The following is a 47,462-nucleotide window of genomic DNA, read 5'->3' on the forward strand; positions in this document are numbered from 1 at the left end:
CGCTCTCTTCTCATAAAAAGACCACCTACTTTCTTAATTTTAACAATACTTCTCTTTAAAGAAGTTGTCCAATTAAGTGTAGACGGTCCAGTGTAAACAAGGGCAGCTATAGTGACAAAACTGAAGAGAAGTGTAAACAAGGGCAACTATATTCACACAATTCAAGAGTTATATAACATTTTATATATATAGATTAAAATAAATATTTAGCTTGATAGTGAAATTAAAAATGTAAAAAGTAAATATTTTTAATGAATTTCTTTGGAAAATGTATTGCACGGAATAATCTTATCCTTTATACTAATTTTAGTAAGCGTTTACATAAAAGGGGATCAAACTTTCTGGGGGAAATTTTGATTAATAAATTCGGTTAACAGAGTATTCTAAAGGGGGATACTCTGTTTTTTTGGCGTTTTGCGTAATATACGTTATAATATGTGAGACATTTCGAAAGGATGGCCAAAAAATAATGAAACAGTTAATGCTCAAAAGAGGTAAAGAAGATAAATATTTAAGAGGTTTCCCTCTTGTTGAAAAAGATGATGTATTTGATATGCCAAGTACAGATGAAGGTGAATTAGTAGCGCTTGTAGATTCTGGTAAAAGATTTATTGCTACAGCTTATTATGGTGAACAAAATAAAGGTATCGGTTGGGTATTATCTTTAGATTCAACTGAAAAGATAGATCATAACTTTTTTGTAAATCTATTTAAGACGGCTAAAAGTGAAAGAGAATATTATGATCATGTTGATGGTATAAATGCATATAGAATATTCAATGCTGAAGGTGATGGTATCGGTGGATTGACAATTGATTATTACGACGGACATTTACTGATTCAATGGTACTCTGTAGGTATTTATCGTTTGAAAGATAGATTGTTACCTGCTATTAAAGAAGTATTTGAATATAAATCTATTTTTGAAAAAAGAAGATTTAAAGGAATGGAAACTGCATCTGATTTTGTTGACGGAACAGCACCTGGTTTCCCATACGTAGTGGAAGAAAATCATTTATATTATAATATCGATTTAGACGATGGACCGATGACAGGTATTTTCCTAGATCAAAAAGATGTACGAAAAAAATTAAGAGATCATTATAGCGAAGATAAAGATGTGCTGAATTTGTTTAGTTATACTGGTGCTTTTTCTGTTGCAGCAAGTGAGAATGCTAATTCCACGACTAGTGTAGATTTAGCAAACAGAGCAAGACCACTTACTGAAGCTAATTTTGGATTAAATGCAATTGATTTAAATAATAATCATATATTCACCATGGATGTATTCGATTATTTCAAATACGCTCTTCGTCACGGTTTGAGTTATGATGTAGTTGTTATTGATCCTCCAAGTTTTGCTCGTCATAAGAAAAAAACATTTAGCGTTCAGAAAAATTACCCAGAATTAATTGAAGGGTCTTTAGAACTACTAAATGAACAAGGTACTTTAGTATTAAGTACAAATTCAAGTGCTTTTCCTCAAAAAGCGTTTAAGAAGATGATTAACCAAACATTGGATGCGCTAGATGTAGATTATACAATTTCAGATGTAATGGGCTTACCTAAAGACTTTAAGAGCCATCCACATTACAAACCGAGCAAGTATTTAAAAGTAGTCTTTGTCCAAATAAATGGTTAAAATTTCCTAAAACGGGTATAAGTTAATATTCTAGTATTGAATACTAACGAAACTGTGAGGAGATTGAACATAATGGGTATTTTTAATAAAATTAGTACAAAAGCAGGAAATAAAGCATTAGGCATAGAAGAAATTAAAAAACGTTCTGAGTTACCAGTAACACAAGATGAATTATTAGAGCGTAGAAAAAGAGCTAAAGAATTAGTTTATAAAAAATCATTAATGTCATCTGCAGCGAATGTAGTTCCTATCCCAGGATTAGGTGTGGGTATGGATATTAAACTTATGGGTGATATTATTGAAGATATCAATAAAATTTATGGACTAAGTCATAAACAAGTGAACAAAATGCAAGATGATTTAAAACAAAAAGTGCTTACATCAGCTGCCATGAAAGGTAGTCAATTCATAGGACAAAAAGTTACTAATGCTATGGTGAAAGTATTCTTTAAATCAGTAGTTAAACGTGAAGCAGCTAAACAATCAAGATGGATACCACTTGTAGGTCAAGCTGTTGCTGGTTCAATTAGTTATTATTTAATGAAAAAAATGGGTGACGATCACATTAAGAAATGTGAAACAGTTATTCAAGAATTTATAGGTGAATAGTGTTATAAAAAGAGGATGGGACAATTAATTTGTCCCATCCTCTTATTGTATATTGTTGATTTTGAGGGTGTCTTAGATTAACTTTTGACTTAATCTACAACTTGGCCAAACTCTTCGATTAACTTCTGACTTAATCTACAACTTGGCTGAACTCTTCGATTAACTTCTAACTTAATCTACAACTTAGCCAAACTCTTAGATTAACTACTGACTTAATCTATAACTTAGCTGAACTCTTCGATTAACTTCCGACTTAATCTACAACTTGGCCAATCTCTTCGATTAACTACCGACTTAATCTACAACTTAGCTGAACTCTTCGATTAACTTCTAACTTAATCTACAACTTAGCTGAACTCTTCGATTAACTACCGACTTAATCTACAACTTGGCTGAAATCTTCGATTAACTTCTGACTTAATCTACAACTTGGCTGAACTCTTCGATTAACTTCTAACTTAATCTACAACTTAGCCAAACTCTTAGATTAACTCCTAACTTAATCTACAACTTAGCCAAACTCTTAGTTTAACTTCTGACTTAATCTACAACTTGGTCGAACTCTTCGCTTAATTGTCTAATTTATCTACGACTCATCTCATTTTTTTAATAAACTTATTTATGTTTCAGCATTTCATCATTATATAGGCGGTGTTTGATTGGATTGATTATGCACTTATATCAATCTTTTTTAAATAAAATAATTTTTCTCGGGAGTAGGATGACGAAATCTATTTTTATAAAATTAGAACTTTGTACTACTCCTATTATTTTTAAATTTGCATTTTAAATGAAAACGCTTTATAATGAATTTGTAAACATAAGTTTTAAAAATAAACATTTGTTTGTGAGGTGAGTTACTTGAATGAAAATGAAAAGTTAATACTTAATTTAATTAAAGAGAACCCTTTTATTTCACAACAAGAATTATCAGATAAAGTTGGTTTATCAAGACCAGCTGTTGCAAATATAATATCAGGATTAGTAAAGAAAGAATATGTGCAAGGAAAAGCTTATGTATTAAATGAACAAAATCCTATTGTTTGTATAGGTGGTGCGAACATTGATAGGAAGTTTCATGTTACAGACAAATTAGTACAAGGTACTTCGAATCCTGTTACATCTGAATCATCTATTGGTGGAGTTGCAAGAAATGTTGCAGAAAACTTAGGACGTATAGGTGAAGATGTTCTTCTATTAACAACTTCAGGAAATGATGCAGAGTGGCAACATATTGCTGATTTATCGTCACCATTTATGAATGTAGATTATGTTGAGAAAATTTCTAGTGAAGCTACAGGTAGTTATACAGCATTGTTAGATCAAGATGGAAATATGACGATGGGGCTCGCGGATATGTCAGTATATGACAAAATTACGCCAGAGTTTATGATTAAAAATACTTATTTATTAAATAAGTCGAAATGTATCATTGCTGACTTAAACTGTCCTAAAGAAACACTTGAGTTCTTATGCTCATATGCGGAGAAAAAACAAATTAAACTTGTTCTGATCGCTGTCTCAGGACCAAAAATGAATAGACTTCCAAACAATTTACATGCAGTAGATTGGTTGATTTTAAATAAAGATGAGGTTGAATCATATGTTGGTAAAGAAGCACATTCAGAATTAGAATTACAAAGTTATATGAGTGAGATTAAGTCATTAGGTGTTAGCAATTTAATTGTTACATCTGGTAAAGAAAAGATATTTTATGTAGGTGCAGAGGGACAACATGAGTTTCAGGTTAACGCAGTAGACCGTGTTGTAGATGTAACAGGAGCTGGAGATGCTTTTACATCAGCATTAATTTACGGATGGCTGAAATCATATGATATAGAACAAATTTTTAATTTAGCTAGAGCAAATGCTTCAAAGACTATTAAAACATCTTATACAGTTAGACAAGATTTAGATAGAAAACAACTAATAAAAGACATGGAGGAAATAAAATGAAAAACTATATTCAATTTTCAAAAGAGGTAGAAAAAGCTAAACAGGAAGATAAAGCAATCGTTGCATTAGAATCTACAATTATTTCACACGGTATGCCATACCCACAAAACGTAGAAATGGCTAAAAAAGTGGAGCAAATTGTAAGAGACAATGGTGGAGTTCCAGCAACTATAGCAATTATTAATGGAGAAATAAAAATCGGTTTAAATGACGAAGAACTAGAATTATTAGCAAGTGCAGAAGATGTTGCCAAAGTTTCAAGAAGAGACATTGCAGAAATATTAGCTACAAAAAAAATCGGTGCAACTACTGTAGCATCAACTATGATTTGTGCTCAATTAGCTGATATTAAATTCTTCGTAACAGGTGGAATCGGTGGTGTTCATAAAGGCGCAGAACATACAATGGATATCTCAGCTGATTTAGATGAACTTTCAAAAACTAAAGTAGCAGTAATTTGTGCTGGCGCAAAATCAATCCTTGATTTAGACAAAACTTTAGAATATTTAGAAACTAAAGGTGTACCAGTGGTTGGCTATCAAACAGATGAACTTCCTGCATTCTTTACAAGAGAAAGTGGTTTGAAATTAAATACGAGAATCGATGATGTAAAAACAATTGCACAATTAGCAGAAGTACAATGGGATTTAGGATTAGATTCAGGTATCGTAATTGCGAACCCAGTTCCTGAAGAAGATCAATTAGACTCAAGTTTTATTAACGGAATTATAGATAAAGCAGTTGCAAAAGCTGAAAAAGAAGGCGTTCATGGTAAAGATTCAACACCATTCCTATTAGGTGAAATTGTTAAACAATCTGATGGAAAATCATTAGAAACAAATATTAAACTTGTTGAACATAATGCCAAAATTGGAACACAAATAGCAGTTGAATATTCGAACCTATCAAAATAAAGGAGAATTGAATCAAATAACTGCATAGTTATGTAATTTGATTGAATTGTAAGTGTTTTTTTGATATTCTTTAATCGTATAGATAAAATTTGATTTTATACAAATTAAATATAGGAATTAGAAGGAGACAATAATATGGAACAAAATTCTTACGTAATAATTGACGAAACGGGTATTCATGCAAGACCAGCAACTATGTTAGTACAAACTGCATCTAAATTTGATTCAGATGTACAATTAGAATATAACGCTAAAAAAGTAAACTTAAAATCTATTATGGGTGTAATGAGCCTAGGTGTTGGTAAAGATGCTGAAATCACTATCTACGCTGAGGGTAGTGACGAGAAAGAAGCAATCGAAGCAATTACTGAAGTATTATCAAAAGAAGGATTAACTAAATAATGTCTGAAATTTTAAAAGGGATAGCTGCATCTGATGGTGTGGCTATTAGTAAAGCATATTTATTAGTTGAACCTGACTTATCATTTTCTAGCGAAAATATCAGCGATGTAGATGGCGAAGTTGAAAAGTTCAAAGCAGCTGTTAACCAATCTAAAGTTGAATTAACTCAGATTCGAAATAATGCTGAGAAACAACTTGGAGCTGATAAAGCTGCGATTTTTGATGCACATTTATTAGTGTTAGAAGATCCAGAATTACTCAATCCAATTGAAGAAAATATTCGCAATAATAAAGTTAATGCGCCAACAGCATTAGAAGAAGTATCTTCAAATTTCATTACGATTTTTGAAAATATGGATAATGAATACATGAAAGAACGTGCGGCAGATATCCGTGACGTTTCGAAACGTATTTTGGCTCATATATTGGGAGTAGAGTTGCCAAATCCTAGTATGATTAATGAAAGCGTTATTATTGTTGGTGAAGATTTAACACCATCTGATACAGCACAACTTAACAAAGAATTTGTTAAAGGTTTTGCTACAAACATCGGTGGAAGAACTTCACACTCAGCAATAATGAGTCGTTCATTAGAAATTCCTGCTGTAGTAGGTACAAAAGATATTACTAGCCGAGTGAAACATGGAGATAGTCTTATCATTGATGGTCTATCTGGTGATGTAATTATTGACCCTACAGAGGATGAAGTTCAAGCTTACGAACAAAAACATACTAACTTCTTAGCTGAAAAAGAAGAACTAGCGAAACTTGTTAATGATGAATCTGTTTCTAAAGACGGAGTTCATGTAGAACTTGCAGCTAATATTGGAACACCTAAAGATTTAACGGGTGTTAAAAATAATGGTGCAGAAGGTATCGGTTTATACCGTACTGAGTTTTTATACATGGGTAGAGACAATATGCCTTCAGAAGAGGAACAATTCGAAGCTTATAGTAAAGTATTAAAAGAAATGGACGGTAAACGTGTAGTTGTTCGTACTTTAGATATTGGTGGAGATAAAGAATTATCTTACTTAAACTTACCTAAAGAAATGAATCCATTCTTAGGATATAGAGCTATTCGCTTATGTCTAGACCAAACTGACATCTTTAGAACACAATTAAGAGCATTATTACGTGCATCTGAGTTCGGTAAATTAAATATCATGTTTCCAATGATAGCTACAATTAAAGAATTCAGAGACGCTAAAGCAATCTTACTAGAAGAAAAAGAGAAATTAGTTTCTGAAGGTGTTAAAGTTGATGATGATATCGAAATCGGTATTATGGTAGAGATTCCATCAACTGCAGCACTTGCTGACATCTTTGCTAAAGAAGTTGATTTCTTCAGTATCGGTACAAACGATTTAATCCAATACACAATGGCAGCTGATCGTATGTCTGAGCGTGTTTCATATTTATACCAACCATATAACCCAGCAATTCTTCGCTTAGTTAAGCAAGTAATTGAAGCTTCACATAAAGAAGGTAAATGGACAGGTATGTGTGGAGAAATGGCTGGAGATAACACAGCAATTCCATTATTACTTGGATTAGGCTTAGATGAATTTTCTATGAGTGCGACAAGTATTCTTAAAGCAAGAAAACAAATCAAACAATTAGATCAAAAAGAAATGCAAGAATTAGCAAGTCGTGCTATTAACTGTGCAACTGAAGAAGAAGTTGTAGAACTTGTTAATGAATTATCATAAATGGTAAATAAAAAGTAGGGCGTGATTTACTCACGTCCTACTTTTTTTAGCTTTAATATTAAATATGCCAATTTCAGGTGAACAAAATATTCTAATAGGTAATCTCGTCATGCCTATACCTTTGTTTACAAATAGATGTTGCTGTCTTCTAATATGATATAAACCTTGAATATATTTTTTGCCAAAAGTAGGTGTATATAATGCACCAATTTTAGGCACGCGTACTTGGCCTCCATGCGTATGGCCAGATAATACTAAGTCGATGTTAGGGTCCAACAATTTAACTTTATCAGGTTCATGCATCAAACCTATTCTATATGCGATAGGACCATCTGCTAATTGGAAGGAACTATTAAAATTTGGTTGGCCAAAACATATATCGTCTATTCCATGTATTAAAATATTACCAGCTGGAGTCACAATTTTATAATAATCATTTAGTAGTAATTGAAAACCAGACTTTTTTATGATGTTTAATACGATTTGTATACCGTTTGACCCGTAATCATGATTGCCAGGAACGAAAAACTTACCATATTTTGATTGAATCGTTCTAAATAAAGGTATAACAAGATAAGGATCAAATGAAGCATATTTGATATTGTCAAAACAATCACCAGTAAAACAAACTATATCAGCCTCTTGTTTGTTTATTAAAAGAACAAGTTGATGTAAGTCTTCTAAAGTAGAATAATAGCCTAAGTGTAAATCTGAAATATGGACTATCTTTAAATTAGTAGATAAATTACTTTGAAGTGAATGCGTTACTAACTTTATTTTAGAATTTGGAAAATGAAATTTCATCAGTTTTTACCTAAAGCTTCATTGAAAGAATTTATATCAACTTGGTAAAATACTTTATCATTTATAAGAACAGTAGGCGTTGAAAAGCTATCTAAATCTATTAATTCATTTTTGAACTGTTTATTTTTAATATTTTTTTCAGTGTAATCAATTTCCTTTTCCTTGAAATATTGTTTAACAAATTGGCAAGGGGGACACTGATCTTGTGTATAAATCGTAACTTTATTCATTGCTTTCACCTCGACTTTATATAGTCATATTATAACGATTTCTAATTGTGTTCAACGATTATGTTTAATAATGCCACTAATTTGTCATTACTTTGTAAATGTTAAACATTTTATTAATGTTTAAAATGATGTATAATGAGTTTAAATTGTGATGTAAATCACAAACGTTGAATGGAGGAATATTATGGATGCAGTAGTTATTAGTCGTTTACTGACTGCTATGACCTTGGGATTCCATATCATATTTGCAACAATTGGTGTAGGTATCCCATTAATGTTTGCTATTGCTGAATTCATAGGTATTAAGAAAGACAATCCTATGTATATTGCTATGGCAAAGCGTTGGTCTAAAGGTTACACAATTACTGTAGCAGTTGGTGTTGTTACAGGGACGATTATTGGCTTACAATTATCATTATTGTGGCCGTCATTTATGCAATTAGGTGGTCAAGTTATTGCGCTACCATTATTTATGGAAACATTTGCCTTTTTCTTTGAGGCGATTTTCTTAAGTATTTATCTATATACTTGGGATAGATTTAAAGGAAAATGGACACACTTTTTAATTAATTTACCAGTTATTATTGGTGGAACATTCTCAGCGTTTTTCATTACATCTGTGAATTCTTTCATGAATACGCCTAGTGGTTTTGATTTTATTAACGGGAAATTAATGAATATTGATCCATTAGCAGCAATGTTTAATGCATCATTTGGGGTAAGATCATTCCATGTAATTGCGACTGCTTTTATGACAGCTGCATTTATTTTGGCAAGTATTGCAGCATATCGTTTAATCAAGAATAAATTCATTGATGATAAAGAATATCATAAAAAAGCACTTAAACTTACTATGACAGTAGGTCTTATTGCGAGTTTATTCGCTATGCTTGCAGGTGATTTATCTGCAAAATTTTTACATGAAGAACAACCAGAAAAGCTAGCAGCTATGGAGTGGCATTTTGAAAGTGAATCAAAAGCTGACCTTGTATTATTTGGATTAGTAGATGAAGATAAACAAGAAGTTAAAGGTGCTATTAAAATTCCTGGGGCGCTAAGCTTCTTATCAGATAATAATTTCAATACTGAAGTAAAAGGGCTAAATGAATTCAAAAGTGATGAAACACCACCGCTTATTATTCATTATTTCTTTGATTTAATGGTGTTCTTCGGTGTTTATTGTTTTGCAGTTTCAGCATTGTTCATCGTATTAAAATGGTTCAAGAAATGGTCTCAATATAGTAAACCTATATTGTATTTAGCTGTTTTGACAGGTCCATTAGCAATGCTAGCTATAGAATTTGGTTGGTTCTTAGCAGAAATGGGTAGACAACCTTGGATATTACGAGGCTATTTAAAAGTTGCAGATGCAGCTACACATGCTGATGGTTTAAGTCTAGTATTTATAGCTTTTGCAATTCTTTATTTAATACTAGGTATTTCATCAAGTTATGTTCTAATTAGAATGTTCAGTCATAGTAAAGCTACGGATGATGTGAATAAAATAATAGACAGAAAGGGTGAAGTATAATGGATTATCAACATATAGGAATCACTGTACTTTGGCTCTTTTTGTATGGTTATATCATTATCGGTGCGATAGATTTTGGTGCTGGGTTCTTTGCTTTTCATGCAAAATTAACAAAACAAGATCATATTATTAATAATTTAATATCTAGATATTTAAACCCAGTTTGGGAAGTGACTAATGTATTCTTCGTATTCTTCTTTGTTGGAATAGTTGGATTCTTTCCAGACTCAGCATATTACTTTGGGTCAACATTATTGATACCAGGTAGTATAGCTTTAATACTATTAACAATACGTGGTAGTTTCTATGCATTTGAAAACTATGGACAAGATAGCAAGTTGTCTTGGTTATTCTTATATGGTGCTACAGGTTTACTTATTCCTGCATCATTTTCAACAATATTGACGATAGCTGAAGGTGGATATATTAAAGAAACAGATAAAGGAGTCAGCTTGCAATGGGTTGAATTATTGCTAAGTCCTTATGCTTGGGCGGTTGTCTTTTTAGCGATTATCTCTGTATTGTACATTTCTTCAGGATTCTTAACATTTTATGCAAATAAAGCAAAAGATTCTGAAGCATATCACTTATTGAGACAGTGGTTCCTTATTTGGGCAGTCCCAATGATTGTTATTTGTCAATTTGTATTCTTATCATTAAGACAACATAATGAAGACCACTTTAATAACGCTTTAGGTAGTTTCTGGTGGTTATTTGGTTTAAGTATCGTATTCTTCATTATAGCAGTTGTACTTATTTACTTAAAAAAAGCGCATGGTGTTGCATTTATCATGATATTATTACAATTTGGAACTGCATTTTTCGGATACGGTATTAGTAAATTACCGTATATTCTATATCCGTTTATAAATATTAATAAATCAGTTGTAAATGATCAAATGGCATTAATGCTTATTATCGTATTTATTTTAGGTTTACTTTTACTTGTTCCATCGCTAATATTATTATTAAGATTATTTATCTTTGATGCAGATTACGTTAAAGGTAAAAAATAATAACAATCAAAAGTATGGAGGCATATCATGAGTAAGGAATATGTAGTTATAGGCTTAGGTCGATTTGGTGGAAGTATTGTTAGAGAACTAAATGCCTTAGATATGGATGTTATGGCCATTGATGCTGATGAAGCGAGAGTAAATGAATATAGCGATATCGCCACACATGCGGTTATTGCGGACACTACAGATGAAGCAGTGATGAAGAGTTTAGGGATAAGAAACTTTGATCATGTCATTGTAGCAATTGGTGAAAATATTCAAGCAAGTACACTGACTACTTTAATTCTTAAAGAATTAGGTGTTAAGAAAGTTACTGCTAAAGCTCAAAATGATTACCATGCTAAAATTTTAAATAAAATTGGTGCAGATACAGTTGTTCATCCAGAAAGAGACATGGGTCGACGCATTGCACATAATGTAGCAAGTGCATCTGTATTAGACTACTTAGAACTATCAGATGAATATTCTATTGTTGAAATAAAAGCAGGGGAAAGACTTGCTGGAAATTCGATATTAGAATTAGATGTTCGTGCGAACTTTGGCATCAATATTATTGCTGTAAAAAGAGGGAAAGATATTATCGTTGCGCCAGATCCAAATGAAAATATAGAATATCATGATATATTAATTGTGATAGGTCACGATAATGATTTAAATAGATTTGAGAAAAAACTTGTAAATGAATAAGATGTAGTAAAAAAGCACCGACAATGTCAATTGACATCGTCGGTGCTTTTAAATATTATTATTTTATTTTCATGATTATTGGTAAAATCATTGGTTTACGAGCTGTTTTTTCATATAAATATGGTTGTAATGCTTCAGTAATCGTAGCTTTAACATGATGCCATTCTACTTTTTCGTTATTATTTAACTTTTCAATTACTGATTTTTTGATTAATCGTTGTGCGTCGTAAATTAAATGTCCTGATTCTCTCATATAAACAAAGCCTCTTGAGATGATATCTGGACCTGAAAGTAATTGTTTTGTTTTGAAATCAATACTTACTACAACAATGACAAGACCTTCTTCTGATAGAACTTTACGGTCTTTAATAACGACATTGCCGATATCTCCGATACCGTTACCATCAACAAATACATTGCCTGAAGGTATACGTCCAGCATATCTAGCTGAATCTTTAGTAAGTGCTAGTACATCTCCAATTTCATAAACAAAGATATTGTCAGGATCTACACCACAGTTAATACCTGTTTCGCTATGTTTTTTAAGCATTCTATATTCACCATGTATTGGCATGAAATATTTTGGCTTAATTAAACGTAGCATTAATTTTTGCTCATCTTGTGAACCGTGCCCTGATGTATGAATGTTAGATAATTTACCATGAATAACATCAGCACCAGCTTTATACAATGAATTGATAGTTCTATTAACACTCTTAGTGTTACCTGGAATAGGTGAAGAACTAAATACAACAGTGTCATCTGGAATAATACTTATTTGTCTATGTGTACCGTTGGCAATTCTAGAAAGTGCTGCCATAGGTTCACCTTGTGATCCAGTACATAAAATAAGAATTTCATGTTTAGGAACTGAATTGATTTTATTAGGTTCAATAAATGTTTCTGGTGGTACTTTAATGTAGCCTAATTCAGTACCAATCTTAATGTTGTTTTCCATTGAACGACCGAAGACAACAATTTTACGATTGTACTTCACAGCTGCTTCAACGGCTTGTTGCACTCTGTAAATATTAGATGCAAATGTTGCGAAGATAATTCTACCTGAACATTTACGGAATATTTCATCTACATTTTGTCCAACTTCTTTTTCACTTAAAGTAAAGTTAGGCACCTCTGAGTTAGTAGAGTCTGATAATAAACAAAGAACGCCTTCTTCTCCAAGTTGAGCCATTTTGGCAATATTCGCAGGCTTACCTACAGGCGTGAAATCAAATTTGAAATCTCCTGTATGGACGATTTTTCCTTCTGGTGTATCTGCAATAATACCGTAAGCTTCAGGGATACTATGCGTTGTTAAATAGAATGAAATTTTGAAGTGCTTAAATTCATAAACAGAATCTTCGTCAATTTCATTTAATTGAGCTGTTTTAAGTAGGTGATGCTCTTCCAGTTTATTTCTAATAAGTCCTAATGCTAATGGACCACTATAAATCGGAACATTCATTTGTTTTAATAAGAATGGAACACCACCAATATGATCTTCGTGTCCATGAGTGATAAATAAAGCTTTCACTTTATGTTTATTTTGAATTAAGTACGTATAATCTGGTATCACGTAATCGATACCAAGAAGATCATCGTCTGGGAATTTTATACCCGCGTCTATAACGATAATTTCATCTTGATATTCGAGGGCGTACGTGTTTTTACCAATTTCACCGAGACCACCCAGTGCGTATACGCCTACTTCATTTTTTTGTAGAGGTTTCATTTAGATAGTCTCCACGTTAAAATGATCTGATTGTTTTTCATAATCTAAATGAGCGCCCTCTAATTTTTGGACAAATTCGATATTGTAATTACGGTCTGTTAAATATCTTCTAACTTGTTCTTCAGTTTGTCCTTCAAAATACTTTGTTTGTGTACTTTCACGTACAATTACTTCACTTTTATCTTCTTGAAAAAATACTTTAAATACTGCCATATATAAATCCTCCTAGGTTAATTAACATAAATAAAGCCCTAGTTTTAAGTCTAGGGTTAGTCAATTTTGAAATTTGATTCCCGTTCAATTTGAAAAGTAGCTATATAAATAAATATAGATACCCTTTTAATAAGTTCATTTTACATGATAATTAGAGATAAATAAAGATATTTAACTAAATCTTTCATATATATTGATTATGGACTAAAATAGATATAAGGAGGCGATCAAGGTTGAATAAGAAATTAATATTTTTCGACATAGACGGAACAATCTATGATGAAGATAAAAATATACCGAAATCTACAATCACTGCCATAAAACAATTAAAAGAAAAAGGGCATATAGTTGCAATTGCAACTGGAAGAGCGCCTTACATGTTTAAAGAAGTCATTAAAGAAACAGGAATAGAAACTTTTGTTTCACTAAATGGACAAATTGTTGTTTATAATGGAGAAATTATAGGGAAACACCCGTTAGATAAAGAGGAATTAACTAATATAGTAGAAAAAGCACATACAAATAATCATCCACTAGTATTTTTTGGTGAAACAGCAGTATATGCAAATGTTGAAAGTGATAATCACATATCAGAAAGCTTAGGATCACTAAAAATGGATTATCCTGAATATCACAATACATATTATCTCGAACATCCAGTTTACCAAGCACTTATTTTCCATACTGAGGATGAAGATGATAAATATGATGATAAATTTAATTCATTGAAATTTTATAGATGGCATACATTAAGTAGAGATGTTGTACCGAATAATCGATCGAAAGCAGAAGGAATAAAAGAACTAAGTGAAAAATTAGGTTTTCCACTCAGTGAAGTAGTTGCTTTTGGAGATGGTCCAAATGATATTGAAATGATTTCAGAAGTAGGTCAAGGCGTCGCAATGGGAAATGCAGTTGATGCATTAAAAACTGTTTGTGATTATGAAACTAAATCAGTTGATGAAGATGGAATATACTATGCATGTAAAGAATTAGGTTTGATAGACGAATAGGATGTGAGATGAATGGATAAAGTCGAACGTATTATCAAAACAGTCGAAAATGAAAAGGGCAGAACTGACAAACAATTCAAAGGTATTGAATTTAATATACGTAGAAATGAAGTTGTTATGATTTATAATTATGATGAAGTGGTTAATAACGTACAACAAGACCCTCACTATATTCGACATAATAAAGACCCAGAATGGTTAAGTTTAGACGAGCTAGCTGTAATTCAAAAAGCTTTAAAAGAAAAAGATATTCATTTTATAGAACGCAGAGACGAATTTATGTAGATAGTGTTTTGATTAAATGAAGATACAACAACTAAATTAATAGCTGAATCGCACGATATCTCGAAAGTCTTCGTGCGATTTGACTAAATTAAACTGCAAAAAGATGCTGAGACAATTAAATTGTCTCAGCATCTTTAATTTTGTAACTATTTAGTTGATTTCAACTGCATCTTCTAAAGGCATAAATGGATCTTCTTGATTTATGTGATCGTAGAACATCACACCATTTAAATGGTCAATTTCATGCTGCAATACGATTGCTGGATATCCTTTAAATCTTTTTTTAAATGGATTTCCTTCTATATCAAATGCTTGAATTGTTATTTTAAAGTTGCGGTGTACTAGACCAGGTTTAGATTCATCTACACTTAAACAACCTTCTCCACCATTTAAATATGCTTTTTGTACACTATGGCTAACAATTTTAGGGTTGATAAGTTGTAGTTCAATTGAATTACCTTTGCCATCATCTTGGATATACACAGCTAACATTTTTTTTGAAACGTTTATTTGTGGCGCAGCTAAGCCAACTCCTGAACGTAATCCATATTTTTTAGCTAAGTCTTCATTTTGTGAATTTTTTAGGAACTCTAACATTTCATTTAAAGTTTCTTTATCTTCACTTGAAATAGGCAATTCTACTTCATCGGCTTTTTTTCTAAGTGTTTCGTGGCCGTCACGAATAATATTTTCCATCGTAATCATTTACATACACCTTCCTCATATAAAATATATCAAAATCTACTCAGTTTTACATCTATTATTGATTGTATAAATAAAAAAAACAGAGTAACATGTTTATAGATATGTAAGGAGGCAATATAATGATTGGCAAGAAATTTTTAACATTAACACTGGCTAGTACAGTGATTTTAACAGCATGTGGTCAATCTAAAGAATCACTTGAATCTTTTTATAATAAGGTAGAAAAAGCAAACCAAGAAGAAAAAGTTATTGTGGATTTGAATGAAAAAATGACTAAAGCTGAAAAAGAAAAAGTGAAGAAAATTGAAGAACTAAATAATGCAAAAGATGAAAAGTTTAAATCTAAAGCAAAAGAATTAACTGAAGGTATAAAAAATAGAGAAGAAATTATAGACAATGAAAAATCAGCTATGGATAAATCAAAAAAGATTTACGAGACTTCTAAAGATGACTACAAAAATATAGAAGATGAGGAGCAATTGAAAGCAGCTAATGATTTGAAGAAAGCTTTGGACGATAAATATAAAGCACATGATAAAGTAATCAAAGGCTATAAAGACGTGTTGGATACTGAGCATCAATTATTTAGCTATTTAACAGAAGATAATGCTACTCAAGAAGGAACTAATAAACGTTCAAAAAAATTAGAAGAAGTTAATAAAAAGACTGAAAAAATAGTAACTGAATATCAAAACAATCTAAAAAAAGTACAACAAGAAAAGAAAGATGTTTCAAATATTTTAAATGAATAATTTGTATTAGTACAGACTTAATTATGTTGTAATACAGTTTATAAAAAGCCTTTTGTACAAGGCTTTTTATAATGTTAGTATTTTTTATTTAACAGTAAAACAGATTTATGTTAAACTGAATTAGAAATGAATATCTAATATAGGGAAAGGTATGGTGAATTGAATGGCTCCGAGAAAAAAAGCCCAATTCGATGCAGTATCGACTTTAAATGAAATAGAGTCTAATTTTGAAATGATTCAAGTGTTAGATGAAGAAGGAAATGTCGTAAATAATGATTTATTACCAGACTTGTCTGACGAAGAACTTGTTGAATTAATGGAAAGAATGGTTTGGACACGTGTTCTAGATCAACGTTCTATTTCATTAAATAGACAAGGTCGTTTAGGTTTCTATGCACCAACAGCTGGTCAAGAAGCTTCACAATTAGCTTCACATTATGCGTTAGAAAAAGAAGATTATGTACTTCCAGGTTATCGTGATGTTCCACAATTAATTTGGCATGGTTTACCATTAACTAAAGCGTTCTTATTCTCACGTGGACACTTTATTGGTAACCAATTCCCAGAAGGCGTAAATGCATTAAGTCCACAAATTATTATTGGTGCACAGTTTATCCAAACTGCTGGTGTAGCACTTGGTATTAAAAAACGTGGTAAGAAAAATGTTGCAATTACTTACACTGGTGACGGTGGTTCTTCACAAGGTGATTTCTATGAAGGTATTAACTTTGCATCTGCTTATAAAGCACCTGCAATCTTCGTAATTCAAAATAACAACTATGCGATTTCAACACCTCGTGACAAACAAACTGCAGCTAAAACATTAGCTCAAAAATCAGTAGCAGTTGGTATTCCAGGTGTATTAGTTGACGGTATGGATGCATTAGCTGTATATGCTGTAACTAAACAAGCTCGTGATCGTGCTGTTAATGGTGATGGCCCATCTCTAATTGAAACATTAACTTACCGTTATGGTCCTCATACAATGGCTGGTGACGACCCAACTCGTTATAGAACTTCAGATGAAGATTCAGATTGGGAAAAGAAAGACCCATTAGTTCGTTTCAGAAAATATCTTGAAGCTAAAAACTTATGGTCTGAAGAAAAAGAAAACGAAGTTATGGAAAAAGCAAAAGAAGAAATTAAAACAGCAATTAAAGAGGCAGACAATACTCCTAAACAAAAAGTTACAGACTTAATGGAAAATATGTATGAAGAAATGCCTCATAACTTAGCTGAACAATATGAAATTTACAAAGAGAAGGAGTCGAAATAAGTCATGGCACAAATGACAATGATTCAAGCGATTAACAATGCGCTTCAAAACGAATTAAAAAGAGACGAAGATGTTTTATTATTCGGTGAAGACGTTGGTGTAAACGGCGGTGTATTCCGTGCAACAGAAGGTTTACAAAAAGAATTCGGTGAAGATCGTGTATTTGATACACCTCTAGCTGAATCAGGTATTGGTGGTCTAGCTTTAGGTTTAACGCTTGAAGGTTACCGTCCTGTCATGGAAATCCAATTCTTTGGTTTCGTATTTGAAGTTATGGACTCAATTGCAGGTCAAATAGCTCGTCATCGTTTCCGTTCAGGTAACTCAAAAACAGCACCAGTAACAATCCGTGCTCCATTCGGTGGTGGTGTACATACACCTGAATTACATGCTGATAACTTAGAAGGCTTAATGGCACAATCTCCAGGTTTGAAAGTTGTTATTCCTTCAAACCCATATGATGCTAAAGGACTTTTAATTTCTGCAATCCGCAGTAATGATCCAGTTGTATATTTAGAACACATGAAGTTATACCGTTCATTCCGTGAAGAAGTACCTGAAGAAGAGTACGAAGTAGAAATCGGTAAAGCTAAAGTTAAACGTGAAGGTACTGACTTAACTATCATCACTTATGGTGCTATGGTTCAAGAATCATTAAAAGCAGCAGAAGACTTAGAAAAAGACGGATACTCAGTTGAAGTAATTGACTTAATCACTGTTCAACCTTTAGATGTTGAAACAATTGTTAAATCAGTTGAAAAAACAAACCGTGTTATTGTTGTACAAGAAGCTCAAAAACAAGCTGGCGTTGGTGCAAGTGTTGTAGCAGAAATATCTGAAAGAGCAGTTCTTTCATTAGAAGCTCCTATTGCACGTGTAGCTGCTGCTGACACTATTTATCCATTCACACAAGCTGAAAGTGTTTGGTTACCAAACAAAAAAGATATCGTAGCGCAAGCTAAAGAAACATTAGAATTTTAATGCGCAGTAAAATACGGATTTAATATTTAGGAGGAAAAAATCGTGTCATTCGAATTTAAATTACCAGATATCGGTGAAGGTATCCACGAAGGTGAAATTGTAAAATGGTTTGTTAAAGCAGGAGACGAAATTCAAGAAGACGATGTATTATGTGAAGTACAAAATGATAAATCAGTCGTTGAAATTCCATCACCTGTTGCAGGTAAAGTAGAAGAAGTTATGGTTGAAGAAGGTACTGTATCTGTTGTTGGTGATACAATTGTTAAAATTGATGCACCAGACGCAGAAGGTTTACAATTTAAAGGTCATGATGAAGATGAAGAAGAAACAAAAGATGAAGCTCCAGCAGAAGAAGCGAAAGAAGAAGCAACTACTGAAACACAATCAGAAGACGTTGATAATTCTAAACGCGTAATTGCTATGCCTTCAGTTCGTAAATTCGCTCGTGATAACGATGTAAACATTAAAGCTGTTTCAGGTTCAGGTAAAAACGGTCGTATTTTAAAAGATGATGTTGAAGCATACTTAAATGGTGGTTCTAAATCAGAACAACCAGCTGCAGAGGCAACTCAAGCATCTAGCGAAGATACACAAGCTGTACAAACTCCACAAGTTCCAGAAGGAGAATATCCTGAAACTCGTGAGAAAATCCCTGCTATGCGTAAAGCAATTGCTAAAGCAATGGTTAATTCTAAACACACTGCGCCTCACGTAACATTAATGGATGAAATTGATGTTCAAGAACTATGGGATCACCGTAAAAAATTCAAAGAAGTTGCTGCTGAGCAAGGTACTAAATTAACATTCTTACCATACGTTGTTAAAGCATTAGTATCAGCACTTAAGAAATATCCAGCATTAAATACTGAATTTGATGAAGAAAATGGTGAAATTGTTCATAAACATTACTATAATGTAGGTATAGCTGCAGATACTGATCGTGGTTTATTAGTACCAGTAGTTAAAAATGCTGATCATAAATCAATGTTCGAGATTTCTGATGAAATCAACGAATTAGCTGTTAAAGCACGTGATGGTAAATTACAAGCTAACGAAATGAAAGGCGCAACTTGTACGATTAGTAATATTGGTTCAGCAGGTGGACAATGGTTCACTCCAGTAATCAACCATCCTGAAGTTGCAATTTTAGGAATTGGTCGTATTGCTCAAAAACCTATCGTTAAAGATGGAGAAATTATAGCAGCACCTGTATTATCATTATCATTAAGTTTCGACCATAGACAAATTGATGGTGCTACTGGACAAAATGCAATGAATCATATTAAGAGATTATTAAATAATCCAGAATTATTATTAATGGAGGGGTAAAAATGGTAGTTGGAGATTTTCCTATTGAAACAGATACTATAGTAATTGGAGCAGGTCCTGGTGGTTATGTTGCAGCAATTCGTGCAGCACAATTAGGACAAAAAGTAACAATCGTCGAAAAAGGCGAATTAGGTGGCGTTTGTTTAAACGTTGGTTGTATTCCATCTAAAGCTTTATTATCAGCATCACACCGTTTCCACAATGCACAACATTCAGAAGATATGGGTGTTGTTGCTGAGAAAGTTGCATTAAATTTTGAAAAAGTTCAAGAATTCAAAAATGGCGTAGTTAAAAAATTAACAGGCGGCGTTGCTGGATTAATGAAAGGAAACAAAATTGAAGTAGCTAAAGGTGAAGCATATTTTGTAGATGAAAATAACTTAAAAGTTATGACTGACAAAGCATCTCAAACTTATACATTTAAACATGCAATTATTGCTACAGGTTCACGTCCAATTGAAATTCCTAATTTCAAATTTGGTAAACGTGTAATTGATTCAACTGGTGCATTAGCACTTCAAGAAGTACCAAAAAAATTAGTAGTAGTTGGTGGCGGATATATTGGTTCTGAACTAGGTACTGCTTATGCTAACTTTGGTTCTGAAGTAACAATCCTTGAAGGTGCAAAAGATATCTTAGGTGGATTTGAGAAACAAATGACTCAAATCGTTAAAAAAGGTCTTAAAGCAAAAGGCGTTGAAATCGTAACTGAAGCAATGGCTAAATCTGCTGAAGAAACTGATAATGGCGTAAAAGTTACTTATGAAGCTGGCGGAGAAACAAAAGAAATCGAAGCTGACTATGTATTAGTTACTGTAGGACGTCGTCCAAATACTGATGAATTAGGTCTAGAAGAATTAGGATTGAAATTATCAGAGCGTGGATTAGTTGAAGTTGATGAACAAAGCCGTTCTTCAATTGAAAATATCTATGCAATTGGTGATATCGTTGCTGGACCTCCACTTGCACATAAAGCAAGTTATGAAGCTAAAGTAGCTGCTGAAGCTATCTCTGGTGAAAAATCTGCTGTTGATTACTTAGCAATCCCTGCAGTTTGTTTCACAGAACCAGAATTAGCAACAGTTGGTCATACAGAAGCTAGCGCTAAAGAAGAAGGTTTAGAAGTGAAAGCTGCTAAATTCCCATTTGCTGCAAATGGTCGTGCTTTAGCTTTAAATGAAACTGCTGGTTTCGTTAAACTTGTAACATTAAAAGAAAATGGATTATTAGTTGGTGCACAAGTAGCTGGTACTGGTGCTTCAGATATAATTGCTGAATTAGGTTTAGCAATTGAGTCAGGAATGACTGCTGAAGACGTATCATTAACTATTCATGCTCACCCAACATTAGGTGAAATTTCTATGGAAGCTGCTGAAGTTGCTCTAGGAACACCTATCCATACAATGTAATCATTGACAATACTAAAGAATCACTGTTCATTCAGTGATTCTTTTTTTGTAAAGGAGAAAAGTAAATGGAATATAGTTATCCAATAGACGTTGATTGGACACAAGAAGAAATGATTCAAGTGATTGAGTTCTACAATCATATTGAAGATGCGTATGAAAGCAGTACAAATAAAGAACAATTTAACCAAGCATATAAAAACTTTAAAAAAATTGTGCCTGGTAAATCAGATGAAAATAATTTTTATAAAGAATTTAAAGAAGTAAGTGGTTATGATGGATATAAAGCAGTAAAAGCATTAAAAGAAAATAATGGACAATCTACGATTTCAGTTAAATAAAAATATTAGAATCCCCCAAAAAAGTGTTGAATAATAAAATAATTTCTGTTATTTTATTAAAGGTACTAAACTTAATGTTTAGTAAAAGTAAACAACACACTTTTTTGGGGGATTTATGAATATTGGAGAAAAACTTAAAAATTTAAGATATCAGAAAAATTTAACTCAAGAAGAATTAGGAGAACGTACAGACTTATCAAAAGGATATATTTCACAGTTGGAAAGGAATTTATCTTCTCCTTCTATGGAAACATTTTTAAATATATTAGATGTATTAGGTATTGAGCCGAGCGAATTTTTTAACGAAAAATTATATCAAGCCCGCATCCATTATCCTAAACAAGAACAAACTGTTTATGATGAGTATGATCTAGGGTACAAAATTAAATGGTTAGTACCAGATTCAAATGAATTTGAAATGGAACCAGTCATTATAACTTTAAAAAGTGGTTCAAAATATAAAACATTTAGTCCATCATCTTCAGAGACATTTGCATATGTAAAAAAAGGATATATAACATTAAAAATTGGAAAGCAAAATTACACTGCAAAAACCGGAGAATGTTTTTATTTTAAAGCTCATGAAGAACATCAGTTTTTAAATGAATCATCGAAAGATGCAGAAGTATTAATCGTTGCTACAGAATCGTATTTATAGGAGGCAATTTATGAAACAACCAATCATAAAGTTCGAAAGTATTTCAAAAAACTTTAATAACATTCAAGTATTAAATGATGTCAGTTTTGAAATTGAAGAAGGAAAATTTTACACATTACTAGGTCCCTCAGGATGTGGTAAAACGACTATTTTGAAATTAATAGCTGGCTTTGAAACAGCATCAAATGGAAATATATTATTTAATAACAAAATTATTAACAAAGTACCAGCAAATAATAGAAAAGTGAATACAGTATTTCAAGATTATGCTTTGTTTCCGCATTTGAACGTATACGATAATGTAGCATTTGGATTAAAAATAAAGAAATTAAATAAAAAAGACATACAAATCAAAGTAAAAGAAGCGTTGAAATTAGTAAAGCTTGAAGGATATGAACAGCGTAAAATTACGGAAATGAGTGGTGGTCAAAAACAAAGAGTAGCTATAGCGAGAGCATTAGCTAATGAACCAGAAATTATTCTCTTAGATGAACCACTCTCAGCATTAGATTTAAAACTGAGAACTGAAATGCAATATGAATTACGAGAATTACAACAAAGATTAGGTATTACATTTATATTTGTTACACACGATCAAGAAGAAGCTTTAGCAATGAGCGATTATATATTTGTAATGAAAGACGGAAAAATTCAACAAAGTGGTACGCCGGTTGATATATATGATGAGCCTGTAAATAAATTTGTTGCTGATTTTATAGGTGAATCAAATATTGTGAGTGGTGTAATGAAACGTGACTATGAAGTTGAGATGTATGGCATTTCTTATGAATGTGTTGATGCTGGATTTAATAATGATGCAAAAGTTGATGTAGTAATACGTCCTGAAGACATTTCGATAAAATCAGAAAGTGAAGGCAGAATTTCGGCAGTTGTAGACTCTCAATTATTTAGAGGTGTCCATTATGAAATATGCTGTTATGATGCGCAAGGAAATGAATGGATCATACAAACGACTAAGAAAGCGACTATTGGTGAAACTGTAGGATTGGATTTTGATTCTGAAGCAATTCATATAATGTTACCAGGGGAAACGGAAGAAGAATTTGATCGTCGAATTGAAAGTTATGAGGATGATGATAATGCATAAGATTAAATCATTATTACTTGTACCTTACATGATTTGGATCGCTTTATTCATTATTGTACCAATAGCTATGATTTTTTATTCATCACTACTTGATATTAATGGACATTTTTCTTTTGAAAATTATAAAAACTTTTTTACAAGTGCATATTTAGAAATGACTTTAAGTTCAGCTTGGTACGCATTTATTATTACGTTTTTTTGCTTAATAATTAGTTATCCTCTAGCACTTGTATTACGAAATGCCAAAGCTAAAGAGATATTACTTTTACTTATTATATTACCTACTTGGATTAATCTATTGTTAAAAACATATGCCTTTATCGGTATTTTAAGTCATGATGGACTATTAAATAAAATATTAAATGTCTTTAATGTACCTACAACTGAATTATTATTTACGAGTACGGCTTTTATTATCGTGTCAGTTTATATATATATTCCATTTATGCTTTTACCAATTTTTAATTCTATGGAAGAAATACCTGAAAATTTATTACAAGCATCTAGAGACTTAGGTGCAAGTCATTTCACAACTTTCAGAAGAGTAGTCGTTCCTTTAACTTTAGAAGGTGTCAAAACAGGTATTCAAATTACATTTATACCTGCCTTATCTTTGTTTATGATTACGAGATTAATTGCGGGTAATAAAGTCGTGAACTTAGGTACAGCAATTCAAGAACAGTTTTTAGTTACTCAAAACTATGGAATGGGTTCAACGATTGCAGTATTTCTAATATTAGCAATGGCATTTATATTGATTGTAACTAAATCTAAATCAGAAAATAAGGAGGTATAGTATGAAAATAACTGGAAAAATATATTTATCAATTATACTCGTATTTTTATACTTACCGATTTTCTTTTTAATTTATTATTCATTTAATGCTGCTGGTAATATGACTAGTTTTAAAGGTTTTACGTTTGATCATTATTTATCTGTTTTTCAAAATAAACGGTTAATTGTTATTATAGTAAATACAATAGCAATTGCATTGTTAGCTGCAAGTATATCAACATTAATTGGTATATGTGGAGCTATTGGAATTTACTATTTAAGAAATAAAAAATTAAAAGTCGGTTTATTAACATTAAATAATATACTTATGGTTAGTTCTGATGTTGTAATCGGTTCTTCATTCTTATTATTATTTACATTTATAGGTCATTTTACAGGAATGGGATTAGGATTTTGGTCAGTTTTAATTTCACATATTGCTTTTTGTGTGCCAATAGTAGTGTTATTAGTGTTACCAAAACTATATGATATGAATACGTCTATGATAGATGCAGCGAGAGATTTAGGTGCAACTTCGTGGCAAACATTAATTAAAGTAATCATACCTCATATATTGCCTGGTGCAATTGGTGGTTTCTTTATGGCGCTCACATATTCTTTAGATGACTTTACAGTAAGTTTCTTTGTTACTGGTAGTGGATTTAGTGTCTTATCAGTAGAAGTTTATTCTATGGCTAGAAAAGGAATTACGATGGAAATCAATGCAATTTCTACTTTACTATTTGGATTAGTGATGATACTTATTTTAGGTTACTATTTCATAAAAAGAGGTCAACAAAGAAGAATTGAAAAAAGAGGGGGCATATTAAGATGAAACAATTAATGCAATTAGTAGGTATTTCATTAATCGTTGGAGCTTTATTAATGTTATCAACTAAATTAATTGATCCGCCACCTTCTAAAGGTAAAAAAGATGTTATATATGTTTACAATTGGGGTGAATATATAGACCCTGAACTTACTAAAAAGTTTGAAAAAGAAACTGGTATAAAGGTCGTATATGAAACGTTTGACTCAAATGAAGCAATGATGGCCAAAATTAAAAACGGCGGTACGTCATATGACATTGCAGTTCCAAGTGAATATACAGTAGAAAAAATGAAAAAAGAAAAGTTATTAATTCCAATTGATCAAAAGAAATTACCAAATATGAAAAATTTAGATAAAGAATTTATGAATATGCCTTTTGATCGAGGAAATCAATATTCAATTCCATACTTTTGGGGAACAGTTGGTATATTGTATAATCCTGAAAAAACAAAAGGAATGAATTTCAATTCATGGAATAGTCTTTGGGATAAGCGACTGAAAGATGATGTATTAATTGTTGATGGATCTCGTGAAGGAATTGGATTTTCTTTAAATAGTATGCATGAAAGCTTAAATGAAACAAATGAACAAAAACTTAAAAAAGCTCAAGACAAATTAATTAAATTATCACCAAATGTAAGAGGGGTTGTTGGTGATGAAATTAATACAATGATGGTTCAGAATGAATCTGACGTTGCTGTGGTTTGGAGTGGTATGGCTGCAGATATAATGTCAGAAAATGATCAATTAGACTTCGTAGTACCAAAAGAAGGTTCAAATTTATGGTTTGATAATCTCGTAATACCAAAAACAGCACAAAATGTTGAAGGTGCACATAAATTTATTAATTTCTTATTAGAAGAAGAAAATGGTAAACAAAATGCAGAGTGGGTAGGATATGCTACACCAAATAAAGCTTCATATAATCTATTAGATAAAAATGTTAGAGAAGATGAACGATTTTATCCAGATTCAACAGTTAGAAGTAAACTTGAAGTATATGAAGATTTAGGTAAAGAAAACATTTCAAATTATAATGAAGCATTTTTAAAATTTAAGATGTCATTAAATTAATATTTAAAAGGGTCTTTGTGAGAAACGAAGCCCTTTTTTTGGTATAATTGAAACCAATTCATTATTAGGAGGTAAATATGATGAATTCATATGTAGAACATGTGAGGCAGCCAGTTAGCAGAGGCGTAGAAAAATTTTTAGGCTGGCTTTCTTGGATAATTTTATTAGGTGTTACAGCATTGTCTTTATTTGCAGCACTTGTAGTATTAAATAATCCTAACAATTTAAATAGACTGGAATCGTTAATTAATCGTTTAAATATTAATATCACTGCTAATGGACAGTTATTGTCTGCTAGTGACGTTGCACTAAATATTCAAAATGGAATATGGCTATTTATTATTTATTTGATAATTGTTTTAATCTTTTCATTTATAGGATTAGTGATGATGAGATGGAGAGTATTTGCAGCTATTGTATTTTTACTTTTAGCAATAATTACAATTCCATTATTTATTGTTTTAGTGCCACTCTTTTTCTTTATAGTGAGTATTTTATTATTTGTAAGAAAAGATAAAATATTGCCTATACAAGGTATGGAACAACAACAATCTTTTCAAGATAATCAAGGTAGGGTAAATAATCAGCCTAGACAATCAGAGTCTAGACAATCTCAACCAATGGAATCAAATTATCAACAAAAAAATGAGCAAAACAACGAAAAAGCATTTATTGCAAATCAACCAAATACAAAAGAAGAAGAGCATGTAGAATCACAACAACACGAAGTTCATAGTGAAACTACAAATAATGAAGAAGTTTTATCTCGAAGTAAAAAACATCAAAAACATCAAAAACAAAATGAACAAATGAATGAATTTAATAATGAGCAAGTTGAATTTGACCAAAATGAAGTGAATAATCAAGAAGATTTAGGTCAAAGAAACCAAGATCCTTATAATTATGAAACGACTCAATCAGATGAGTATCAAGTTCAACCTGGTAGACAAAAGAAAGAAAAGAAAGTTAAAAAAGAAAAGCCAAATGCAACATTTGAAAGAAGAAATAATTACGAAAAAAGAATGCAACAACAGAAAAATTATTTTGAAGAAAAAAATAATTCTGAGCAAGATGTTGAGAAAAAAGATAAATAAGGTTGAAAAATAAACTATAGATTGAGATAATTAGAATTGACAAAAATTAGGAGGATTTAAATGAAAAGAACGATTGAATATACATTATTAATTATTGGTGCAGTGTTTTCATTAATTGGAATTGTATTTGCATTTGTAATTAAATTTGTTTCAAAAACACCAGAATTTAAATCAGAATTTAAAACTTCTTTTAATGAAGAGATACAAGGAACGCAGGATATACCTAGTTCTCTATCTGCAGATCAAGTGTTGAATTCATTTGCTGGATTTACAAATTATGCACTTGTAATACTTGTAATCAGCATCTTATTAACAATAGTTGCTATTATATTTGTTAAAAAGCAAAGAATTTTATCAGGGGTATTAGCAATAGTAGCAGGTTTAGTATCAATATTGATTATGAACTTTATATCATTCTTACTATTAATTGTTGCGGGAATCATGTTATTGGTTAGAAAGAACAAAACAAACAATCAATTCGAAGATGTTAACTTTCAAAACGATTTAAACAATAATCAAAATAACTTTGAATCAAACGACAATAATCGAAATAACTTTGAATCAAATGAAAAACAAGTAAACAATTTAGATGAGACTGATAAAAAGAAAAAAGACGACGATCCATATATTTATTAATTTAACTAGAGTATGAAATATCATTTATACCCACTATAAAACTCTCTCAATCCGATTTATTTATGGATTGAGAGAGTTTTATATTTTTAAATATCAGAAATAAAAGTTGCCTAGTAAAATTTGTTTAATTATATTCGAATTAGGCAATGACTAACTATAGAATTTGATCAATTCATCAAATGTTTCATCTAAATATTCAGTAAAGGATTTATCTGTTTTTAACACTTCTGATTTTGGATCTAAAGTTCTAGCTATGAAAAACTCAGCCTTTTTAATATCTTTCAGCCTTTTAATATGATGTTTTAAGTCAGCTTTTGATAATGAGTCAATTGGCGACTTATCAATATTATAATGATCAAAGCATAATGAATAGTCACTTGGAAGTTCTTCTAATAGGTGTATATTTTTATTTAAGAAATCAGCCATATTTCCTTTATTTTTATTTTCATGCATAACGCCAAACATAATAAATAATTGAGATTCAAATAATCCTATTTGAAAATGGGGTAACATTTTATAACCGCGTTGATTAGTAGCGAATGCTACCCATGTATCTTTCGGTGGGTTTACTGTTCTACGAGCGTGTTTTGCTACATGATAATAAAAAGTATCTCCAGTATTGTTTGTTAAATAATTTGTGTATTTTTCACCTAAAGCGTTCAATTGTGGTCTTACATGTTCATCTAGTGCTTGCATTCTATTTTCTAAACCGTCAACACTAAAGACTTTAAAATCTTTTTGTTTAAAAGTATACTTAGTCATAGTTGTCCTCCTTAAATCTATGGTACATATGTATATTTTATCATAATTTTTTTGAATATATAAAGAACAATGCTAATATAAAAATAACATAGGAGGTTTTGTCATGGAAATATACAAGTTCGCATATCAAATTATTAATGACGCAGGCAAAGTTATTAGAGAATCAATAGATGAAGAAATTCAAATTGAAACTAAATCCAATCCAAATGATTTAGTAACAAATATAGATAAAGAAACAGAAGATAGATTATTTAATAATATTATGTCTGCATACCCAAATCATAGAATTTTAGGTGAAGAGGGACATGGCAAAGATATTAAAGATACTGATGGCGTATTATGGATAGTTGATCCAATTGATGGGACATTGAATTTTGTTCACCAACAAGAGAATTTTGCAATATCTATTGGTATATATATCGATGGAGAGAAATATGCAGGATTTGTATATGATGTAATGAATGATAAGATGTATCATGCTTTAGCTGGTAAAGGGGCATGGCTAAATGATGAACAACTAAAACCACTAGAAGATACTGAATTGAAAACGAGTTTGATATCAACAAATCCACTTTGGTTAACAAAAGAAAAACTTTCTGATATTTATGTGCCTATAGTAGACGATGCTAGAAGTACTAGAGCATATGGATCAGCAGCATTAGATTTTGCGAATGTAGCTAAAGGTATTACGAGTGCATATTTGACAATGAGATTACAACCATGGGACTTTGCAGGTGGATTAATAATCGCTGAAGAAGTAGGCGCTGTTGTCACGAATCAATTAGGAGAAAAGTTAAACATATTAGAAGCAAATTCTATATTAGTAGGTAATAAGTCTATACATCACGAATTATTCAATGAATACTTTTTACCACATAAAGCACTATTAGAACAAATTCATAATGATAGATTTAGAGGTAAATCATAGAGTTTAAAAAATAATTTATCTAAATCACAAATTGAAATAAAGCTTGGACATAAACGTCCTAGAAATTTAATAAGAGCAGAAATTCATTAGTAAGCCTGAATTTCTGCACTTATTTTTTGTATAAAATATTTTGGGATGTCGTAGATTAACTAGTGACTTAATCTACAACTTGGTTGAACTCTTCGATTAACTTACGACTTAATCTACAACTTGGCCGAACTCTTCGATTAACTAGTGACTTAATCTACAACTTGGTTGAACTCTTCGATTAACTAGTGACTTAATCTACAACTTGGTTGAACTCTTCGATTAACTTACGACTTAATCTAAGACTTGGCAGAACTCTTCGATTAACTAATGGATTAATCTACAACTTATCTCATTTTTCTATAAAAATAGCTATTAGCAACGATTTTGTGAAGTGCTGACGCCTGAGGGAATAGTATGTGTGAGAGACTACAGGCTCGAGCCATACCCCTAGGCAAGCATGCACGAACAAAATCGTAAGATTTTATAAAAATAGATATTGGTAACGATTTTGTGAAGTGCTGACGCCTGAGGGAATAGTATGTGTGAGAGACTACAGGCTCGAGCCATACCCCTAGGCAAGTATGCACGAACAAAATCGTAAGATTTTATAAAAATAGATATTGGTAACGATTTTGTAAAGTGCGGACGCCTGAGGGAATAGTATGTGTGAGAGACTACGGGCTCGAACCATACCCCTAAGCAAGCATGCACGTACAAAATCGTAAGATAAAAAAACAAGCATATCACTGTAAAACTGAAAAGTTCAGTTAAGTGATATGCTTATTTATTTTGAGTTAGGGTTTATGTCCCAAGCACATATTATGTCGTTTATGATTATAGCCAGCCGTTTTCACGGTATTTCTTTTTAAGTGTAAAACCAAATCCCATTGTTGCGACGATTAGCAAAACTGCTAATAGCATAAACAAAATAGAACCTTCAGCTAATGCAAAGCTAAACACTAAAAGGAAAAATGTTACAATTAAAGCAAGTAGTACAAAGATTGCTTTAGATTTTTTCATTTATATCCATCCTTTAACCGTTTTCATTACTTTATTATGCGTCACATGTTTATAAAAATCAACCGGTTGTTATCAAACTACTTAATTAAAAAAATGGGAATTTGAGTAAATATGTTCAATAATAGTTATTTTTCTAGCGTTTTATGTTATAATTATCAAGTTATAAATATAAGTCGAATAAAAAGTCGATTAATTTTAAATCGGAGAGGAAAATTTTTTGCATGACTAATTTAAGAGAGAATGTACGTAACATTGCAATTATTGCCCACGTTGACCACGGAAAAACAACACTAGTTGATGAATTATTAAAACAATCAGGTATTTTTCGTGAAAATGAACATATAGCAGAACGTGCGATGGATTCAAATGATATAGAAAAAGAACGAGGAATTACAATTTTAGCAAAGAATACGGCGATAGATTATAAAGAACACCGTATTAACATATTAGATACACCTGGACATGCTGACTTCGGAGGAGAAGTTGAGCGTATTATGAAAATGGTTGATGGTGTCGTTTTAGTTGTAGATGCATACGAAGGAACAATGCCACAAACACGTTTTGTACTTAAAAAAGCACTAGAACAAAATTTAAAACCAGTAGTAGTAGTGAACAAAATAGACAAACCTTCTGCTAGAGCAGAACAAGTTGTAGATGAAGTATTAGATTTATTTATCGAATTAGATGCTAATGACGAACAACTTGAATTCCCAGTTGTATATGCTTCTGCATTAAGTGGTACAGCAAGTTTAGATGCTGACAAACAAGATGAAAACATGCAATGTCTATATGAAACAATTTTAGATTACGTTCCTGCACCTATTGATAATAGAGATGAACCGTTACAATTCCAAGTTGCATTATTAGATTATAATGACTATGTTGGACGTATCGGAGTTGGACGTGTATTTAGAGGTACAATAAAAGTTGGACAACAAGTTTCACTAGTTAAAATTGATGGTACTGTTAAAAACTTCAGAGTATCTAAAATATTTGGTTTCTTTGGTTTAAACCGTGTTGAAATTGATGAAGCATACGCTGGCGACTTAATCGCAGTAAGTGGTATGGAAGATATCAACGTTGGTGAAACAGTTACACCTCATGATAATGTTGAAGCATTACCTGTTCTACGTATTGATGAACCAACATTAGAAATGACTTTCTCAGTAAATAATTCACCATTTGCTGGTAAAGAGGGTACTTTTGTTACTGCTCGTAAAATCGAAGAAAGATTAGAAACTCAATTAGAAACAGACGTATCTTTACGTGTAACACCAACTGAATCACCTGATTCATGGGTAGTTGCTGGACGTGGGGAATTACATTTATCTATTTTAATTGAAAATATGAGACGTGAAGGTTTTGAATTGCAAGTTTCTAAACCTCAAGTTATTGTTAAAGACGTTGATGGTGTTAAATCAGAGCCATACGAACGTGTTCAAATTGACGTACCAGATGAATATACTGGTGCAATTATTGAATCATTAGGTTCTCGTAAAGGTGAAATGTTAGATATGCAATCTAACGAAAATGGTCAAACTAAATTAATCTTTATGGTACCAGCTCGTGGATTAATTGGTTACTCAACTGAATTCATGTCAATGACTCGTGGTTATGGAATTATTAACCATACATTCGATTCATATCGTCCAAGAATTAAAGGACGTATTGGCGGAAGAAGAAATGGTGTTCTTGTTTCTATCGATAAAGGTGTAGCAAGTACTTATGCTATCATGAACTTAGAAGATAGAGGCGTAAACTTCATGGAACCTGGAACAGAAGTATATGAAGGAATGATCGTTGGGGAAAACACTCGTGAAAATGACCTAACTGTAAACATTACAAAAGTTAAAGCAGCTAACAATATTCGTTCAGCTACAAAAGAACAAACAACTACTATGAAAAAACCAAGAATTTTAACACTTGAAGAAGCATTAGAATACTTGAATGATGATGAATTAGTAGAAGTAACACCAGAATCTATTCGTTTAAGAAAAAAAATCTTAGATAAATCAGAAAGAGAAAGAGCTCAGAAGAGACAAAAAATGGCTGAACAAGAAGAGGAGTGATATAGATGCTCTTAGTTGCTAAAAATGTAAGTGTTAATCCAACAGACAGGCTTTCATTTTTTGGTAAGTTATTTAGAGTAGATGAGAACCCAGAGCTTGGTATGTGGCTTTTATTATTAACAATATTCGTATTAAGTGCGATAGTTTATAATTTAGGGTTTGCAAGAAAACTTAAGTTTTGGCAAAACATTATTATCTATATATTACTGTTTTTAGGTTGTTTATTATTAACATTTCTTGCAGTATTTTTACCTGTAGGAGAAAGTTTAATAATAGCAGCAATTGTTTTAGGTCTTTATCGCTACAGACTTCATAAAGAAAGACGTAGCCAAAAACAACAATAAAAAAAGGTAGCTCATTGTGAGCTGCCTTTTTTTATTTCTAAGATTTTGGTTTATCTAATTTACTTTTACAGTCATCACACATAAATGTACGAATAGGGTGATTTCTTAGTCGTTTTGCTTCTTTAGATTTAGAATCTAAATTAACGATAGAATCACAGATTATACATTTAGCTTTCATAATCATGGTTAAACAACCTCAATTTCAGCTACATAGCTGAATTTATTTTGATATCCATTTTCTTGATCATAAGTGAAAGCATCAATCTTACCATCTTTATAAATCATTTTTCCTTCTTTAGAAAAGTGGAAGAATAAGTATGGCCAGTTTTCAATCGGTATTTCTATTGAATCAGTATCATTTTTTAAAACAACTTTAGTCGCATTATCATTCGGTTCAGAATTCTTTATGAAAGGCATTGCATTAATTACGAAGCTTTCTTGTAGAAATGAACGTTTTTTGTAAGTTGTTTCGCTATTTAAAGTAGGTGGCATTGTAGCACCTTCTAAAATAGCACGGTTCCATGCTACATTGTTCTCAAATTCAATTGGTCTTTCTCCATTAAAGATTCCTTGTTCTAAATCTTCAATTTTTACTTTACGATCATCAAATATCCAAGTTGTTGCGTCTAGTGTAATAGTAAATTTTGAATTCCCTTTAATTTGTATCAATTTTTTCACTCCTATCAAATTCACAATTTAATTTTAACATACTTGTAATTAATAACCTTCTGTTTTCGCTTGCAATTTTCACATTTCTAGTCTAAAATTTTATAAGTATAGAAACATAAAAAATTAAGGGGGAGTATGTCATGCATAACGATTCAGAAATTTGTCAAAAGGCATATGACCAATTATATAACGATTCTGAAAAAATCCTTCAGTTAATAAAGGTACAAATGGACAACTTAACAATGCCTCAATGTCCTTTATACGAGGAAGTTTTAGATACGCAAATGTTTGGTCTTCAAAAGGAAGTAGATTTTGCAGTACAAATTGGACTTGTTGATAGAGAAAAGGGTCAGACACTTATGGCAAGTTTAGAAAAGGAACTATCTAAATTGCATGATGCTTTCACAAATGCTTAAATGATACAAAGTCTAGAGAGGAGAAATCTTTCTTTAGACTTATTTTTTTAGAATTGGAATGAGTAGATGGACTATATTAAAAGTTTTTTTCAGTACATTAAGAATTACTCAAAATACATAGATTTCACATTGTTAATAACGTATATTATTTTATCTTTGATAGGTTTAGTCATGGTATATAGTGCAAGTATGGTAGCTGCTACAAAAGGTACTTTAACTGGTGGTATACCTGTTGCAGGCACATACTTTTTCATTAGACAATTATTGTATTGTATAGTAGGATTTTCCATTGTCTTTTTCATGTCATACTTTATGCATATTAATATTTTGAAAAATAAGCGTGTTCAACAAATCGTGATATTCACTATTTTTGGATTACTTATACTAACATTATTAATTGGTACTGAAATTAATGGTGCGAAAAGTTGGATTAACCTCGGATTTATGAATTTACAAGCTTCAGAAATATTAAAAGTAGCTATGATTTTATATTTATCTTTTATTATTGATAAAAGACGAAATCGACTCAAACAGTTTAAACTTGCACTAATGATGCCATTGTTCCTAATTGGTACTTGTATAGGATTAGTTTTATTACAAAATGATACTGGACAAGCACTTATACTTTGTATGATTGTATTATGTATATTTGCTTATTCTGGAATAGGTATTAAGGCAATTTTAAAATGGTCTGGTCCTATCTTTGCAGGTGTAGTGTTATTAGTTATTTTTAGTATTGTATTTAAAGGTGGCATATTATCTCAGCACCAAGCTGACCGTTTCCATGTGCTTGAAAATCCATTCAACTATGAGAGTGGTATCGGTTATCACTTAGCTAACTCGTTATTAGCAATTGGTAATGGAGGTATTTTTGGTAAAGGATTAGGTAATGGTATTATGAAATTAGGTTATTTGCCTGAACCACATACCGATTTTATCTTTGCAGTTATTGCTGAAGAATTAGGGTTAGTAGGAGTGCTAATCATTCTTGGTTTACTACTATTTATTGTATATAAAGGATTTTTATATGCAGCATTAACAGATTCTTATTTCTTTAAACTTGTATGTGTAGGAATCTCAAGTTATATAGGTGTACAAACGTTTGTTAACTTAGCTGGTATTTCTGGAACTATACCATTGACGGGTGTCCCTTTACCATTTATGACATTTGGCGGTTCGTCTATGTTGAGTTTAAGTATAGCTACAGGAATCTTACTTTTAACTGCTAAACAAATTAGAATTGATCAATATCACAGAAAATAATATGTGCATATTTAATCAGTGAATTTAATAAATTATATGAAAAAAGCGGATTATAGTAGAATATAATCCGTTTTTTTTATATAATAGACTAATATATTGTTTTTAGAATATTCAAATACATTGAGGGGAGCCTCCAATTATGAGCAAAATAAACAAATTATTAGTAGCCAATCGAGGCGAAATTGCAATTAGAATTTTTAGGGCGGCAACAGAATTAGATATTGAAACAGTAGCAATTTATTCTAATGAGGATCTAGGAGCTTTACATAGATATAAAGCTGATGAATCATATTTAGTTGATGAAAATCTTGGACCAACAGAAAGTTATTTAGATATAGAAGCGATTATTAAAGTAGCTAAAAAAGCAGATGTCGATGCGATACATCCGGGGTATGGCTTTTTAAGTGAAAATGAAACTTTTGCAAAACGATGTGCTGAAGAAGGCATTAAATTTATTGGTCCAGAACTTAAACATTTAGATATGTTTGGCGATAAAGTTAAAGCGAGAGCAACAGCTATTGAAGCTGGAGTACCAGTTATCCCTGGGACAGAAGGTTCTGTACAATCTTTTGAAGAAGTTGAAGAATTTACAAAACAAAGTGGATTTCCAGTAATTATTAAAGCTATCTCAGGTGGCGGCGGTAAAGGTATGCGTATCGTAAATGATGCAAGTGAATTAGAAGATGCCTATCAACGTGCTAAATCTGAAGCTGGCAAATCATTTGGAAATAGTGAAGTTTATGTCGAAAAATACATAGATCAACCTAAACATATCGAAGTACAAGTAATAGGGGACGAACACGGCAATCTCGTTCACTTATACGAAAGAGACTGCTCAGTTCAACGAAGACATCAAAAAGTTGTAGAGGTAGCACCATCTGTATCATTAGGTGATGAGCTTAGACATCGTATTTGTGATGTAGCCCTAGACTTAATGAATAAAATCGGTTACGTGAACGCAGGTACTGTAGAATTTTTAGTTTCAGGCGATGAGTTTTACTTTATTGAAGTAAATCCACGTGTACAAGTAGAACATACAATTACAGAAATGGTAACTGGTGTGGATATAGTTAAGACTCAAATATTAGTTGCTGAAGGTGAAAATTTATTTGGCGATAAAATTGAAATGCCTAAGCAAGAAGATATTAAAACTTTAGGTTTTGCAATTCAAAGTCGTATTACAACTGAAGATCCTTTAAATGACTTTATGCCTGATACAGGTAAAATTATTGCTTATCGTTCAAGTGGTGGCTTTGGAGTTAGACTAGATGCTGGTGATGGGTTTGAAGGTGCAGAAATTTCGCCTTATTATGATTCTCTATTAGTGAAAGTATCAACTCACGCAATGTCATTAAGACAAGCAACTGAAAAGATGTTACGTTCCCTTAAAGAAATGAGAATTAGAGGTATTAAAACTAACATTCCATTCCTTTATAACGTAGTAAACCATGAGAAATTTGCTAAAGGTACTTATACAACTAAATTCTTAGAAAACAATCCAGAATTATTTGAAATAACACCATCACGAGATAGAGGTACTAAGACACTACAATATATTGGTAATATATCTGTAAATGGTTTTCCAAGTGTTGAAAAAAGAGAAAAGCCTCATTTTGAAAAATTTAAAATAGAAGAAGTAACAAAAGAAGAACTATCAGCTTTATCAGGTACTAAACAAATTCTAGAACAACAAGGTCCAGAAGGCGTTAGTAAATGGTTAAAAGAACAAGAAGAAGTTCTTTTAACAGATACTACATTTAGGGATGCACATCAATCACTATTAGCAACTCGTATGAGAACTTATGATATGTTGCAAATTGCACCTGAAACTGCGAAATATTTAAATGATGCCTTCTCATTAGAAATGTGGGGCGGTGCAACATTTGATGTAGCTTATAATTTCTTAAAAGAAAATCCATGGGAACGTTTAACTAGATTACGTAAAAAAATACCTAATGTATTATTCCAAATGTTATTAAGAGCATCAAACGCAGTAGGTTATAAAAACTACCCAGATAATGTTATAGAAAAATTTGTTCAAGAAAGTGCAGATGCTGGTATAGACGTATTTAGAATATTTGATTCACTAAACTGGTTAGATCAAATGAAAGTTGCCAATGAAGCGGTACAAAAATCAGGAAAAATTTCTGAAGGTGCTATTTGTTATACGGGTGATATTCTAAATCCAGAAAGATCAAATGTATATACTTTAGATTATTACGTCAATTTAGCAAAAGAATTACAAAGTGAAGGTATTCATATTCTTGGTATAAAAGATATGGCAGGTTTATTGAAACCTAAAGCTGCATATGAACTAATTAGTGAATTGAAAACACAAATTGACATACCTATTCACTTGCATACACACGATACAAGCGGAAATGGTTTATTAATATATCAAAGTGCTATTAGAGCAGGTGTAGATGTAATAGATACAGCAGTTGCAAGTATGAGTGGAACAACATCTCAACCTTCTGCAAACTCTTTATATTATGCTTTAAGTGGTAACGATAGAGATGTAAGAACAAATATAGATGGCCTAGAAAGATTATCTCAATATTGGGATACAGTAAGAAATTATTATTCTGACTTTGAAAGTGATATTCGTTCACCACATACTGAAATTTATCAACATGAAATGCCAGGTGGACAATATTCTAACTTGAGCCAACAAGCTAAAAGTTTAGGTTTAGGTGAAAGATTTAATGAAGTTAAAGATATGTATAAACGAGTTAACTTATTATTTGGAGATATCGTTAAAGTAACACCATCTTCAAAAGTAGTAGGTGATATGGCATTATACATGGTTCAAAATGATTTAGACGAACAAAGTGTTATTAAAAGAGGAAACTCATTAGACTTTCCTGAATCAGTAGTGTCATTCTTTAAAGGCGAAATCGGCCAACCAGTAAACGGATTTAATAAAGAATTACAAAAAGTAATTTTAAAAGGTCAAAAAGCAATTGAAAAACGACCTGGCGAATTATTAAAACCGGTTGATTTTGATGCTTTACGAGAAGAGTTACAAACTAAACAACAAGGTGAAGTTACAGAACAAGATTTAATAAGCTATGCAATTTATCCTAAAGTTTATGAACAATATATTAAGACTTATGAAAGTTTCGGTAATTTATCATTGTTAGATACACCAACATTCCTATTTGGTATGGCTAAGAATGAAACAGTAGAAATAACGATAGATAAAGGTAAAATTCTTATCGTTAAATTACTTTCAATTGGTCATGTATACGAAGATGGACATCGTTGGGTATATTACGAATTAAACGGACAACCAAGAAAAGTATATGTAAAAGATGAACACGTAAAAGTTTCTGAAGCTGTACTTCAAAAAGCGGATTTAAGTAATGAATCTCACATCGGAGCTCAAATGCCTGGAACTATATCAGAAGTTAAAGTTAAACAAGGCGATGAAGTCAAACAAGGTGATGCATTAATCATTACAGAAGCAATGAAGATGGAAACAACAATTCAAGCGCCATTTGATGGCACAATCAGTAATATTTATGTTTCAGCTGGTGACAGTATTCAAACACATGATTTAATTATTACGATAGACAAAGCAGAATAATAGATAAAAAAAGCCTCTTAATTCTTATTGTAAAAGAATTAAGAGGCTTTTTTAAATAATTATAATTTTCGTTTGGATCTTCTAATAAGCATAATGAAATAGCATAATAAGCCAAATAGTAATGTAATGAATAATGCATGAAGTAATGCAATAAATAAATTCACTCTAGTTATTACGGATAACGCACCAGTCGTAACTTGTAAACATACTAATATGAATGCTAATAGCCAGCCGTACTTAATGACACGATATTGTGTATAATTTTTAAATGCATGAATGAAAATGTATAAGATCCATATAAATATGAAAAATGCTAATGTTCTATGAGACATTTGAACCCATTCATAAAAGTTTTGTGGTAACCCAATATTTCCATTTTGGCAAAGTGGCCAACTTAAACATGCTAAACTCGCATCTGCATGTCTAACTAATGCGCCTGAATATATTACGAAGTAAATGTATGTTGTTACAGCGAAAGTGTGAAACTTTAAATGATTATTTATTATTAAACTAGTTGCTTCGAATTTCTTGTCAACTTCATAAATGATTAATGTAAGTAATAAAACTGAAGCAAAGCTAATAAGTGATATTCCAAAGTGTAAAGATAAAATAAAAGCATTTTGTTGCCAAATAACTGCGGCAGCACCAATAAGTGCTTGTGCAAAAATAAATGCAATACTTGTTATCGATAGAGGTTTAACTTCTCTAATGTGTCCTAATTTAACCCAGCTTATATAAGAAAGCATACAAACTAATATAAGTGCTAAACCAGACACACCTCTATGAGCTAATTCTATAATCGTTTCAATTGGCCAATCTGAAGGAATGAAAGATCCATGACATAATGGCCAAGAACTACCACAACCATCAGCAGAACCAGTTTTAGTTACGAGTGCTCCACCTAATTGTACAAATAACATTACGATTGTCGCTAGAGTTGCTAGCCATTTCAAAAATTTATCACTAAACAATACGAACACCTCAAGTAAAATTTAAATTCATATTTATAGTACATAAAATGGGCTATATTCTAAAATAAACCTTATTTATATTTAAAAATATGATAGAATTTAAGAGAACAACGTATTAACAATTGTTATTACTTTAATACGATTCTGATTTAAACACTAATATCTATAGTATAACAATGAATGAGCATTGTAAATGTTACACAATAATGACTTTTTATGCGTACTCAGAAGGAGTAATAAAATGTCAAAATTTTGTTTCAAAAATGTATAGATTATGTGACAATTTTCATATATCATTGAGTTATATGTGAAAGATAATGGAAGGAGGGACAAAATTGCAACAAAATCAATATAGTGTGACTTCTGAAAAAGACATAGGCACAGGACGTCTCACGTTATATGAAATTAAAGCCATCATTAAAATGGGTCTTGTTCAAGGGAATCTGATCCCAACATTTGCAGGTGCATGGCTTGCAATAGTATTTGGTGGATTTAACTTCTTCCAAAGTTTGCCGATTGTACTATTAATGATAGTAGGGTCAACACTTATTATGGGTGGAGCTTGTGCTATTAACAATTACTACGATCAAGATATTGATTCTATAATGCCATCAAAACAAAAAAGACCAACTGTTAATGGAAGAATCAGTGATCGCCACTTAATTCAATTGAGTTTTGGACTAATGATTTTGGGTGAAATTTTACTATTCATGATTAATATTCCAACAGGGATAATTGGATTGCTTGGAATATTTGGTTATGTCGTGTTGTACTCAATTTGGTCTAAGAGACATACCGTATGGAATACGGTAGTTGGTAGTTTTCCAGGTGCAATACCACCATTAATTGGTTGGGCGAGTATTGATCCATCATTAAGTCCGCTTGCATGGACACTATTTTTAGTGTTATTCGCATGGCAACCTGCTCACTTTTATGCTCTTGCTTATCGTCGTAAAGATGAATATGCTTTAGCTAATATACCAATGTTACCATCTGTAAAAAGCTTTAATAGAACGCGTTTGAGTATGTTACTTTGGGTAGTACTTTTATTACCTTTACCGTTCTTGATGACTCAATTAGGTACTGTATTTATAGTTATTGCTACATTACTTAATATAGCTTGGATGATATTAGCTTTAAATGGATTTAAAAAAGAAATAAACAAATCAAAATGGGCTACGAGTATGTTTGTATTTTCTTTAAACTATCTTGTTATTTTCTTTGTAATGACGGTTTTAGTTACTGTTGTACAATTAATATAATTAATATGAATGAATGCATGAAAGAGGGGTTAAACGAATGAAGACACGTTTAAAAAACACGAAAATGTTTGCTTTGCTTGCGACACTGCTATTTGTGTTAGCAGGTTGTGGCGAAAAACATTTATCAGTACTTCGACCAGCTGGTGAAGTAGCTGATAAACAATTCTTTTTATTAATGCTTTCTATAGGCATTATGTTGCTAGTTATTGTTGTAGTTGTTATTATTTTCTTAATTGCAATGATTAAATTCCGTCGAAAAAAATTAGGTGAAGATTTTGTACCTAAAGATGTTGAAGGTAATCATAAATTAGAATTAGTTTGGACAATCGTTCCAATTCTTTTACTTATTATTTTAGCTATCCCAACAGTAATACTTACGTTCTCATTAGGAGATACTAAAGCTATCGACAAAGTGGATGAAAAAGGTGAAAGTAAAGAGCTTGTAATAGATGTTACTGCTAACCTTTATTGGTGGGAGTTTAGTTATCCAAACGAAAAAATTGTTACAAGCCAAGAACTTGTAGTACCTACAGATAAAAAAGTTTACTTCAGATTACATTCTGCTGATGTTAAACACTCATTCTGGGTACCTGCAGCTGGTGGTAAAATGGATACTAACGTAGAAGGAATTAATAAATTCTACTTAGAATTCAATGATAAAAAAGCAAAAGATGTTAAAAATTTATTCTACGGTAAATGTGCTGAGCTTTGTGGACCTTCACATGCATTAATGGACTTTAAAGTAAAAGCCTTACCACAAGATGATTTTGACAAATGGGTTAAAGATATGAAATCTGTTGATAAACCTGTAGCTGCTACTTCTAGCCAAGCTAAAGAAGGTGAAAAGGTATTTAATAAATCATGTGCAGGATGTCACGCTGTTACACCAACAGGAGAAGGTGCTAAAGGACCTAACCTTACTAACTTTGGTGATCGTGATTTAATTGCAGGTTATTTAGAACATGATGAAGAAAACCTTAAAAAATGGATAAAAGACCCAGAAAGTATTAAACCAGGAAATAAAATGACTGATCAATACAAAGTTTCTGATGAAGACATTGATGCTTTATCTGCCTACTTAATGGAAAGAAAAGTCGATAAGTAAGAATTGAAAGGGAGGTTACTCTAGTGTCTACTCAAAGTAAAAAGGGGTTTGGATCAACTGTTTGGGACTTTTTAACAACTGTTGACCACAAAAAAATTGCTATTTTATATTTAATTGCTGGGGGATTATTCTTTGCTGTTGGTGGAATAGAAGCAATGTTAATCCGTATTCAGTTAATAGTTCCAGAAAATGACTTTGTGTCAGCTGGCCTGTTTAATGAAATTATAACTATGCATGGTACAACGATGATATTCTTAGCTGCAATGCCTTTGCTATTTGGCTATATGAATGCTGTTGTTCCATTACAAATTGGTGCACGAGATGTTGCATTTCCATTCTTAAATGCATTAGGTTTTTGGTTATTCTTCTTCGGTGGAGTATTCTTAAACTTATCATGGGTTTTAGGTGGAGCACCTGATGCAGGTTGGACATCTTATGCAAGTTTGGCACTTGAATCTGCCGGACATGGTATTAACTTCTATGCTCTAGGGCTGCAAATTTCTGGTGCTGGTACTTTAATTGCTGGTATTAACTTTGTAGCTACAATTGTTAATATGAGAGCACCGGGTATGACGTATATGCGTATGCCATTAATGACTTGGACAACATTTGTTGCTTCAACTTTAATCGTATTTGCGTTTCCACCATTAACTATCGGTATATTCTTGTTAATATTCGATAGAATGTTTGGTACATCATTCTTTGTTGCTTCTCAAGGTGGTAACACAATCATTTGGGAACATTTATTCTGGATCTTTGGACACCCAGAAGTTTATATTCTAGTTTTACCAGCGTTTGGTATTTTCTCTGAAATTATACCTGTATTCGCTAGAAAAAGATTATTTGGTTACTCAGCGATGGTATTCGCTACAGTATTAATTGGTTTCTTAGGATTTATGGTATGGGCTCACCATATGTTCACAGTAGGACTAGGTCCAGTAGCTAACGCTATTTTCGCTGTTGCAACTATGGCAATCGCTGTACCGACAGGTGTTAAAATATTTAACTGGTTGCTCACTGTATGGGGCGGTAGTGTTGAATTTACGACACCAATGTTATATGCATTATTCTTCATACCATCATTCGTTATGGGTGGCGTAACAGGTGTCATGCAAGCATCAGCTCCTGCTGACTATCAATTACATGACTCGTACTTTATCGTTGCTCACTTCCATTATGTAATCGTTGGTGGTGTAGTATTTGCGCTATTAGCAGGTTTACATTATTGGTTCCCATTAATTGCTGGAAAAATGTTAAGTGAAAAACTAGGTAAAATCACATTCTGGTTATTCTTCATTGGTTTCCATTTAACATTCTTAATCCAACATTTCTTAGGACTATGGGGTATGCCTCGTCGAGTATTTACATATCTACCAGGACAAGGATATGATATACCAAACTTAGTATCTTCAATTGGTGCTTTATTTATGGCTGTAGCTGTAATTATAGAAGTAACTAACGTTGTAATTACATTAATTAAAGGTGAAAAAGTTGGTAAAGATGCATGGGGAGATGGCCGTACTTTAGAATGGTCATTACCAATACCTACGCCACATTATAACTTTGCACAAACACCTTTAGTTCGTGGTCTAGATGCATTATGGGTTGAGAAAACTCATGGTGATGGAAAAATTCTTCCAGCAGAATCACTAGATGAAATACACATGCCTAACAATTCATTTGTTCCATTTATGCAAGCATTTGGACTATTTGTAGCATCATTCGGTGCAATGTATTTTGCAGATGGTAAAGAATGGGCTCTAGATGCTGTTAAAGACTTAAATGAAAAACCTTGGGCAGTATATGTACTTATTCTTGGATTAGCAATTACTGCAGGAAGTATGATTGTAAGATCACTTAAAGATGATCATGGTCATCATATTTCTAAAGAAGAATTATTAGAGTATGAAAGGGGTGAGCGTTAATGTCACATGAAGAAGTTAAATTTACAGCTGACAATTGGCCTGACCATCCTGAAACAGCATCTATGGAAGGTAAAAATAAACTCGTAGGTTTCTGGGTATTCCTTGGTGGAGAAGTTGCATTATTCGCTTCATTATTTGCAACATACTTAGCATTAAAAGATGCTGTACCAAGTGAAGATCATTTATTAGCTAAAGATTTATTCCACTTACCATTAGCGTTCGTAATGACGATGTTATTATTAACATCATCTTTAACAAGTGTTTATGCTTTATACCATTTACGTAACTTTAATGCTAAAGGCGTATTCATTTGGATAGGTGTTACAGTCTTGCTAGGTTTAGGTTTCTTAGGACTTGAAATTTATGAGTTCGTAGAGTATGTTCATCAAGGCCATACATTCCGTTCAAGTGCTTTTGGTAGTGCATTCTACTTCTTAGTAGGAACGCACGGTTTCCACGTTGTTATTGGACTAGTATGGTTAACATTACTTATATTCCGTAACAAAGCTAGAGGTTTAAGTATTTATAATGCACATAAATTTAATACTGCTGCTCTGTATTGGCACTTTATTGATGTTGTATGGGTGTTTATCTTTACAGTAGTATACTTGATGGGAGCGTTAGGATAATATGAGCCAACAAATAAATCATGACGCACAGGCACTTAAAGCATATAAGAAACGTAAAAGTACAAAAGAAATGCGCATGCAAGTTACTAACTTTGCAATTATGATTTTTGTTACATTTGTTGCTTTCGCACTTGTTGCTGCAGAGTTTCCTAAAGAATTTGTTATACCAGTAATTTTAGGTTTAGCTGTTTTACAAGTAGTATTACAATTTTACTATTTCATGCATATGAAAGCTGAAAAACATGGTGTATCTAAACTGTTTATGATAACAGGCATATTCTTTGGATTATCATTTGTTGTAACTTTCCTTTATATTGTATGGTTAGGCGATCCATTATTCGTTAAAACAAAATAATGATTTTAAGACTCAAAAACTTTGTTATATAAGTTTTTGAGTCTTTTTCTATATTTGGTCATATCATTGTCATAACTATTTATTTTGTTGGGTTGTTTAACTTTGAATTAAATTTTATAATAAGAGTAATGACTTTATGGGGAAGTGTTTAGATGGGTAACTTAACCTCAATATCAATATTTGGATTTTGGGCAAATTGGACTCCGTTCTTTTTTGTAGGGGTATTATGCGTAATTATTTTATATTTTTTAATCTGTGGAAAATGGTATAAAGATATTCCTGGAGGCAGACCTTTAAGAAAAGGTGAAGCAGTTTTATTTGTTATATTAATGCTATCAATATATTTATTAGAAGGTGGACCAATCGATCTACTTTCACATATTATTTTTAGTTTTCATATGTTACAAATGGCTTTGTTGTTTTTAATTATTGTGCCAATGCTGTTTTTTGCAATTCCAGAATACATTGTTAAATATGTAGAAGAATTACCTGTTATTAATAAAATAGTAAAATTGTTCACAAAACCAATTTTAGCTATATTTCTTTTCAACGGATTATTCTCTGTATACCACATACCACTAGTGTTAGATACGTTAAAACAAGATGTTGTATTACATGATTTGTACACAATTATATTATTCATTAGTGCATGGTTTATGTGGCATCCTATATTCAATAGACATATATCTGAAGAAAATCAAATGTCTAATATTAAAAAGATACTTTATATTTTCTTCATTGGTGTACTCTTAACACCGTCATGTGGTCTAATTATCTTTAGTGGAAATGCTATGTACGACACATACACGTCTGGAGAGGCGTGGTTAGGCGCTATGACTTTATGTGTACCTGCAGACACATTGAATGCTGTTGTCCAAGGTACAGGCTTATCTGGTCCAGAATACTTTACGAATTTTTCACCATTAGAAGATCAACAAACTGGTGGCGTCATAATGAAAGTAATGCAAGAAATCGTCTTTGGAGTATATCTATACATTATATTTATAAGATGGTTCCGTTATGAGAGAAAAAATGAAAAACAAATTACTGAAGATAGTTTGAGAAAATTACAAGAAAGAAAAGCTTTATATAATCAATTTAGATAGGATGTATAAAAATGAATTTACCTATATTACCGACAATTAGTACAACATTTATAGTATTAAGCGCAGTCTTAGTAGCTATTGGTTGGTACTTTATATCACAAAGAAAGATCGAAACACACAAAAAATTTATGTTATCAGCTGCAGTTGCTGCTGTAATATTCTTTACAATTTACGCTAGTAGAACAATATTTATAGGTAACACATCTTTTGGTGGACCTGATAGCATCAAGATTTATTATACTATATTTTTAATTTTCCATATTACACTTGCTACAGTTGGTGCTATTATGGGGATATATACGATTTATTTAGGCTTGAAGAATAAACTAGAGCGACATCGTAAGTTTGGACCTGTAACTTCAATTATATGGTTCTTTACAGCTATTACAGGCGTAGCAGTTTATTTATTACTATATGTTTTCTATCATGGCGGAGAAACAACTTCTATGATCAAAGCAATTTTAGGGCATTAATATAATGTTAGTGCTTGGGACATAAATCTCAACGCAAAATAAATAAGCATATCACTTACCTGATTTTTTAAAGGTTACAGTGATATGCTTATTTTTTCATCTTACGATTTTGTACGTGCATGCTTGCCTAGGGTATGGTTCGAGGCTGTAGTCTCTCACGCATACGGTTCCCTCAGCCTCTTAGTTATAGAGCAGCTATATTTGCACTGGTATGTCAACAAAAACTTAGACAGAATTCATAAGTTTATAAGAGGTTGGTGTTTGATAATTTAATCCTGCATGTAATCTTTCATTGTTATACCAGTTTATATACATTTTTAATTCAATTTCTAATTGTTCTATCGTATAGAATCTTGTAGTATTTATGAATTCTGTCTTTACTGCTTTAAATATTGTCTCTGCTACTGCGTTATCATATGGATTTCCCTTACGGCTTAAAGAACGGTTAATATTGAATACATCAATTACTTTATCGATTAATTGATTATCAAATTCTCGTCCTCTATCTGTATGGATATAGCTTATATTAAATAGATTTGTTTCTATACTTGCTAATGCTTTGAATACTAAGTCAGCGTTTTTGCGTTGTCCTACACTATAGCCTATAATCTCTCGATTATATAAATCACTAAATAAGCATACATAATGCCATCTATTGTCCACACGGACATAAGTTAAATCTGAAACAATGTATTTATACTGTTTATGTTTTTTAAAGTTACGATTTAAATGATTCTTGGTAGTAGATTGGTTTACCTTGCTTGATGTTACTTTAAATTTCATCTTTGTATAAGTAGAAACTAAGTTTCTTTGTTTCATCAATACACCAAT

At 31.8% G+C, this 47,462-nt stretch carries 48 protein-coding genes; 37 read left to right on the top strand and 11 right to left on the bottom strand.

The window, feature by feature from the left end; genetic code table 11:
* Positions 1–469: 469 nt before the first annotated feature.
* From LQ668_RS09375 to ptsP, 6 genes are all read left to right on the top strand, one after another.
* Positions 470–1,642 carry a class I SAM-dependent rRNA methyltransferase gene (locus tag LQ668_RS09375; RefSeq protein ID WP_239700567.1) on the top strand — a complete coding sequence of 391 codons (1,173 nt, stop codon included), beginning with the start codon at positions 470–472 and terminating at the stop codon, positions 1,640–1,642.
* Positions 1,643–1,714: 72 nt separating this feature from the next.
* Positions 1,715–2,251, top strand: a complete 537-nt coding sequence (locus tag LQ668_RS09380) for a DUF697 domain-containing protein (RefSeq protein ID WP_078356779.1) — start codon at positions 1,715–1,717, stop codon at positions 2,249–2,251.
* Between the two features lie 861 nt (positions 2,252–3,112).
* The gene (locus LQ668_RS09385) at positions 3,113–4,207 is read left to right on the top strand and encodes a carbohydrate kinase (protein ID WP_239700570.1); all 1,095 of its coding nucleotides are present in this window, start codon (positions 3,113–3,115) and stop codon (positions 4,205–4,207) included.
* Positions 4,204–5,121, top strand: a complete 918-nt coding sequence (locus LQ668_RS09390) for a pseudouridine-5'-phosphate glycosidase (protein ID WP_078356781.1) — start codon at positions 4,204–4,206, stop codon at positions 5,119–5,121. The genes LQ668_RS09385 and LQ668_RS09390 overlap by 4 nt, the downstream gene beginning before the upstream one ends.
* Positions 5,122–5,256: 135 nt before the next feature.
* On the top strand, positions 5,257–5,523 hold the full coding sequence (locus tag LQ668_RS09395; RefSeq protein WP_016912884.1) for a phosphocarrier protein HPr: 267 nt from the start codon (positions 5,257–5,259) through the stop codon (positions 5,521–5,523).
* Positions 5,523–7,235, top strand: coding sequence for a phosphoenolpyruvate--protein phosphotransferase (gene ptsP, locus LQ668_RS09400; RefSeq protein WP_078356782.1), 1,713 nt, complete (start codon positions 5,523–5,525; stop codon positions 7,233–7,235). The genes LQ668_RS09395 and ptsP overlap by 1 nt, the downstream gene beginning before the upstream one ends.
* Positions 7,236–7,265: 30 nt before the next feature.
* On the opposite strand, the gene LQ668_RS09405 is transcribed toward ptsP, so the two are convergent.
* Both LQ668_RS09405 and LQ668_RS09410 read right to left on the bottom strand, forming a co-directional pair.
* Positions 7,266–8,039 carry a metallophosphoesterase gene (locus tag LQ668_RS09405; RefSeq protein WP_078356783.1) on the bottom strand — a complete coding sequence of 258 codons (774 nt, stop codon included), beginning with the start codon at positions 8,037–8,039 and terminating at the stop codon, positions 7,266–7,268.
* A complete protein-coding gene (locus LQ668_RS09410) occupies positions 8,039–8,269 on the bottom strand; it encodes a glutaredoxin family protein (protein WP_078356784.1) in 231 nt (76 codons plus the stop codon). Before LQ668_RS09410 ends, LQ668_RS09405 begins: the two co-directional genes overlap by 1 nt.
* Before the next feature lie 184 nt (positions 8,270–8,453).
* Between LQ668_RS09410 and LQ668_RS09415 the strand changes: the two genes are divergently transcribed.
* From LQ668_RS09415 to LQ668_RS09425, 3 genes are read left to right on the top strand one after another with little or no spacing between them, the layout of a single operon-like run.
* Positions 8,454–9,800 carry a cytochrome ubiquinol oxidase subunit I gene (locus LQ668_RS09415; RefSeq protein WP_078356785.1) on the top strand — a complete coding sequence of 449 codons (1,347 nt, stop codon included), beginning with the start codon at positions 8,454–8,456 and terminating at the stop codon, positions 9,798–9,800.
* A complete protein-coding gene (locus tag LQ668_RS09420) occupies positions 9,800–10,816 on the top strand; it encodes a cytochrome d ubiquinol oxidase subunit II (protein WP_078356786.1) in 1,017 nt (338 codons plus the stop codon). The genes LQ668_RS09415 and LQ668_RS09420 overlap by 1 nt, the downstream gene beginning before the upstream one ends.
* A gap of 27 nt (positions 10,817–10,843) precedes the next feature.
* Entirely contained in the window at positions 10,844–11,506 is a 663-nt protein-coding gene (locus LQ668_RS09425) for a potassium channel family protein (RefSeq protein ID WP_078356787.1), read from the top strand.
* A 58-nt stretch (positions 11,507–11,564) separates the two neighbouring features.
* Here LQ668_RS09425 and rnjA read toward each other — a convergent pair whose 3' ends face one another.
* Both rnjA and LQ668_RS09435 read right to left on the bottom strand, forming a co-directional pair.
* Positions 11,565–13,238, bottom strand: a complete 1,674-nt coding sequence (gene rnjA / locus LQ668_RS09430) for a ribonuclease J1 (RefSeq protein ID WP_078356788.1) — start codon at positions 13,236–13,238, stop codon at positions 11,565–11,567.
* Positions 13,239–13,451: a DNA-dependent RNA polymerase subunit epsilon gene (locus tag LQ668_RS09435; RefSeq protein ID WP_078356789.1), complete on the bottom strand. Its 213-nt coding sequence runs from the start codon at positions 13,449–13,451 to the stop codon at positions 13,239–13,241.
* A 233-nt stretch (positions 13,452–13,684) separates the two neighbouring features.
* Between LQ668_RS09435 and LQ668_RS09440 the strand changes: the two genes are divergently transcribed.
* Together LQ668_RS09440 and LQ668_RS09445 are read left to right on the top strand one after the other, a co-directional pair.
* Positions 13,685–14,464: a Cof-type HAD-IIB family hydrolase gene (locus LQ668_RS09440; protein WP_115337602.1), complete on the top strand. Its 780-nt coding sequence runs from the start codon at positions 13,685–13,687 to the stop codon at positions 14,462–14,464.
* Between the two features lie 12 nt (positions 14,465–14,476).
* Positions 14,477–14,749 carry a hypothetical protein gene (locus tag LQ668_RS09445; protein ID WP_078356791.1) on the top strand — a complete coding sequence of 91 codons (273 nt, stop codon included), beginning with the start codon at positions 14,477–14,479 and terminating at the stop codon, positions 14,747–14,749.
* Between the two features lie 150 nt (positions 14,750–14,899).
* Here LQ668_RS09445 and def read toward each other — a convergent pair whose 3' ends face one another.
* Positions 14,900–15,454 (bottom strand): peptide deformylase, encoded by a 555-nt coding sequence (gene def / locus LQ668_RS09450; protein ID WP_078356792.1) that lies wholly within the window; start codon positions 15,452–15,454, stop codon positions 14,900–14,902.
* A gap of 119 nt (positions 15,455–15,573) precedes the next feature.
* Here def and LQ668_RS09455 point away from each other — a divergent pair, with 119 nt between their 5' ends.
* The 13 genes from LQ668_RS09455 (at position 15,574) to LQ668_RS09515 (ending at position 27,715) form a co-directional block, all read left to right on the top strand.
* Complete coding sequence (locus LQ668_RS09455; RefSeq protein ID WP_239700572.1) at positions 15,574–16,206, top strand: YkyA family protein; 633 nt, start codon at positions 15,574–15,576, stop codon at positions 16,204–16,206.
* A 163-nt stretch (positions 16,207–16,369) separates the two neighbouring features.
* Complete coding sequence (gene pdhA, locus LQ668_RS09460) at positions 16,370–17,482, top strand: pyruvate dehydrogenase (acetyl-transferring) E1 component subunit alpha (RefSeq protein WP_078356794.1); 1,113 nt, start codon at positions 16,370–16,372, stop codon at positions 17,480–17,482.
* 3 nt (positions 17,483–17,485) lie between these two features.
* Positions 17,486–18,463: an alpha-ketoacid dehydrogenase subunit beta gene (locus LQ668_RS09465; protein ID WP_078356795.1), complete on the top strand. Its 978-nt coding sequence runs from the start codon at positions 17,486–17,488 to the stop codon at positions 18,461–18,463.
* A 42-nt stretch (positions 18,464–18,505) separates the two neighbouring features.
* A complete protein-coding gene (locus LQ668_RS09470; RefSeq protein WP_107509335.1) occupies positions 18,506–19,792 on the top strand; it encodes a dihydrolipoamide acetyltransferase family protein in 1,287 nt (428 codons plus the stop codon).
* A gap of 2 nt (positions 19,793–19,794) precedes the next feature.
* Entirely contained in the window at positions 19,795–21,201 is a 1,407-nt protein-coding gene (gene lpdA, locus LQ668_RS09475) for a dihydrolipoyl dehydrogenase (RefSeq protein WP_078356797.1), read from the top strand.
* A gap of 65 nt (positions 21,202–21,266) precedes the next feature.
* Complete coding sequence (locus tag LQ668_RS09480; RefSeq protein ID WP_078356798.1) at positions 21,267–21,539, top strand: UPF0223 family protein; 273 nt, start codon at positions 21,267–21,269, stop codon at positions 21,537–21,539.
* A 115-nt stretch (positions 21,540–21,654) separates the two neighbouring features.
* Positions 21,655–22,197, top strand: a complete 543-nt coding sequence (locus LQ668_RS09485; RefSeq protein WP_078356799.1) for a helix-turn-helix domain-containing protein — start codon at positions 21,655–21,657, stop codon at positions 22,195–22,197.
* Positions 22,198–22,207: 10 nt separating this feature from the next.
* Complete coding sequence (locus LQ668_RS09490; RefSeq protein ID WP_239700574.1) at positions 22,208–23,305, top strand: ABC transporter ATP-binding protein; 1,098 nt, start codon at positions 22,208–22,210, stop codon at positions 23,303–23,305.
* Positions 23,298–24,101: an ABC transporter permease gene (locus tag LQ668_RS09495; protein WP_078356801.1), complete on the top strand. Its 804-nt coding sequence runs from the start codon at positions 23,298–23,300 to the stop codon at positions 24,099–24,101. Before LQ668_RS09490 ends, LQ668_RS09495 begins: the two co-directional genes overlap by 8 nt.
* Position 24,102: 1 nt before the next feature.
* The gene (locus tag LQ668_RS09500; RefSeq protein ID WP_078356802.1) at positions 24,103–24,915 is read left to right on the top strand and encodes an ABC transporter permease; all 813 of its coding nucleotides are present in this window, start codon (positions 24,103–24,105) and stop codon (positions 24,913–24,915) included.
* Positions 24,912–25,985 carry an ABC transporter substrate-binding protein gene (locus tag LQ668_RS09505; protein ID WP_078356803.1) on the top strand — a complete coding sequence of 358 codons (1,074 nt, stop codon included), beginning with the start codon at positions 24,912–24,914 and terminating at the stop codon, positions 25,983–25,985. Before LQ668_RS09500 ends, LQ668_RS09505 begins: the two co-directional genes overlap by 4 nt.
* Positions 25,986–26,062: 77 nt before the next feature.
* Positions 26,063–27,079, top strand: coding sequence for a DUF4064 domain-containing protein (locus LQ668_RS09510; RefSeq protein WP_208143998.1), 1,017 nt, complete (start codon positions 26,063–26,065; stop codon positions 27,077–27,079).
* 60 nt (positions 27,080–27,139) lie between these two features.
* A complete protein-coding gene (locus tag LQ668_RS09515) occupies positions 27,140–27,715 on the top strand; it encodes a DUF4064 domain-containing protein (protein WP_078356805.1) in 576 nt (191 codons plus the stop codon).
* A 150-nt stretch (positions 27,716–27,865) separates the two neighbouring features.
* Here LQ668_RS09515 and LQ668_RS09520 read toward each other — a convergent pair whose 3' ends face one another.
* Positions 27,866–28,477: a YktB family protein gene (locus LQ668_RS09520; protein WP_115337599.1), complete on the bottom strand. Its 612-nt coding sequence runs from the start codon at positions 28,475–28,477 to the stop codon at positions 27,866–27,868.
* Between the two features lie 103 nt (positions 28,478–28,580).
* Between LQ668_RS09520 and LQ668_RS09525 the strand changes: the two genes are divergently transcribed.
* Complete coding sequence (locus tag LQ668_RS09525; protein WP_078356807.1) at positions 28,581–29,405, top strand: inositol monophosphatase family protein; 825 nt, start codon at positions 28,581–28,583, stop codon at positions 29,403–29,405.
* Positions 29,406–30,269: 864 nt separating this feature from the next.
* Here the strand turns inward: LQ668_RS09525 and LQ668_RS09530 are convergent.
* The gene (locus tag LQ668_RS09530; RefSeq protein WP_016911319.1) at positions 30,270–30,455 is read right to left on the bottom strand and encodes a DUF5325 family protein; all 186 of its coding nucleotides are present in this window, start codon (positions 30,453–30,455) and stop codon (positions 30,270–30,272) included.
* Positions 30,456–30,676: 221 nt separating this feature from the next.
* Between LQ668_RS09530 and typA the strand changes: the two genes are divergently transcribed.
* On the top strand, positions 30,677–32,524 hold the full coding sequence (typA, locus tag LQ668_RS09535; RefSeq protein ID WP_078356809.1) for a translational GTPase TypA: 1,848 nt from the start codon (positions 30,677–30,679) through the stop codon (positions 32,522–32,524).
* A gap of 5 nt (positions 32,525–32,529) precedes the next feature.
* Positions 32,530–32,868: a YlaH-like family protein gene (locus tag LQ668_RS09540; RefSeq protein WP_078356810.1), complete on the top strand. Its 339-nt coding sequence runs from the start codon at positions 32,530–32,532 to the stop codon at positions 32,866–32,868.
* A 37-nt stretch (positions 32,869–32,905) separates the two neighbouring features.
* Here the strand turns inward: LQ668_RS09540 and LQ668_RS09545 are convergent, their stop codons facing one another.
* On the bottom strand, positions 32,906–33,049 hold the full coding sequence (locus tag LQ668_RS09545; RefSeq protein ID WP_078356889.1) for a DUF2197 domain-containing protein: 144 nt from the start codon (positions 33,047–33,049) through the stop codon (positions 32,906–32,908).
* A 5-nt stretch (positions 33,050–33,054) separates the two neighbouring features.
* Positions 33,055–33,537 (bottom strand): hypothetical protein, encoded by a 483-nt coding sequence (locus LQ668_RS09550; RefSeq protein WP_078356811.1) that lies wholly within the window; start codon positions 33,535–33,537, stop codon positions 33,055–33,057.
* A 140-nt stretch (positions 33,538–33,677) separates the two neighbouring features.
* Here LQ668_RS09550 and LQ668_RS09555 point away from each other — a divergent pair, with 140 nt between their 5' ends.
* From LQ668_RS09555 to LQ668_RS09565, 3 genes are all read left to right on the top strand, one after another.
* Positions 33,678–33,953: an Fpa/YlaN family protein gene (locus LQ668_RS09555; RefSeq protein ID WP_016911324.1), complete on the top strand. Its 276-nt coding sequence runs from the start codon at positions 33,678–33,680 to the stop codon at positions 33,951–33,953.
* A gap of 66 nt (positions 33,954–34,019) precedes the next feature.
* Positions 34,020–35,216, top strand: coding sequence for an FtsW/RodA/SpoVE family cell cycle protein (locus tag LQ668_RS09560; protein ID WP_078356812.1), 1,197 nt, complete (start codon positions 34,020–34,022; stop codon positions 35,214–35,216).
* Positions 35,217–35,355: 139 nt separating this feature from the next.
* Positions 35,356–38,805 (top strand): pyruvate carboxylase, encoded by a 3,450-nt coding sequence (locus LQ668_RS09565; RefSeq protein ID WP_239776011.1) that lies wholly within the window; start codon positions 35,356–35,358, stop codon positions 38,803–38,805.
* 59 nt (positions 38,806–38,864) lie between these two features.
* Here LQ668_RS09565 and LQ668_RS09570 read toward each other — a convergent pair whose 3' ends face one another.
* Positions 38,865–39,776 carry a COX15/CtaA family protein gene (locus LQ668_RS09570; RefSeq protein ID WP_078356814.1) on the bottom strand — a complete coding sequence of 304 codons (912 nt, stop codon included), beginning with the start codon at positions 39,774–39,776 and terminating at the stop codon, positions 38,865–38,867.
* A gap of 356 nt (positions 39,777–40,132) precedes the next feature.
* On the opposite strand from LQ668_RS09570, the gene cyoE reads away from it, so the two are divergent.
* From cyoE to LQ668_RS09605, 7 genes are all read left to right on the top strand, one after another.
* Positions 40,133–41,038: a heme o synthase gene (gene cyoE, locus LQ668_RS09575; protein ID WP_170167678.1), complete on the top strand. Its 906-nt coding sequence runs from the start codon at positions 40,133–40,135 to the stop codon at positions 41,036–41,038.
* A gap of 37 nt (positions 41,039–41,075) precedes the next feature.
* Complete coding sequence (gene coxB / locus LQ668_RS09580; RefSeq protein WP_078356816.1) at positions 41,076–42,143, top strand: cytochrome c oxidase subunit II; 1,068 nt, start codon at positions 41,076–41,078, stop codon at positions 42,141–42,143.
* Positions 42,144–42,166: 23 nt separating this feature from the next.
* A complete protein-coding gene (ctaD, locus tag LQ668_RS09585) occupies positions 42,167–44,068 on the top strand; it encodes a cytochrome c oxidase subunit I (RefSeq protein ID WP_078356817.1) in 1,902 nt (633 codons plus the stop codon).
* On the top strand, positions 44,068–44,697 hold the full coding sequence (locus tag LQ668_RS09590) for a cytochrome c oxidase subunit 3 (RefSeq protein ID WP_078356818.1): 630 nt from the start codon (positions 44,068–44,070) through the stop codon (positions 44,695–44,697). Before ctaD ends, LQ668_RS09590 begins: the two co-directional genes overlap by 1 nt.
* A 1-nt stretch (position 44,698) precedes the next feature.
* Positions 44,699–45,052 (top strand): cytochrome C oxidase subunit IV family protein, encoded by a 354-nt coding sequence (locus LQ668_RS09595; protein ID WP_078356819.1) that lies wholly within the window; start codon positions 44,699–44,701, stop codon positions 45,050–45,052.
* A gap of 152 nt (positions 45,053–45,204) precedes the next feature.
* Positions 45,205–46,158 (top strand): cytochrome c oxidase assembly factor CtaG, encoded by a 954-nt coding sequence (gene ctaG / locus LQ668_RS09600; RefSeq protein ID WP_078356820.1) that lies wholly within the window; start codon positions 45,205–45,207, stop codon positions 46,156–46,158.
* Positions 46,159–46,169: 11 nt separating this feature from the next.
* Positions 46,170–46,631 carry a DUF420 domain-containing protein gene (locus LQ668_RS09605; RefSeq protein WP_174221869.1) on the top strand — a complete coding sequence of 154 codons (462 nt, stop codon included), beginning with the start codon at positions 46,170–46,172 and terminating at the stop codon, positions 46,629–46,631.
* A 225-nt stretch (positions 46,632–46,856) separates the two neighbouring features.
* Here LQ668_RS09605 and LQ668_RS09610 read toward each other — a convergent pair.
* On the bottom strand, positions 46,857–47,462 hold a 606-nt coding region (locus tag LQ668_RS09610; RefSeq protein WP_239776012.1), incomplete at its 5' end, for an IS3 family transposase.

Origin of the sequence: Mammaliicoccus sp. K-M42 (genome assembly GCF_022386375.1) — a bacterium.
GTDB classification, from domain to species: Bacteria; Bacillota; Bacilli; order Staphylococcales; family Staphylococcaceae; genus Mammaliicoccus; species Mammaliicoccus fleurettii.

What these genes read in the sequence shown, in the direction of transcription:
- coxB (WP_078356816.1), top strand. Translation starts at nt 41,076, where the DNA reads ATGAAGACACGTTTAAAAAACACGAAAATGTTTGCTTTGCTTGCGACA.
- LQ668_RS09375 (WP_239700567.1), top strand. Translation starts at nt 470, where the DNA reads ATGAAACAGTTAATGCTCAAAAGAGGTAAAGAAGATAAATATTTAAGA.
- LQ668_RS09565 (WP_239776011.1), top strand. Translation starts at nt 35,356, where the DNA reads ATGAGCAAAATAAACAAATTATTAGTAGCCAATCGAGGCGAAATTGCA.
- LQ668_RS09405 (WP_078356783.1), bottom strand. Translation starts at nt 8,039, where the DNA reads ATGAAATTTCATTTTCCAAATTCTAAAATAAAGTTAGTAACGCATTCA.
- LQ668_RS09415 (WP_078356785.1), top strand. Translation starts at nt 8,454, where the DNA reads ATGGATGCAGTAGTTATTAGTCGTTTACTGACTGCTATGACCTTGGGA.
- LQ668_RS09510 (WP_208143998.1), top strand. Translation starts at nt 26,063, where the DNA reads ATGATGAATTCATATGTAGAACATGTGAGGCAGCCAGTTAGCAGAGGC.
- LQ668_RS09410 (WP_078356784.1), bottom strand. Translation starts at nt 8,269, where the DNA reads ATGAATAAAGTTACGATTTATACACAAGATCAGTGTCCCCCTTGCCAA.
- LQ668_RS09485 (WP_078356799.1), top strand. Translation starts at nt 21,655, where the DNA reads ATGAATATTGGAGAAAAACTTAAAAATTTAAGATATCAGAAAAATTTA.
- LQ668_RS09525 (WP_078356807.1), top strand. Translation starts at nt 28,581, where the DNA reads ATGGAAATATACAAGTTCGCATATCAAATTATTAATGACGCAGGCAAA.
- LQ668_RS09455 (WP_239700572.1), top strand. Translation starts at nt 15,574, where the DNA reads ATGATTGGCAAGAAATTTTTAACATTAACACTGGCTAGTACAGTGATT.
- LQ668_RS09520 (WP_115337599.1), bottom strand. Translation starts at nt 28,477, where the DNA reads ATGACTAAGTATACTTTTAAACAAAAAGATTTTAAAGTCTTTAGTGTT.
- LQ668_RS09555 (WP_016911324.1), top strand. Translation starts at nt 33,678, where the DNA reads ATGCATAACGATTCAGAAATTTGTCAAAAGGCATATGACCAATTATAT.
- lpdA (WP_078356797.1), top strand. Translation starts at nt 19,795, where the DNA reads ATGGTAGTTGGAGATTTTCCTATTGAAACAGATACTATAGTAATTGGA.
- LQ668_RS09465 (WP_078356795.1), top strand. Translation starts at nt 17,486, where the DNA reads ATGGCACAAATGACAATGATTCAAGCGATTAACAATGCGCTTCAAAAC.
- LQ668_RS09500 (WP_078356802.1), top strand. Translation starts at nt 24,103, where the DNA reads ATGAAAATAACTGGAAAAATATATTTATCAATTATACTCGTATTTTTA.
- rnjA (WP_078356788.1), bottom strand. Translation starts at nt 13,238, where the DNA reads ATGAAACCTCTACAAAAAAATGAAGTAGGCGTATACGCACTGGGTGGT.
- LQ668_RS09435 (WP_078356789.1), bottom strand. Translation starts at nt 13,451, where the DNA reads ATGGCAGTATTTAAAGTATTTTTTCAAGAAGATAAAAGTGAAGTAATT.
- def (WP_078356792.1), bottom strand. Translation starts at nt 15,454, where the DNA reads ATGATTACGATGGAAAATATTATTCGTGACGGCCACGAAACACTTAGA.
- LQ668_RS09425 (WP_078356787.1), top strand. Translation starts at nt 10,844, where the DNA reads ATGAGTAAGGAATATGTAGTTATAGGCTTAGGTCGATTTGGTGGAAGT.
- LQ668_RS09540 (WP_078356810.1), top strand. Translation starts at nt 32,530, where the DNA reads ATGCTCTTAGTTGCTAAAAATGTAAGTGTTAATCCAACAGACAGGCTT.
- LQ668_RS09395 (WP_016912884.1), top strand. Translation starts at nt 5,257, where the DNA reads ATGGAACAAAATTCTTACGTAATAATTGACGAAACGGGTATTCATGCA.
- ptsP (WP_078356782.1), top strand. Translation starts at nt 5,523, where the DNA reads ATGTCTGAAATTTTAAAAGGGATAGCTGCATCTGATGGTGTGGCTATT.
- LQ668_RS09515 (WP_078356805.1), top strand. Translation starts at nt 27,140, where the DNA reads ATGAAAAGAACGATTGAATATACATTATTAATTATTGGTGCAGTGTTT.
- LQ668_RS09480 (WP_078356798.1), top strand. Translation starts at nt 21,267, where the DNA reads ATGGAATATAGTTATCCAATAGACGTTGATTGGACACAAGAAGAAATG.
- LQ668_RS09420 (WP_078356786.1), top strand. Translation starts at nt 9,800, where the DNA reads ATGGATTATCAACATATAGGAATCACTGTACTTTGGCTCTTTTTGTAT.
- ctaG (WP_078356820.1), top strand. Translation starts at nt 45,205, where the DNA reads ATGGGTAACTTAACCTCAATATCAATATTTGGATTTTGGGCAAATTGG.
- LQ668_RS09445 (WP_078356791.1), top strand. Translation starts at nt 14,477, where the DNA reads ATGGATAAAGTCGAACGTATTATCAAAACAGTCGAAAATGAAAAGGGC.
- LQ668_RS09530 (WP_016911319.1), bottom strand. Translation starts at nt 30,455, where the DNA reads ATGAAAAAATCTAAAGCAATCTTTGTACTACTTGCTTTAATTGTAACA.
- LQ668_RS09390 (WP_078356781.1), top strand. Translation starts at nt 4,204, where the DNA reads ATGAAAAACTATATTCAATTTTCAAAAGAGGTAGAAAAAGCTAAACAG.
- LQ668_RS09560 (WP_078356812.1), top strand. Translation starts at nt 34,020, where the DNA reads ATGGACTATATTAAAAGTTTTTTTCAGTACATTAAGAATTACTCAAAA.
- LQ668_RS09505 (WP_078356803.1), top strand. Translation starts at nt 24,912, where the DNA reads ATGAAACAATTAATGCAATTAGTAGGTATTTCATTAATCGTTGGAGCT.
- LQ668_RS09495 (WP_078356801.1), top strand. Translation starts at nt 23,298, where the DNA reads ATGCATAAGATTAAATCATTATTACTTGTACCTTACATGATTTGGATC.
- pdhA (WP_078356794.1), top strand. Translation starts at nt 16,370, where the DNA reads ATGGCTCCGAGAAAAAAAGCCCAATTCGATGCAGTATCGACTTTAAAT.
- LQ668_RS09490 (WP_239700574.1), top strand. Translation starts at nt 22,208, where the DNA reads ATGAAACAACCAATCATAAAGTTCGAAAGTATTTCAAAAAACTTTAAT.
- typA (WP_078356809.1), top strand. Translation starts at nt 30,677, where the DNA reads ATGACTAATTTAAGAGAGAATGTACGTAACATTGCAATTATTGCCCAC.
- LQ668_RS09605 (WP_174221869.1), top strand. Translation starts at nt 46,170, where the DNA reads ATGAATTTACCTATATTACCGACAATTAGTACAACATTTATAGTATTA.
- LQ668_RS09380 (WP_078356779.1), top strand. Translation starts at nt 1,715, where the DNA reads ATGGGTATTTTTAATAAAATTAGTACAAAAGCAGGAAATAAAGCATTA.
- LQ668_RS09595 (WP_078356819.1), top strand. Translation starts at nt 44,699, where the DNA reads ATGAGCCAACAAATAAATCATGACGCACAGGCACTTAAAGCATATAAG.
- LQ668_RS09590 (WP_078356818.1), top strand. Translation starts at nt 44,068, where the DNA reads ATGTCACATGAAGAAGTTAAATTTACAGCTGACAATTGGCCTGACCAT.